The organism is Kitasatospora sp. NPDC058184 (assembly GCF_042883725.1).
In the GTDB taxonomy this organism is placed as follows: domain Bacteria; phylum Actinomycetota; class Actinomycetes; order Streptomycetales; family Streptomycetaceae; genus Kitasatospora.
Map to the genome: position 1 here is coordinate 1 of NZ_JBHVVE010000003.1, position 54973 is coordinate 54973.

56 protein-coding genes (1 of these 56 cut by a window edge) are annotated in these 54973 nt (G+C 75.0%); 33 read left to right on the forward strand and 23 right to left on the reverse strand.

All coding sequences use genetic code 11. The features are described 5' to 3' along the window. Nucleotides 1–13 precede the first annotated feature (13 nt). The 3 genes from ACFVXH_RS06160 to ACFVXH_RS06170 all read right to left on the reverse strand — a co-directional run bounded on the left by ACFVXH_RS06160 (nt 14) and on the right by ACFVXH_RS06170 (nt 6243). Nucleotides 14–1489 (reverse strand): FAD-binding protein, encoded by a 1476-nt coding sequence (locus tag ACFVXH_RS06160; protein ID WP_117485437.1) that lies wholly within the window; start codon nt 1487–1489, stop codon nt 14–16. Between the two features lie 1866 nt (nt 1490–3355). Next, complete coding sequence (locus ACFVXH_RS06165) at nt 3356–5305, reverse strand: flavin-containing monooxygenase (protein WP_387820622.1); 1950 nt, start codon at nt 5303–5305, stop codon at nt 3356–3358. A 44-nt stretch (nt 5306–5349) separates the two neighbouring features. Continuing rightward, nucleotides 5350–6243 carry a class I SAM-dependent methyltransferase gene (locus ACFVXH_RS06170; RefSeq protein ID WP_074006253.1) on the reverse strand — a complete coding sequence of 298 codons (894 nt, stop codon included), beginning with the start codon at nt 6241–6243 and terminating at the stop codon, nt 5350–5352. 1253 nt (nt 6244–7496) lie between these two features. Here ACFVXH_RS06170 and ACFVXH_RS06175 point away from each other — a divergent pair. The 3 genes from ACFVXH_RS06175 to ACFVXH_RS06185 are packed head-to-tail and all read left to right on the forward strand — an operon-like array spanning nt 7497 to nt 9537. Then, nucleotides 7497–7757 (forward strand): hypothetical protein, encoded by a 261-nt coding sequence (locus tag ACFVXH_RS06175; protein ID WP_049656300.1) that lies wholly within the window; start codon nt 7497–7499, stop codon nt 7755–7757. Between the two features lie 41 nt (nt 7758–7798). Then, nucleotides 7799–8785 (forward strand): 3-oxoacyl-ACP synthase III family protein, encoded by a 987-nt coding sequence (locus ACFVXH_RS06180; RefSeq protein ID WP_049656304.1) that lies wholly within the window; start codon nt 7799–7801, stop codon nt 8783–8785. Then, on the forward strand, nt 8782–9537 hold the full coding sequence (locus tag ACFVXH_RS06185) for an SDR family NAD(P)-dependent oxidoreductase (RefSeq protein WP_049656301.1): 756 nt from the start codon (nt 8782–8784) through the stop codon (nt 9535–9537). Before ACFVXH_RS06180 ends, ACFVXH_RS06185 begins: the two co-directional genes overlap by 4 nt. Before the next feature lie 390 nt (nt 9538–9927). On the opposite strand, the gene ACFVXH_RS06190 is transcribed toward ACFVXH_RS06185, so the two are convergent. Next, nucleotides 9928–10329 (reverse strand): Imm7 family immunity protein, encoded by a 402-nt coding sequence (locus tag ACFVXH_RS06190; protein ID WP_387820629.1) that lies wholly within the window; start codon nt 10327–10329, stop codon nt 9928–9930. Nucleotides 10330–10538: 209 nt separating this feature from the next. On the opposite strand from ACFVXH_RS06190, the gene ACFVXH_RS06195 reads away from it, so the two are divergent. The 3 genes from ACFVXH_RS06195 (at nt 10539) to ACFVXH_RS06205 (ending at nt 13768) form a co-directional block, all read left to right on the forward strand. After that, nucleotides 10539–12221 (forward strand): alpha/beta fold hydrolase, encoded by a 1683-nt coding sequence (locus tag ACFVXH_RS06195; protein WP_387820631.1) that lies wholly within the window; start codon nt 10539–10541, stop codon nt 12219–12221. Nucleotides 12222–12468: 247 nt separating this feature from the next. Next, entirely contained in the window at nt 12469–12906 is a 438-nt protein-coding gene (locus ACFVXH_RS06200; RefSeq protein ID WP_387820634.1) for a VOC family protein, read from the forward strand. 316 nt (nt 12907–13222) lie between these two features. Next, a complete protein-coding gene (locus ACFVXH_RS06205; RefSeq protein WP_380779802.1) occupies nt 13223–13768 on the forward strand; it encodes an SMI1/KNR4 family protein in 546 nt (181 codons plus the stop codon). Between the two features lie 644 nt (nt 13769–14412). On the opposite strand, the gene ACFVXH_RS06210 is transcribed toward ACFVXH_RS06205, so the two are convergent. Beyond that, nucleotides 14413–15069 (reverse strand): TetR/AcrR family transcriptional regulator, encoded by a 657-nt coding sequence (locus tag ACFVXH_RS06210; protein WP_387820638.1) that lies wholly within the window; start codon nt 15067–15069, stop codon nt 14413–14415. Between the two features lie 122 nt (nt 15070–15191). Between ACFVXH_RS06210 and ACFVXH_RS06215 the strand changes: the two genes are divergently transcribed. Further along, nucleotides 15192–16244 (forward strand): alpha/beta hydrolase, encoded by a 1053-nt coding sequence (locus ACFVXH_RS06215; RefSeq protein ID WP_387820642.1) that lies wholly within the window; start codon nt 15192–15194, stop codon nt 16242–16244. 210 nt (nt 16245–16454) lie between these two features. Here the strand turns inward: ACFVXH_RS06215 and tpx are convergent, their stop codons facing one another. Beyond that, entirely contained in the window at nt 16455–16955 is a 501-nt protein-coding gene (gene tpx / locus ACFVXH_RS06220) for a thiol peroxidase (protein WP_049659074.1), read from the reverse strand. Between the two features lie 545 nt (nt 16956–17500). After that, nucleotides 17501–18484: an oxidoreductase gene (locus ACFVXH_RS06225; RefSeq protein WP_387820646.1), complete on the reverse strand. Its 984-nt coding sequence runs from the start codon at nt 18482–18484 to the stop codon at nt 17501–17503. 82 nt (nt 18485–18566) lie between these two features. Here ACFVXH_RS06225 and ACFVXH_RS06230 point away from each other — a divergent pair, with 82 nt between their 5' ends. After that, on the forward strand, nt 18567–19247 hold the full coding sequence (locus tag ACFVXH_RS06230) for a TetR family transcriptional regulator (protein ID WP_387820649.1): 681 nt from the start codon (nt 18567–18569) through the stop codon (nt 19245–19247). 200 nt (nt 19248–19447) lie between these two features. On the opposite strand, the gene ACFVXH_RS06235 is transcribed toward ACFVXH_RS06230, so the two are convergent. Further along, nucleotides 19448–19810 (reverse strand): hypothetical protein, encoded by a 363-nt coding sequence (locus ACFVXH_RS06235; protein WP_049661667.1) that lies wholly within the window; start codon nt 19808–19810, stop codon nt 19448–19450. A 428-nt stretch (nt 19811–20238) separates the two neighbouring features. Between ACFVXH_RS06235 and ACFVXH_RS06240 the strand changes: the two genes are divergently transcribed. From ACFVXH_RS06240 to ACFVXH_RS06255, 4 genes are all read left to right on the forward strand, one after another. Beyond that, nucleotides 20239–20625, forward strand: a complete 387-nt coding sequence (locus tag ACFVXH_RS06240; RefSeq protein WP_049660971.1) for a VOC family protein — start codon at nt 20239–20241, stop codon at nt 20623–20625. Between the two features lie 108 nt (nt 20626–20733). After that, nucleotides 20734–21051, forward strand: a complete 318-nt coding sequence (locus ACFVXH_RS06245; protein WP_198959518.1) for a helix-turn-helix transcriptional regulator — start codon at nt 20734–20736, stop codon at nt 21049–21051. 100 nt (nt 21052–21151) lie between these two features. After that, nucleotides 21152–22405: an MFS transporter gene (locus ACFVXH_RS06250; protein WP_387820655.1), complete on the forward strand. Its 1254-nt coding sequence runs from the start codon at nt 21152–21154 to the stop codon at nt 22403–22405. A gap of 102 nt (nt 22406–22507) precedes the next feature. After that, on the forward strand, nt 22508–22699 hold the full coding sequence (locus tag ACFVXH_RS06255; protein ID WP_387820658.1) for a hypothetical protein: 192 nt from the start codon (nt 22508–22510) through the stop codon (nt 22697–22699). Between the two features lie 96 nt (nt 22700–22795). Here ACFVXH_RS06255 and ACFVXH_RS06260 read toward each other — a convergent pair whose 3' ends face one another. Next, nucleotides 22796–23764, reverse strand: coding sequence for a phosphotransferase family protein (locus tag ACFVXH_RS06260; RefSeq protein ID WP_387820661.1), 969 nt, complete (start codon nt 23762–23764; stop codon nt 22796–22798). Between the two features lie 183 nt (nt 23765–23947). On the opposite strand from ACFVXH_RS06260, the gene ACFVXH_RS06265 reads away from it, so the two are divergent. After that, nucleotides 23948–24943, forward strand: a complete 996-nt coding sequence (locus tag ACFVXH_RS06265) for a zinc-dependent alcohol dehydrogenase family protein (protein ID WP_387820664.1) — start codon at nt 23948–23950, stop codon at nt 24941–24943. 43 nt (nt 24944–24986) lie between these two features. Here the strand turns inward: ACFVXH_RS06265 and ACFVXH_RS06270 are convergent, their stop codons facing one another. Then, entirely contained in the window at nt 24987–25286 is a 300-nt protein-coding gene (locus tag ACFVXH_RS06270; protein WP_375874208.1) for an ArsR/SmtB family transcription factor, read from the reverse strand. Nucleotides 25287–26089: 803 nt separating this feature from the next. Further along, nucleotides 26090–26962, reverse strand: a complete 873-nt coding sequence (locus tag ACFVXH_RS06275) for a BTAD domain-containing putative transcriptional regulator (RefSeq protein WP_380740881.1) — start codon at nt 26960–26962, stop codon at nt 26090–26092. Nucleotides 26963–27446: 484 nt separating this feature from the next. Here ACFVXH_RS06275 and ACFVXH_RS06280 point away from each other — a divergent pair, with 484 nt between their 5' ends. The 14 genes from ACFVXH_RS06280 (at nt 27447) to ACFVXH_RS06345 (ending at nt 40671) form a co-directional block, all read left to right on the forward strand. Next, nucleotides 27447–28658 (forward strand): aminotransferase class I/II-fold pyridoxal phosphate-dependent enzyme, encoded by a 1212-nt coding sequence (locus ACFVXH_RS06280; RefSeq protein ID WP_049659474.1) that lies wholly within the window; start codon nt 27447–27449, stop codon nt 28656–28658. A 185-nt stretch (nt 28659–28843) separates the two neighbouring features. After that, nucleotides 28844–30079 carry a beta-ketoacyl-[acyl-carrier-protein] synthase family protein gene (locus ACFVXH_RS06285; RefSeq protein WP_375874209.1) on the forward strand — a complete coding sequence of 412 codons (1236 nt, stop codon included), beginning with the start codon at nt 28844–28846 and terminating at the stop codon, nt 30077–30079. Further along, on the forward strand, nt 30076–31041 hold the full coding sequence (locus ACFVXH_RS06290) for a MaoC family dehydratase (RefSeq protein WP_387820669.1): 966 nt from the start codon (nt 30076–30078) through the stop codon (nt 31039–31041). Before ACFVXH_RS06285 ends, ACFVXH_RS06290 begins: the two co-directional genes overlap by 4 nt. Nucleotides 31042–31046: 5 nt before the next feature. Beyond that, nucleotides 31047–32567, forward strand: coding sequence for an AMP-binding protein (locus ACFVXH_RS06295; RefSeq protein WP_082346031.1), 1521 nt, complete (start codon nt 31047–31049; stop codon nt 32565–32567). A gap of 69 nt (nt 32568–32636) precedes the next feature. Further along, complete coding sequence (locus tag ACFVXH_RS06300) at nt 32637–32918, forward strand: acyl carrier protein (RefSeq protein WP_049656700.1); 282 nt, start codon at nt 32637–32639, stop codon at nt 32916–32918. Nucleotides 32919–32923: 5 nt separating this feature from the next. Then, nucleotides 32924–33952: a hypothetical protein gene (locus ACFVXH_RS06305; RefSeq protein WP_049656702.1), complete on the forward strand. Its 1029-nt coding sequence runs from the start codon at nt 32924–32926 to the stop codon at nt 33950–33952. Continuing rightward, nucleotides 33945–34874, forward strand: coding sequence for a tryptophan synthase subunit alpha (trpA, locus tag ACFVXH_RS06310; RefSeq protein ID WP_387820674.1), 930 nt, complete (start codon nt 33945–33947; stop codon nt 34872–34874). The genes ACFVXH_RS06305 and trpA overlap by 8 nt, the downstream gene beginning before the upstream one ends. Next, complete coding sequence (locus ACFVXH_RS06315) at nt 34868–35242, forward strand: ectoine synthase (protein WP_049656703.1); 375 nt, start codon at nt 34868–34870, stop codon at nt 35240–35242. Before trpA ends, ACFVXH_RS06315 begins: the two co-directional genes overlap by 7 nt. 169 nt (nt 35243–35411) lie before the next feature. Then, complete coding sequence (locus ACFVXH_RS06320; protein ID WP_049656704.1) at nt 35412–36557, forward strand: acyl-CoA dehydrogenase family protein; 1146 nt, start codon at nt 35412–35414, stop codon at nt 36555–36557. Further along, nucleotides 36554–37270: an N-(5'-phosphoribosyl)anthranilate isomerase gene (locus ACFVXH_RS06325; RefSeq protein WP_387820678.1), complete on the forward strand. Its 717-nt coding sequence runs from the start codon at nt 36554–36556 to the stop codon at nt 37268–37270. The genes ACFVXH_RS06320 and ACFVXH_RS06325 overlap by 4 nt, the downstream gene beginning before the upstream one ends. Further along, a complete protein-coding gene (locus ACFVXH_RS06330) occupies nt 37267–37968 on the forward strand; it encodes an indole-3-glycerol-phosphate synthase (protein ID WP_387820681.1) in 702 nt (233 codons plus the stop codon). Before ACFVXH_RS06325 ends, ACFVXH_RS06330 begins: the two co-directional genes overlap by 4 nt. Beyond that, nucleotides 37965–38885: an alpha/beta hydrolase gene (locus ACFVXH_RS06335; protein ID WP_387820684.1), complete on the forward strand. Its 921-nt coding sequence runs from the start codon at nt 37965–37967 to the stop codon at nt 38883–38885. Before ACFVXH_RS06330 ends, ACFVXH_RS06335 begins: the two co-directional genes overlap by 4 nt. A gap of 217 nt (nt 38886–39102) precedes the next feature. Next, the gene (locus ACFVXH_RS06340) at nt 39103–39897 is read left to right on the forward strand and encodes an MBL fold metallo-hydrolase (protein ID WP_387820687.1); all 795 of its coding nucleotides are present in this window, start codon (nt 39103–39105) and stop codon (nt 39895–39897) included. Between the two features lie 96 nt (nt 39898–39993). Continuing rightward, entirely contained in the window at nt 39994–40671 is a 678-nt protein-coding gene (locus ACFVXH_RS06345; protein WP_387820690.1) for an NAD(P)H-binding protein, read from the forward strand. A 246-nt stretch (nt 40672–40917) separates the two neighbouring features. On the opposite strand, the gene ACFVXH_RS06350 is transcribed toward ACFVXH_RS06345, so the two are convergent. The 3 genes from ACFVXH_RS06350 to ACFVXH_RS06360 form a co-directional block, all read right to left on the reverse strand. Then, the gene (locus tag ACFVXH_RS06350) at nt 40918–42207 is read right to left on the reverse strand and encodes an MFS transporter (protein WP_387820693.1); all 1290 of its coding nucleotides are present in this window, start codon (nt 42205–42207) and stop codon (nt 40918–40920) included. A gap of 67 nt (nt 42208–42274) precedes the next feature. Beyond that, nucleotides 42275–43225 carry a LysR family transcriptional regulator gene (locus ACFVXH_RS06355; RefSeq protein WP_387820696.1) on the reverse strand — a complete coding sequence of 317 codons (951 nt, stop codon included), beginning with the start codon at nt 43223–43225 and terminating at the stop codon, nt 42275–42277. A 133-nt stretch (nt 43226–43358) separates the two neighbouring features. Further along, complete coding sequence (locus ACFVXH_RS06360; protein ID WP_387820699.1) at nt 43359–44561, reverse strand: serine hydrolase domain-containing protein; 1203 nt, start codon at nt 44559–44561, stop codon at nt 43359–43361. A 253-nt stretch (nt 44562–44814) separates the two neighbouring features. On the opposite strand from ACFVXH_RS06360, the gene ACFVXH_RS06365 reads away from it, so the two are divergent. Continuing rightward, a complete protein-coding gene (locus ACFVXH_RS06365) occupies nt 44815–45561 on the forward strand; it encodes a MarR family transcriptional regulator (RefSeq protein ID WP_387820702.1) in 747 nt (248 codons plus the stop codon). A 40-nt stretch (nt 45562–45601) separates the two neighbouring features. On the opposite strand, the gene ACFVXH_RS06370 is transcribed toward ACFVXH_RS06365, so the two are convergent. The 6 genes from ACFVXH_RS06370 to ACFVXH_RS06395 all read right to left on the reverse strand — a co-directional run bounded on the left by ACFVXH_RS06370 (nt 45602) and on the right by ACFVXH_RS06395 (nt 49809). Next, on the reverse strand, nt 45602–46441 hold the full coding sequence (locus ACFVXH_RS06370; protein WP_387820705.1) for an alpha/beta fold hydrolase: 840 nt from the start codon (nt 46439–46441) through the stop codon (nt 45602–45604). Nucleotides 46442–46548: 107 nt separating this feature from the next. Beyond that, the gene (locus ACFVXH_RS06375; protein WP_387820708.1) at nt 46549–47505 is read right to left on the reverse strand and encodes a helix-turn-helix transcriptional regulator; all 957 of its coding nucleotides are present in this window, start codon (nt 47503–47505) and stop codon (nt 46549–46551) included. A gap of 119 nt (nt 47506–47624) precedes the next feature. Next, nucleotides 47625–48158: a pyridoxamine 5'-phosphate oxidase family protein gene (locus ACFVXH_RS06380; protein WP_387820711.1), complete on the reverse strand. Its 534-nt coding sequence runs from the start codon at nt 48156–48158 to the stop codon at nt 47625–47627. 224 nt (nt 48159–48382) lie between these two features. Next, a complete protein-coding gene (locus tag ACFVXH_RS06385; protein WP_387820714.1) occupies nt 48383–48742 on the reverse strand; it encodes a hypothetical protein in 360 nt (119 codons plus the stop codon). A 167-nt stretch (nt 48743–48909) separates the two neighbouring features. After that, nucleotides 48910–49236, reverse strand: a complete 327-nt coding sequence (locus tag ACFVXH_RS06390; RefSeq protein WP_117485396.1) for a hypothetical protein — start codon at nt 49234–49236, stop codon at nt 48910–48912. Nucleotides 49237–49311: 75 nt separating this feature from the next. Further along, nucleotides 49312–49809, reverse strand: a complete 498-nt coding sequence (locus ACFVXH_RS06395; protein ID WP_387820717.1) for a hypothetical protein — start codon at nt 49807–49809, stop codon at nt 49312–49314. A 303-nt stretch (nt 49810–50112) separates the two neighbouring features. Between ACFVXH_RS06395 and ACFVXH_RS06400 the strand changes: the two genes are divergently transcribed. The 5 genes from ACFVXH_RS06400 to ACFVXH_RS06420 all read left to right on the forward strand — a co-directional run bounded on the left by ACFVXH_RS06400 (nt 50113) and on the right by ACFVXH_RS06420 (nt 53332). After that, nucleotides 50113–50595 (forward strand): MarR family winged helix-turn-helix transcriptional regulator, encoded by a 483-nt coding sequence (locus ACFVXH_RS06400; protein WP_049656635.1) that lies wholly within the window; start codon nt 50113–50115, stop codon nt 50593–50595. After that, a complete protein-coding gene (locus ACFVXH_RS06405) occupies nt 50592–51479 on the forward strand; it encodes an ABC transporter ATP-binding protein (protein ID WP_387820722.1) in 888 nt (295 codons plus the stop codon). Before ACFVXH_RS06400 ends, ACFVXH_RS06405 begins: the two co-directional genes overlap by 4 nt. After that, nucleotides 51439–52314, forward strand: coding sequence for an ABC transporter permease (locus ACFVXH_RS06410; protein WP_074006284.1), 876 nt, complete (start codon nt 51439–51441; stop codon nt 52312–52314). The genes ACFVXH_RS06405 and ACFVXH_RS06410 overlap by 41 nt, the downstream gene beginning before the upstream one ends. A 113-nt stretch (nt 52315–52427) precedes the next feature. After that, nucleotides 52428–52739: a hypothetical protein gene (locus ACFVXH_RS06415; RefSeq protein WP_387820725.1), complete on the forward strand. Its 312-nt coding sequence runs from the start codon at nt 52428–52430 to the stop codon at nt 52737–52739. A gap of 23 nt (nt 52740–52762) precedes the next feature. Beyond that, nucleotides 52763–53332 carry a GNAT family N-acetyltransferase gene (locus ACFVXH_RS06420; RefSeq protein WP_074006286.1) on the forward strand — a complete coding sequence of 190 codons (570 nt, stop codon included), beginning with the start codon at nt 52763–52765 and terminating at the stop codon, nt 53330–53332. 27 nt (nt 53333–53359) lie between these two features. Here ACFVXH_RS06420 and ACFVXH_RS06425 read toward each other — a convergent pair whose 3' ends face one another. The 3 genes from ACFVXH_RS06425 to ACFVXH_RS06435 form a co-directional block, all read right to left on the reverse strand. Further along, nucleotides 53360–54304 (reverse strand): hypothetical protein, encoded by a 945-nt coding sequence (locus ACFVXH_RS06425; RefSeq protein ID WP_387820728.1) that lies wholly within the window; start codon nt 54302–54304, stop codon nt 53360–53362. Nucleotides 54305–54380: 76 nt separating this feature from the next. Continuing rightward, nucleotides 54381–54638 carry a DUF6221 family protein gene (locus tag ACFVXH_RS06430; protein WP_049656647.1) on the reverse strand — a complete coding sequence of 86 codons (258 nt, stop codon included), beginning with the start codon at nt 54636–54638 and terminating at the stop codon, nt 54381–54383. A gap of 117 nt (nt 54639–54755) precedes the next feature. After that, a protein-coding gene (locus ACFVXH_RS06435; RefSeq protein WP_387820731.1) for a DUF6875 domain-containing protein crosses the window boundary here: on the reverse strand, nt 54756–54973 show its 3' portion. The gene runs 472 nt beyond the window's last position; the window shows 218 of its 690 coding nt (coding positions 473–690); its start codon lies beyond the right edge, outside the window; it ends in the stop codon at nt 54756–54758.

A 54973-nucleotide genomic window follows, 5' to 3' on the forward strand; every position in this document is an offset into this window, starting at 1 on the left:
TGTTTTTTGTGTGTTAGGGGAAGATGTTTTGGCCGGGGGTGAGGGTGTGGGTGGGGTCGTAGGTGTTTTTGGCGTTGGTGAGGGTGGTCCAGTGGGGGCCGTAGTGGTTTTGCCAGTCGGTTTGGGTCATGTTGGGGATGGCGCCGACGAGGTAGCGTTTGGCGCCGAGTTGGGTGGCGGTGTTGTAGAGGGTGCGGTTGCGGGTGAGGGCGGGTTGGGGGTTGGTGTTGGGGTGGGGGAAGGCGAGGAAGTCGAAGAGGTAGGTGGTGGGTTCGTTGGGGGTGATGGCGAGGGGGTGGGTGAGTTTGTTGGTGTGGAAGGGGTAGCAGAGGAGGAGGCCGGCGCCGATGTCGTCGGGGGTGATGTGGGGGAGGGCTTGGTTGAGGAAGGTGGGGGTGGTGGTGGCGGGGAGGAAGAGGGAGAGCCAGGGTTTGGGGGCGTTCCAGTAGCCGAGGTTTTTGATGGTGTCGGCGAAGGTGTCGGCGCGGTAGGTGTAGTCGCGGTAGGTGGTGTCGTTGGTTTCGGTGGTGGTGGGGTTGAGTCCGGTGAGGAGGGTTTGGGGGTTGGGGGGTGTGGTGTTGTAGTGGGCGACGGCTTCGATTTTGTAGCGGGGGGGTTGTCCGTTGGGTTGGATGAGGATTTCGCCGACTTGGGAGGGGAAGCGGCCGTCGTTGAGGATGGTTTGTTGGTCGGTGAGGAAGGTGTGTTGGTCGTTGTAGGTGAGGGTGAGGACGAGGGCGCGTGTGGGGGCGGGGATGAGTTTGACGGTGGCGCGGGTGATGATGCCGACTTGGCCGGCGCCGGCGAGGGCGGTGTGGAAGAGGTCGGGGTTGCGGGTGGGGGTGGCGGTGAGGATGCGGCCGGTGCCGGTGACGATTTCGATGGATTCGACGGTGTCGGCTTGGAGGCCGTGTTTGTGGACGGTGGAGCCGATGCCGCCGATGCTGATGGTGCCGCCGATGGAGAGGTGGAGGTAGTCGGTGAGGCAGGGGGGTGTGAGGTTTTGGGCGAGGGCGGCGTCGGTGAGTTGGGCCCAGGTGACGCCGGCGTCGACGGTGGCGTTGGTGGGGGTGATGGTGTGGATGCGGTTGAGGGCGCGGGCGTTGATGCTGATGCCGCCGGCGGCGCCGGCTTGGCCGTAGTTGGAGTGTGATTCGAGGTCGTTGCCGGTGCCGCTTTGGCCGTTCATGGCAACTTTGAGGCCGTTGTGGCGGGCGTAGTTGATGATGTTGGCGATGTCGTGGGGGCCGGCGGGGTTGAGGACGGCGTAGGGGGTGGTGGTGGTGAGGCGGCCGAAGTCGTGGGCGTGGGCGGTGGTGGTGGTGGGGTTGGTGGTGAGGGTGCCTTGGAGGGGGGGTAGGGGGGCGATGTGTCCGGGGGGTGTGGGGGTGTTGGTGGTGGCCCAGGTGCGGGTGGTGGTGTTGAAGCCGATGATGGTGGCGGCTGCTGCGGTGAGGAGGGTGCGTCGGGTGAGGTCGGGGTGGGTCATGCGGGGTGGTCTCCTTGGTGGTGTGGGTGGTTGGTGGTGGGGGGTGGTGGGCGGGCCTGGTTGGTGCGGTGGTGTCGGGGCCGGTGCCCTGGGGCGGGTGTTTCGTTAAGTCCCGTTGGTTCCGGGGTGGTTCGTGGTGCTGTCCGAGCTGGTGGTGGTGCCGTCCTGGGCGGGCGGCGGTGCCCGGTGGTGCGGGTGGTTGTCGGGGTCCTGGCCGTGGCCGGTCTGGTTGCCGGTCTTCGGTTCGCGGCTGGTTCCGGGTGGCTGCTGTCCGGTGGTGCTGTCCGGTGGTGCGGGGCTTCGGGGGCGGCGTCCCGGGGCGGGTGTTCCCTGAAGTCCCGTTCGTGGCGGGCTGGTTGTGGCTGTCCGGAGTGGTGCCCGGGGTGGTTCTGTCGGCGGCCTGGTGGTGTCCGGGTGTGCGGGGGTCTCGGGTGGGCGGGTCGCGGGGTCCTGGTTGGTCCGGGGTGGTGCGGGAGAGGTGTGACCGACCGGGCCATCGGGCCGGTCGGCGAAGTGAAGTCCCGTTCGCTTCGGGCTTGTTGACGGTGCTGCGGGGACTTGCCTTCCCTGCCTGCCTGCCGGTCCTGTCTGCCCCCGTGTCGGTTTCTCTGGTGTTGCTGTATTGCGACGGTGTCCGTCCGTACTGGTTTCTGCTGGGGCTACCGGCCTTGCTGGCTCCGCCGTTTCGCTCTTTCTGTCCTGCTTCAGCCGGTCGTACTGGCCGCTTCTGCCGGTCTCACCGCGGTGGTTGTACCGGTTGCTCCTGCCGACTGCTTTTACCGGTCCCGTCGTTGCCAGTGCACGGCTTCATCGGTTCCGGTTGTGCTGGTCTTTTCGGTTCTGCCGGCCGGTTCCCTGTTGATCTGATGGCCCTGGCCTTACGAGCTGTTCCTGCTGTCGGGTACTGGTCCTGGTGCCCCGGTCTTGCGGGTGTCGCCGGTTGTTCCTGCCGGTCCCGTCGTTCAGGTGGACCGGCCCTTCTCGGTCTTGCCGTGCTGCGAGTGCGTCCGTCCGTACTGGTTCCTGCTGGGGCTACCGGCCCTGCTGGCCCCGCCGTTCCGCTCTTGCCGGCCGCCTCGTCGGCCCTGCTGGCCCGGTCCTGCCGGTCCTACCTGCTTGCCGGTCCTGCTGGTTGAGGGGTGCGGGGCTGGTTCTCTTGCTGTTCTGCTCCAGCTGGTCGCGCCGGCCGGTCTTGTTGGTCCGGCCGTAGTGGTTGTACCGGCTCTCCTGCTGGCCCGTGCCGACCGCTTCCAGTGCTCTGGGCTTTGCCGGCTGTTCCTGTTGTCGGTGCTGGTCCTGGTGTCCTGGTCTTGTGGGTGTCGGCGGTGGTTCCTGCCGGTCCCGTCGTTCCGAGCGCATCGGCCTTCTCGGTCTTGCCGTGCCGGCGGTGTTGGGTGTTCCTGCCGGTCTTCGGGTCTCACCGCGTTGGCTTCGTCGGTCCTGGCCGGGCTGGCTTCTGCTGGTGCCTGGTGCCTGGTGCCTGGTGCCTGGTGCCTGGTGCCTGGTGCCCGGTGCCCGGTGCCCGGTGCCCGCGCCGTGGGCTGTGTGTTGTTGCTGTGGGGTGGGTGGCCGGTCCGTGGTGTGGGCCGGCCTGTCCGTTGTCCCCTTGTCCCCTTGCTCGTTGTCCCTTGCCCGTTGTTCTTGTTCCCGGTGCCGGTTGTCCCTGTCCGCGTGTCCTTGCCCCGTGGTCCGTTGGCCTTGTCCGTGTCCTGGTGCCTGTTGGCCTTGTTGGTGTGTCCTCGTTCTTGTTCGGGCGGGCTGTGGCCGTGGCCGTGGGCGCGTGTGGGCGTCGGCGTGTGGGTGCGGGCCGTGGGCGCGGGTGTGGCCGTGGCGGCGGTGGGTGCCGTGCGGGCGCGCGTGGGTGGGTTAGGGGTTGGGGGTGTGGTTGGTGTGGGTGGTGGTTTGGTAGTTGGTGAGGTCGAAGGTGCGGGTTTGGTGGTGGAAGCGCCAGGTGTAGGTGGGCCAGATGGAGGGGTTGTTGCCTTTGGTGTCGGTGTACCAGCTGGTGCAGCCGCCGGTGTTCCAGACGGTGTTTTTGAGGCGGTTTTGGAGGGTGTTGTTGTAGGTGGTCTGGGCGTGGGGGTGGACGTCGAGGGTGGTGAGGTGGTGGGTGTGGAGGGTTTTGAGGGCGGCGAGGATGTAGGTGATCTGGGCTTCGATCATGACGGTTTGGGAGGAGTGGCCGAGGGTGGTGTTGGGGCCGAGGAGCATGAAGAGGTTGGGGAAGCCGTGGATGGTGGTGCCGCGGTGGGCGGTCATGCCGTCGCGGTTCCAGGTGTCGGCGAGGGTGTGGCCGTTTCGGCCGTGGATGAGGTGGGCGACGGGGCGGTCGGTGGCGGTGAAGCCGGTGGCGAGGATGATGGTGTCGATGTGGCGGGTGGTGCCGTCGGTGGTGGTGATGTGGGTGGGGCCGATGCGGGTGATGGTGTCGGAGACGATGTCGACGTTGGGTTGCTGGATGGCGGGGTACCAGGTGTTGGAGAAGAGGAGGCGTTTGCAGCCGACGGTGTAGTCGGGGGTGAGGCGTGCGCGCAGGGCGGGGTCGGTGACGGATTTCTTGAGGTGGCCGGCGGCCATGTTCTTCATGCCGGTGGTGCGGGAGGGGCGGGACATGAAGAACGCGACGATTTCGCGGCCGTGTTTGTTGAAGGTGCGGCGGAAGCGCTGGTAGCCGGGGAGGTGGCGGAGCATCCAGGTGTGGCGGGGGGTGTTGGGCTTGTCGGGTTTGGCGGCGACCCAGGGGGGTGTGCGCTGGTAGAGGTCGAGGCGGTTGACGTCGGGTTGGATGGCGGGGACGAACTGGATGGCGGAGGCGCCGGTGCCGATGACGGCGACGTCGCGGCCGGTGAGGTCGTGGTCGTGGTTCCAGCGTGAGGAGTGGAAGACGGTTCCGGTGAAGGTGTCGAGGCCGGGGATGTTCGGGATGGCGGGGTCGGAGAGGTAGCCGGTGCCGGTGACGAGGGCCTGGGCGGTGTAGCGGCCGTGTTTGGTGCGGATGTCCCAGTGGTGGTGGGTGTCGTTCCAGGTGGCGTCGAGGAGTTCGTGGTCGTAGCGCAGGTGGGGCTCGACGCCGTGGCGCTTCGCGCAGTCCTTGAGGTAGGCGTGGACTTCGGCCTGGGTGGCGAAGGTGGACTTCCAGTCGGGGTTGCGGGCGAAGGAGTAGGAGTAGAGGTGGGCCTGGACGTCGCAGGCGCAGCCGGGGTAGGTGTTGTCGCGCCAGGTGCCGCCGAGGTCGGTGGCGCGTTCGAAGACGAGGAAGTCGTCGATGCCGGCTTTGAGGAGGCCGATGGCGGTGCCGAGGCCGGAGATGCCGGCGCCGATGACGGCGACTTTGAGGTGGCGGACGGCGAGGTCGCCGGTGGGGTGGGGGGCGGTGGCGTGCTCGGTGCCGGCGGTGGTGCCGGCGGCGGCGGTGATGGCCGCGGCGGTGGCCGTACGGGTGCCGGTGCCGGTGGTGCGGGGCGGGGTGCGGGGGGCGGTCGTGGTGGCGCCCGTGCCGGAGGCGGACGTGCCGCCGGTCGTGCCCGTGCTGGTTCCCGTGTCGGTGGCCGTGCCGCTGCCGGTGGCCGTACCGGTGGCCGTGCTGCTGCCGCTTCCGGTGGCCGTGCCCGTACCGGTGCCGGCGGTGCCCGTGTTGGTGGCCGTGCCGGTGCCGGTGTCGGTGCCGGTGCTGGCGGTGTTGGTGCCCGTGTTGTTGGTGGTGGGGGTGGGGGCCACCCCCGCCGCCGGGGCTGTGCCGGTGCTGGCGTCGGTGGGTGTGCCGGTGCCGGTGGTGGTGGTGTTGGTGGTGCGGTTGGGGGCGGGGGTGGTGGTCATGGCGTCGGTGTCCTTGTCTCGGGTGTCCTGGGTGGGCCCGGGGGTCAGGCGCGGCGGGTGAGGGTGACGCGGAAGTTGTTGAAGATGTGGTCTTCGAGGGTGTAGGCGAAGATGTCGAGGTAGCGCTCGAAGCGGGCGACGGTGGTCTCGTCGGTCATGGTGACGGCTTCGTCGCGGCGGGCGGCGAGGAGTTGGAGCCAGGCGCGGCAGGCGCGGGCGAAGGACTCGGGTTCGTTGCGGATCTCGGTGACCTCGAAGAGGCCGTCGAGGCCGGCGGCGAGTTCGGGCAGGCGGGGGATGTGGCAGCCTTCGAACTCCTCGCGCTGGAGGAATTTGAGGTCGTCGAGGAGCTGGCGGCGCAGTGGGGGGTTCTCGACGGTCATGGTGTGCAGGACGAAGCGGGCGCCGGGCTTGAGGAGGGAGTGGACCTGCTTGAAGAAGACGCGGTAGCGCTGGGTGCGCTCTTTGGGGGTGAGGGAGGACAGGACGAAGTGTTCGAGGGCGTTGATGCAGAACGCGGCGTCGTAGGGGGCCTGGCCGTCGGCGAGGCGGTGGTCTTCCCAGCTTTCGACGCGGGCTTCGATGGCGGGGTTGTTCAGGGCGTCGACGAAGTCGGCCTGGGTGCGGGAGAGGGTGACGCCGACGGCCTTCTTGACGCCGTGGACGGTGGTGAGGCGGTTGAGCATGGTGCCCCAGCCGCAGCCGATGTCCAGGACGGTGTCGGTGTGGGCGGCGCGGGCGAGGTCGGTGAAGGCGTCGAGTTTGCGTTCCTGGGCCTCGTCGAGGACGGCGACGAGGTCCTCGCCGTCCTCCCAGTAGCCGCCGGAGTACATCATGGTGGGGCCGAGGATGAGCCGGTAGAGCTCGTTGGGGACCTCGTAGTGGTGGCGGATGGCCTCGACGTCGGGGTTGATGGTGCGGGCTTCGACGGTGGTCATGGGATGGGGCCCCTCGGTTGACGGTTGTGGGTGTGTGGGGTTGTCGGACGGCGGTGGGTCGGCCGGGGTGGGGTGGGCGGGTGGTCGGCCCGGTCGGGCCGCTTCCGCGGTGGCCGGCCCGGTGCGGGCCGGGGTGACAGGTCCGGCCGCTGTCCTGGTGCCGGCGGTGGGCGGCTGGGTGCCGTCCGGTGTCCGGCGGTGGTCTTGCTGAACTCGGCCGCTGTCCCGGGTGGTTGGTGCCGTCCGGGGCGGGCGGTGCGGCCGTTCGCGGTTCTTCGGTGTCTGCCGTGCCGGGCGGCTGGGTGGCGCCCGGTATGCGGCGGTGGTTCTGGCTGAACTCGGCCGTGTCCCCGGGGGGTTGGTGGCCTCCGGGGTGGCGGGTGCGGTGTCCGGCCGGGTGGTCGGTGGCGCCTGGTGCGGTGCCGGGCCGGTGGTGCGCGGTGGTCGCCGTGCGGGCCGGTACGGCGGGGTGGTGTGCGTGCGGGTGCGGTGTGTTGTGGGTCAGGTAAGCGTGTGTCTCGCAAGCGGTGCGCAAGGGGGCGGGGGTGGGTGGGTTGCGGGCCGGTTGCGTGGGGGCGGGTTTCATGCGGTTTCGGCAAGACACGCGGCCCCCACGGCCTGTCGCGGGGGGTGCTTCGGTTCCCGGGTGGTGTCGACCGCTGTTCCCGGGGGTCGTGCCGTGTTGTTCCGGAGGGTTCTCCCGCCGGCTGTCCCACCCGTCCCGCTCGTCGTTCCGCCTGCTTGTTGTCCGTCCGTCCGTCCGTTCGTCGTGGCCGTGTGTCCGCTCGTTCGTCCGTCCCCTCGGTGCCGTGTGTGGTGTGTTTCCGGGGGCGGGGTGCGGGGGCGCGTGTCAGGGGGCCGGCCGGGGGCGGGGGCGGGTGGTGGTGCGGTGGTGCGGGTGGCCGGGAGGGTTTTCCGGAGCGGTGCGGTGCGGGTCCGCGGGTGCGGGTTCGCCCGGGCTCTGTACGGGTTCGCCCGAGCCCTGTGCGGGTTCGCCCGGGCCCTGTACGGGTTCGCCCGGGCCCTGTGCGGGGTGTCGCCGAGGCGCCCGGTTCCGTCTGCCCGTCTGCCGGCCCGCTCGTGTCCGTTCGTCCGCCAGTCCGCCCGCCCGTCCGCATCGTCGGCCGGCCGGTGGGCGGGGTGGTCGGGGTGCGGGGCGGGGTGGCGGCGGTTGTTCCTGGCATGTTCATTCGACGCGTTGACGTGCCCATCACCCGGGAAACGGGGGTGGGCGAGGAGAGGAACGATCACTGATGTCTCAGATTCCCACGATCGAGGACCTGGCCCAGCAGCTCCAGGCGGTCTCCGGTGCGCAGGAGATCGACGCGGACGCCGCGCTGCAGCACATCGCGGACGTCGACTCGCTGGACCTGATGGAGTGGCTGTACGGCTTCCAGAACCAGTACCCGCACATCCCGGCGGACGAGTCGCTGTTCGCGGACATCGACGACACGACGACGCTGCGGGTGGTCCACGAGCGGATCCTGGCGCTCGTGCCGGCCGAGGCCAACTGAGAACCCGGCGCGGGCGGGCGGACGAGGAGAGGGGTCGGGTGGTGAGCGGTTTCGACGTCACCGGCTGGGGCATGTCGGTGCCCGAACGGGTGGTGACCAGTGCCGAGCTCGCGGAGCGTTTCGGCGTGGACGAGCACTGGATCGTCTCGCGGTGCGGGATCCGTGAGCGCAGGGCGGTGGGCCCGGGGCAGACCACGGCGTCGATGGCCGTGGAGGCCGGGCGCCGGGCCCTGGAACGCGCGGGCCTGACGGGCGCGGACATCGCGCACCTGATCGTGGCGACGGCGACCCCGGAGCAGCCCTCGCCGGCGACGTCGGCGTTCGTCCACGACGAGCTGGGCATCGCGGGCAGCGCCCACGACGTGAACTCCGAGTGCGCCGGCTTCGTGTACGGGCTGGTGACCGCGGCGGGCCTGCTGCGCATGGACCCGCGCCCGATCCTGCTGATCGGCTCGGACACCCACACGCTGACCGCGAACCCGCGGGACCGGGACCTGTCGATCCTGGTCGGCGACGGCGCGGGAGCGGTGGTCCTGCGGCCGGGCGCGGTGGACCGCATCCGGGCGTGGAACCTGGGCGCGGACGGCTCGTGCAAGAACAGCCTGAAGGTCCTCGCCGGGGGCTCGCGGATGCCCACCACCGAGCGGACCGTCGCCGAGGGCCTGCACTACGCGCAGATCAACGGCAACGAGATCTACCTGAACGCCGTGCGCTACACGGTGCGCACGATCCGCGAGACGCTGGAGCAGGCGAAGATCACACCGCAGGACGTCGACCACGTCATCCCGCACCAGGCGAACATCCGGATCATCAACTCGGTGCTCTCCCACACGGGGATCCCCGCGGACCGGCTGGTGACGAACCTGGAGCGCTACGGGAACACCGCGTCGGCGTCGATCCCGATCGCGCTGGCGGAGGCCCTGGACTCGGGTCGGGTCAAGGACGGCGACACGGTGCTTTTGGCCGGGTTCGGCGCGGGCATGACGTGGGGTTCGGTCCTGCTGACGTGGGGAGGGGTGGCGCGGTGAGCGGCAAGGACGCCTTCGGCGCCAGGCCCGACTCCCCGGTGGCGCTGGTCACCGGCGCCTCCGGGGGGCTGGGCAGCGAGCTGGCGCTGGCGCTGGACGCGGCGGGCTGCCGGGTCGCGGTGCACTACAACAGCTCCCGGGCCGGGGCGGAGAAGGTCGCCGCCCAGCTGGTCAACGACCACGTGCTGGTGAGCGGCTCGGTCGCCGACTGGGACGCGGTCACCGCGATGTACGAGCAGGTCAAGGCCGCGCTGGGGCCGGTGGACGTGCTCGTCAACAACGGGGCGGTCCGCAAGGACGCGCTGATGGCGATGCAGAACCCCGCCGAGTGGCGGCAGGTGATCGACACGAACCTCGTCGGCTCCTTCCACACCGCCAGGGCGTGCGTGCCGGCGATGCTGCGCGCCCGCTGGGGGCGGGTGGTGAACATCGTCTCCCCGTCGGCGCTGATCGCCACCGCCGGGCAGACCGCCTACTCGGCGTCCAAGGCCGGCCTGATCGGGCTGACCCGCACGCTCGCGGCGGAGTGCGGCCGCCGGGGGGTGACCGTCAACGCCCTGTCACCCGGCTTCATGATCACCGGCATGACGGACACCCTGCCCGAGCACGTGGTGGCGGGCATGCGGGAGAAGGTCCCGGTGCCCCGGTTCGTCACCCCGCGCGAGGTCGCCCGCTCGATCACGCTGTTCCTCGACCAGGACTGCATGACCGGCCAGGTCATCAGCATCGACTCGGGGGCCTCCATCACCTGACCCGGCGCCCCGGGCACCCGGCCGCCCCGGGTGCGTCCGCCCGGGGCCGGGCCGCCGGACCCGTCCGTCCGGGTACCCGGGTCCGTCCGCCCGGGTCCGCTCCGGGCCGGTGGCCGGTGGCCGGTGGCCGGTTCCCGGTCCGCGGGTCGCCTCGTGCCGCGCCCCCTCGGCCTCCTGTCCGGCCCCGTGCCGGACAGGAGGCCGAGGGGGCGCACCCGCGTTCCCGCTCGGGGGTGTCGCGGCAGGCCCCGGCCGGGCACGCGGCAGCGGCAGCCCCGCCCCGCCCGCTACCGCCCGCCGGCCGCTCCGGAAGCCGCCCGCCCGCCTGGCCGGCCTGTGGCCGGCCGGCGGCGTCGTTTCCCTCGCGGCGGGTCCGGCCGGCCACGCGTCCTACCCCTGGAACGGGTCCTCCAGGACGGGGACGCAGGGTGACAGCAGCGGATCCGTGTGCTCGCTCACCCGTCCGCGGGCCATCCTGTGGACGAGGACCTCGTTCTCACGGCCGGGGTCCTCGTCGTCGCGTACGTGCAGCAGGCCGTAGGAGCCCGGCGCCCGTTCACCGACCTCGCGGAAGAACGCCGGGATCCGCGCGTCACGGTGGTTCGAGAAGCCGCCGAAGTGGACGAACACCTCCCCGTTCATCCACCGCAGATCGAGCAGGTACGGGCTGCCGATCTCCCGGATGCGCTCCTCGATACCCCCGACGATCAGGTGGAGACGGTCGTCGTCGTACTCCTCGTCGTCGGCGCCGGCGCTCTCCAGGACCTTGATCCAGCCGTGGTACTCGAACATGGGCCGCAGCCTACCGAGCGGCCGACCGGCGCCCCACCCGGTTCCCGTCCACCCGGGGGCAGCCCGTAGCCCGCTGTCGGCTGTCGGTGGTGCCGGTGGTGACGGTGGTGTGTCGGTGGCGGGACAGCGTCCTGCCGGTGTGCCGACAGCGGTCGACGCAAGACTCGGTGACGCCCGATCAGGAACACACGACGACGAGGGAGCCGCCCGTGCCCCGACCCCGGCCCGCCACCGCCTTCCGCACCGCCTTCCGTACCGCTTCGCGTACCGCGTTCCGTGCCGCCACGGCCGTGCTCGTGCTGGCGGCCCTGGCCCCGGCCCACACCGCGACCGCCGACACCGCCGCGACCGCCGACAACCCCGCCGCGTCCGCCGTGCCCGTGCCGCGCCTGCACTGGGACGGGCCCTGCGCCCAGGGCTTCGAGTGCGCCACCGCCGCCGTGCCGACGGACTACCGCGACCCGCGGGGAACACCCCTGGACCTGGCCCTGATCCGCCACCGCGCCACCGACCCGGCCCACCGCATCGGCTCGCTGTTCTTCAACCCCGGCGGCCCGGGCATCCCCGGCACCGCGGCCCTGCCCGCCGTCTACGGCCTCTTCCCCGAACAGGTCCGCCGGCGCTTCGACATCGTCAGCTTCGACCCGCGCGGCACCGGCGCCTCCACCACCCTCCACTGCTTCCCCGACCCCGCCGCCGAACAGGCCCTCCTCGACGGCCTGCCCGCCGGCTTCCCGACCGCCGCCGACCAGCAGAGCGCCTGGACCCGCGCCTACACCGGCCTCGCCCGCCACTGCGCCGACAACGACACCACCGGCCTGCTCGCCCACCTGTCCACCGCCGACACCGCCCGCGACCTCGACGTGCTGCGCCAGGCCGTCGGCGACCGGCGCCTCACCTACTGGGGCACCTCGTACGGGACCCTGCTCGGCGCCGTCTACGCCAACCTCTTCCCCGACCGGGTACGCGCGATGGTCCTGGACAGCGCCCTGGACCCGCGCGCCTGGTCCACCGGCCGCACCCCCCAGCAGCGCGCCCTGCCCCCGTTCCTGCGCACCGGCAGCGACCTCGCCTCCGCCCGCACCCTGGACGCCTTCCTCGAACGCTGCGCCGCCGCCGGCCCCGCGGCGTGCGCGTTCGCGGCGGGCGACGCGGACGCGACCCGCGCCAGGTTCGCCGCCCTCCTGGAGCGGCTGCGCCGCGGGCCGCTCGCGCCCGGCACGCCGGCGCGGGAGGTGACCTACGCCTCCGCGGTGTCCACCGTCGCGTCGATGCTGTACACGGCCGCGCCGCTGCCGGGCGTCCCCGACAGCGGCTGGGCGGCCCTGGGCGCGTGGCTGCAGCAGCTGTGGACCGCCCCCGACGCACCGCCCGCCCCCGCCCCCGCCCCCACCCCCGCCCCGGCACCGGCGCCGGCGCCGGCGCCGGCCGGAGCGGCGCCGGGCGCGCTGTCGGGGCAGGCGCAGACCCTGGGCACCCTGTGCGCGGACACCGCCAACCCGCCCGCCGGCGCCGACTACCCGGCCCTGGCCGCCCTCGCCGAGACGCGCTCCGGCGCCGTCGGCCCGTACTGGGTGTGGCAGACCCAGCGCTGCGCGTCCTGGCCCTCCCAGGCCGCCCGGGACCGCTACGACGGTCCCTGGGACCGCCGCACCGCCGCGCCCGTGCTGGTCGTCGCGAACACCGGTGACCCGGCCTGGCCCTACGAGGGCTCGCGCGCGATGGCCGACACCCTCGCCGGGGCCCGGCTGCTGACCGTCGACGGCTACGGGCACACCGTCCTGGGCAACCCGAGCGCCTGCGCGGCCGGGGCGCAGGAGCGCTACCTGGTGGAGGGCCGGCTGCCGGCGCCCGGGACGGTCTGCGCGCCGGACCGCCAGCCGTTCGCGTAGCGCTCCGGGGACGGCGGCGGTGGCGGCGGCCCGTGCAGCCGCCACCGTCGCCGTCGCGGTCGGGGCGGTGCCCGTTCCCCTCCTTTGCGCGGCGCGGGCCCGCCCCCTGCCGAGGGCGGGTCGGTTCCGGGGCCCGGGCGGGTCGTTGCGGGTCGCGGCCCGTGTCGTGCGGGGCGCCCGCCGGCGGTGGTGGCCGTGGTGTCGGCGGTGGGCGGTACGGTCGCGGCATCCGAGCGAGGAGGGCCGCATGGCGACCGGGTGGAGCCTGACGATCGACTGCGCGCACCCGGCGAGGCTGGCCGGGTTCTGGGCGCTGGCGCTGGGCTACGTGCACAGGCCCGCGCCGGCGGGGTTCGGGAGCTGGGAGGAGTGGCTCTCCTATCACGGGGTCCCGCGGGAGGAGTGGGACGACGGCGCGTACCTCTGCGATCCCGAGGGGACGGGTCCCGCCCTGTCCTTCCTGAAGGTGCCGGAGCCGAAGGCGGTGAAGAACCGGGTGCACGTGGACGTGCAGGCCGGCGGCGGCCGTGGGACGCCGTGGGAGGTGCGGTGGCCGCGCGTGGTCGAGGCGGTGGAGCGGCTGACCGCCGCGGGGGCGACGGTGGTCCGCGAGGAGGAGCTGCGGGGCAGGCCCGACCACGTGGTGATGGCCGATCCGGAGGGCAACGAGTTCTGCGTGGTCTGACAACGGACATTCCCCTCCCGGCGGCCGCGGTCCCCGGAAGCCGGGATCCCGGGTGCCGTCCCGGCCGATCCGGTCCACCCGGCCGGCGCCGTCGGTCCCGTGTCGTTCGAGGGCGGCCGTCAGGTCTTCGCGGTTCACGACGCGCGGTATGGCGCGCTCTGCGGGTGCCCGGAAGTCCGCCGGTCCGCTGCCCTGGGCGGTCGGGGCCCGGCGGGACGGGCGCTGGTCCGACAGCCCGCTCGACCTTCACCGGGCGGGACGCCGGGCAGTACGGTGACCGACCGGAACCCGCCACCCACGAAAAGGGGACACCGCCATGGTCCACCCGGCCGTCACCCGCCTCTCGGCCCTGATCGGGGAGCCGGGAACCCCGGGCGACAGCGTCGACTGGGACGAACTGGCCCGCACCACGGGCCTGCGCCTGCCCGCCGACTACCGCGACTTCGTCGCGCTCTACGGCGGCGGCGAGCTGGACGAGTACCTCGGCGTCAGCACGCCGCCGGTGGACGGCTCCCCGTACGGCGACCTCCTCGACGCACTGGACTTCGACCCCCGGCAGGAGCCGGCCGCCCCCACCGGCACCGCCCCGGAGGACCTGGAGCAGGGCAGGCTCCTGCCCTTCGCGGGCAGCGCCAATGGCGACGTGGTCTTCTGGCTCTGCGACACCCGTGACCCGGACGGCTGGGACGTCGTCGTCTTCAGGCGCCAGCACCGTTACGGGGAAGCGGCCTGGGTCCGCTTCGCGGCGGGCTTCGGCGACTTCCTGGCCGGAACCCTCGACGGCACGCTGCCGAACCCCTTCGGCGACAGCGGCTTCACCAGGACCCCGCACACCTACCGCCACTGGCGCCGGCCGCTGTGACCCGCACGGCGTCCGCACGCGGCCACCGGTGCCGGTGGCCTGAGCGGGGCTGCCGGTGGTCAACGGCCCTCTCGCCCGGCCCCGTTGGCTTTCCCGGGTCCGCTCGGCGGCGGGCGGCCACGATCGGGGCCGCCCGCCGCATCCCGCTCACCGCGCCCGCCGCCTCCCGGCGTCCGGTCCCACCCCGGCGACGGTCGCCTCCGGTGCCGACGGGAACGGCAACTCCCTGAACAGGGAGCGTGGTTGCGTCGCGGCCGCCGGCTGCTGGCCGCCCGGAACCCGCTACGGGCCCGGTGGGAACACATGACCCGTTGCGTACCGTCACCGGTCGCAGAGCGTGGGCCAGGGCCTTGTTCCGGGGCCGCTCGTCCGGTTCCGGGGGAGTGGTCGTACGGCCCGGCGTGCGCGGGCATGCCGTCGGGCTGACGGCGCCCCCTTCGCCGGGGCCGGGGCCGGGGCCGGGGGAGGGGCGGGCGGGGGCGGGCGGCGGTGCGGGTGGCATCGCGTCGGCCCGTCGGCCCGGTGGTGTTCGGGCGCGGCCCGGCCGTCGTGGCCGGCCGGGCCGGGGCCGTGCCGGTTTGACCGGCCGTCTGGTCGTGGCGGGTGCGGGGCCCGTCGCCCGGCTGCGCGCGGGGCGGCCGGTGTCAGGGGCGGTGCCGGGGGGCGGTGGCCCGGTTCCCGCCCGTCAGGCCGTCGAGGACCAGGTCCGTCAGGCGTTCGGGCAGGTCCGGTTCGTCGGGGCGGTGGCCGAGCAGGCAGCGGGTCTGGAGGGGGGCGCAGAGCAGTTCCAGTGCCAGGGCGGTGTCGGTGTCCGGGGGGAGTTCCCCGCGGTCCACGGCCCGGGCGATGATGGCGCCGGCCTGGTCGAGGCGGGAGTGCCAGAAGGTCTGCCAGGCCTCGGCGAGGTCGGGGTCGTCGGCGCTGAGGGCGGCGGCCCGGGCGACGGAGCGGCCGGTGGGGGTGGCGAGGTAGCGGGCCAGGGCGCGGGCGAAGGCGGCCAGGTCGGTGCGGACGGCCCCGGTGTCGGGGACGGGGACGCCCTCGTTGCTGCCGGTGAGCATGGCGTCCAGGACGAGTTTCTCCCGGGTGCCCCAACGCCGGTACACGGTGGTCTCGTTGACGCCGGCGCGGGCCGCGACCCCGGCGACGGTGAGCCGGTCGACGCCCTCCTCGGCCAGTACCTGCGCGGCGGCGTCCAGGACGGCCTGGCGCACGCGCGCGGCGCGCCCGCCCGGGCGGCGGCGCACCGGCTGCGGCTCCGACTCCGGCCGCGGCTGCGGGTGCGGCTCGTGTTCGGTCATGTCGATCACCTCGGCCACCACACTAACGCAGGGCCGCTTGCGTTAGGTGCCGGTGCGGGCGCATAGTCGTTAACGCAAGTGTTCCGGCTTTAAGAAGCTTGAGTGCGACAGGAGGCACCACCATGTCCTTCACCTGGCCCCTGGACCCGCGGGACCTGTTCGTCGAGCGCTACCCGCAGATGACCCTCGGCCTGCCCGCCGGCGAGGTGGACGCGGTCCGCGCCGCCGTCACCGTGATGTGGCCCGACCGGCCCGGCGGCTGGGTGCACGAGTGGTCCGCCCTCGCCGCCCGCCACGCCGCCGCCGGGCGCCACCGCGAGGCCGCGCAGGCGTACGGCTGGGCCAAGTTCCCCTCCCTCGCCGACGGGCCCAAGCGCACCGCGCTCGCCCGCCAGGTCGAGCAGTACGTCCTCGCCGCCCCCGGCTTCCCGGTGGAGTTCGAGCGCCGCGTCCTCACCGTCCCCCACCGCGGCGGCGAGGCCGCCGTGCCGGTCCACCTGATGGCCGCCCCCGGCCTGCCCGCCGACGCGCCCCTCGTCCTGGCCAGCGGCGGCGTGGACTCCTGGAAGACCGACCTGCACGGCATGTGGGAGCAGCTCGCGTTCGCCCTGCCGGCGCGGCTGCTGCTGTTCGACCTCCCCGGCACCGGCGAGAGCGCCCACCTGCCGATGACCCCGCACGGCGGGGACGAGGTGGTCGCCGCACTGGTCGCCTTCGCCCGCGCGGCTGGCAACGGGAAGGTCGGCCACTTCGGCATCTCGATGGGCGGCTACTACTCCGCCCGCACCGGACTGACCGGGGCGGTGGACGCCTCCGTGGTGCTCGGCGGCCCGGTCGAGCGCGCCTTCGCCCCCGGCCGCGGCTTCGCCTTCGGCATGGACGGCATCGTCGGCAACGCCCTGGGCTTCGACACCGCGCCCACCAGGGCCGAACTCGACGCGGCCTTCGCCGGATTCGACCTGCGCCCGCTGCTGGACCGGGACGCCAACGGGCCGATGCTGGTCGTCAACGGCACCGAGGACGTCCACGTCCCCCAGGCCGACACCCTGGTGTTCGAGGGCCGCCGCGACACCCGCGTCGAACTGATCCCGGACACCGGCCACTGCGCCGTCTCCCGCTTCGGCGAGGCGATGGCCCTGATCGCCCCCTGGCTGAAGGACACCCTGGCCGCCTGAACCGGCTGCCCCGGCGCCCCGCCACGGGACGCCCGCCGCGGGACGCCCGCCACGGCGGTCGTCCTCCGCCCGGCGCGTCCGGGACGGGCAAGAGCGACGGCGGCCCGCCCCCCGTCCTGCCCGTCCCGCCGGAGCGGGGACGGGCAGGGCACGGGGGGCGGGCCGCCGCACCACACAAGGGGTCGGCACCGCGGGCGCGGTGCCGGCCGGTCAGACGAGGGCGGCGAGCGCGGCCTCGTAGTTCGGCTCGTCGGCGATCTCCGCGACCAGCTCGGTGTGCAGGACGGTGTCGTTCTCGTCCAGGACGACGACCGCGCGCGCCGTCAGCCCGGCCAGCGGACCGTCGGCGATCGCCACACCGTAGACGTCGTGGAAGTCCCGCCCGCGCAGGGTGGACAGCGTCTTGACGTTCTCCAGGCCCTCCGCGCCGCAGAACCGGGCCTGCGCGAACGGCAGGTCCGCCGACACGCACAGCACCACGGTGTTCTCCAGCGAACCCGCCTTGGCGTTGAACGTGCGCACCGAGGTCGCGCAGGTCGGGGTGTCGATGCTGGGGAAGATGTTCAGGACCTTGCGCCGACCCGCGAAGTCCTTCAGCGACACGTCCGCGAGCCCCTCGCCGACCAGCGTGAACGACGGCGCCTGGCTGCCGGCGGCCGGCAGCGCGCCACCGACCTGCACCGGGTTCCCCTTCAGCGTGACCTGAGCCATGAAAAGCCTCCTACCAGCAGTGTGTACGGGATGCAACGCCGCCGATCCTACTGCCCGCCCCCACCCCCGCCCGGGGCGACCGCCAATACCGGACACCCCGACCGGCCGGAACAGGAAACGGCAGCGGGAAGCGGGATCAGGGACCCGGACAGGGAAGCGGTGAACCGGACCGCACGGGGCCCACCCCGCGGGCCCCGCCGCACGGACCGTCAACCCGCCCACCACACGCCCCCGCCCGCCGTACGGCCGCGCCCGTCCCCGCCCGCCGTACGGCCGCGCTCTGTGCCGGTGGTGTCCGGCCGCCCCCTGGCCGGGACCGGTCCGGCGTTCCCGGTGGACGGGGGCGGGGTGCCGGGCGGGCCGGGACCTGCCGTCCGGTCACGGGGGAGGCGGCACCCGCGGGCGCGCCTGCCGCCGCGGCCCCGGCCGCCGCCGCCGTCGGGCCGTGTCCGCTGCCGTAGCGCGGTCCCCCGTGCCCCGCTGCGCCCCACCGCCCACCGCGCCGCGCCGGTCGTGACCTCCCCTCACCCCCTCCCGCCCCGGGGTCAGGCGCCGTCCGCCGCGGGCACGGTGAACCGCAGCCCGGTCAGTTCCTGCGACACCTCCCACAGCCGCCGCCCCGCCCGCGGGTCCTGGGCGCGAGGGGCGGGCGAGGTCAGCGCCGGGGCCCCGCGCAGTTCGCCCGGCCCGCCCGGCCCGTACAGCTCCCCGCCGCGCACCCCGGGGGCGGTCGCCGCGTGCAGCTGCGCCAGCGCCCCGCGGGCGGGCGACTGCGCGAGCGGGCGCAGCAGGTGCCCGAACAGCAGCCGCACCGGTGCGACGGCGCCGGCGCGGGGCAGGGCGGTGGCGGCGTAGCCGGGGTGGGCGAGCACGCTGCGCACGGGGCTGCGGGCGGCGCTCAGGCGGCGGTGGAGTTCGAGGGCGAAGAGGGCGCCCGCGAGTTTGGACTGGTTGTAGTGGCCCATGGGGGAGTAGGCGCGCTCGCCGGTGAGGTCGTCGAAGTCGATGCGGGCGCGGCGGTGGTTGGCGGAGGTGACGGTGACCACGCGCGGGTCGCGGCCCTGGGCGAGCAGGTCGATCAGGTGGGCGGTGAGGGCGAAGTGGCCGAGGTGGTTGACGGCGAACTGGAGCTCGTGGCCGTGCGGGGTGAGGGTGCGCGGGGGTGCCATGACGCCGGCGTTGTTGACCAGGACGTCGGGGTGGACGCCGTCGGCGCGCAGGCGGGTCGCGAAGGCGTGCACGGAGCGGGGGTCGCCGAGGTCCAGGCGGCGCACCTCCAGGCGGGCGGCGGGGTGGGCGGCGCTCACGCGGGCCGCGGCGCGCCGGCCCTTGTCCTCGTCGCGTACGGCGAGTACGACGCGGGCGCCGCGGCGGGCGAGGGCGTCGGTGGTGGCCAGGCCCAGGCCGCTCGTGGCGCCGGTGACGACGAACACCCGCCCGTCCAGGTCCGGTTGCGGCTCCGGGCCGGGGCCCGGCGCGGGGGCGGGGCTGTGGTCGGGGGTGTGGTTGCTTCGGGGCGTACGACTCATACGGCTCAAGGTGCCCTTCCTGTCACCAAGTGTCAAGGTGGGCATTGGGCGTCGTGTGTGGCGTGGGGGCTAGGATGGGGCGGTGACCTCCCGACCCGCCGCCACCCTGGCCCAGCGCAAACGCCAGCTCGTGGCCGACGAGCTGACGCGGGCGGCGCTGGAGCTGCTGGCGGGCGGCGGGTTCGACGCCGTCACGGTGGACGAGATCGCCACCGCCGCGGGGGTGTCCAAGCGGACGTTCTTCCGCTACTTCGCGTCCAAGGAGGACGTGGTCGTCCGGTTCCTGGGCGCGCTCGGCGCGGCGATGCGCGAGGAGCTGGCCCGCCGCCCGGCGGGGGAGGCGCCCTCGGTGGCGCTGCGGCACGCGGTGTGGCGCAGTGTCGAGGACTGCGCCGGCCACGAGGAGCGCGCCCGCCAGGTGGTGCGGCTGGTCCTGTCCACCCCCGCCCTGCTCGCGCGCTTCCTGGAGCGCCAGGCGCAGTGGCGCGACGACCTCGCCGAGGAGCTCACCGCCCGCCTCGGCCTGGACGCCGGGCGCGAGCTGTACCCGCGGCTGGCCGCGGACATGGCGCTGGCGGCCTTCCACACGGTGCTCCAGCGCTGGAGCGCCGACGACGACGCTGCCGGTGGCGCCTCCGGTGGCGGCGGCGGCGCGGCGGTGGACCCCGCCGCGCTGACCGGGAGCTGCTTCGCCGTCATCGCCCCGGCCCTGGACGCCGTCGTGCGCACCCCCGCCCCCGGCGGCGCCCCCGCCACGGCCTGACCCTGCGGCGCCGGGCGGCCCCCGGCCGCTCCGGCCCCGACGGGGGACTCGCGCGGCCGCCGTCCGCCCGGACGCTCCGGGGCACCCGGCAAGGCGCCCGCCCCGTGGTGCCCGCGGAGGGGTCCGCGGGTGCCACGGGGCGGGCGCCTGCCGGACGGGCCGTCACCGTACGGGTGCGGGCGCCGGTCCGGGCGGCCGGTTCAGTTGAAGACCACGACGTCGGTGCGCATCGGCAGCGGGCTGTTCCACCCGATGCTGATCTTGAAGGTCACCACGCCGTTGCCCGGGGCGATGCTCGAGACCTGGAAGGCCGCGGCGCCGACGAACCGGTTGCCGTTGGAGTCGATCTCGGAGGCCGTGATGACGACCGTCGAGTCGATCCCGATGACGTTCCAGGACAGCTGGAGGTTGAAGGTCCCGTTGCCCGGGCTCCACGTCCACCAGGCCCGGTTCACGGAGCCGACGTTGCCGCCGATGGCCGCGAGGCCCTCGTCCCGGCCGGCGGGCAGCGAGCTGTGCGTGATCTGCGGGACCTCGGAGGCGGAAGGTTCGACTGCGGCCATGGCGGCACTCCCTGCGCCGGGAGAGCCCCCCACGAGCCCTCCGGATACCCAGAGTGTCCGCCGTTGTGCGCAGCGTCACAATCACTCGTGCGAGTGAACCACCGGCGCGCCGCCGTGCCACCCGCGCCACCAATGGCCCCGGGCCGCGCGCCGCCCGGCGCGCACCGCCCGCCACCCGCCTGTCGCCCGGCGCGCACCGCCCGCCACCCGCCTGTCGCCCGGCGCGCACCGCCCGCCGGCTGCCGACCCGTCAGTCCGCGGCCCGTCCCACCCCGCCCCGCGCTCGCGCGCGGCTTGCCCGCGGCCGGGCGGTGGCCGACGGTGGAGTGCGAAACGCGCCGCGCGGCCCCACCCGCCCGCGCGCACCGCCGCCCACCCGCCCGCCCGGGCCCGAACCACCCGGGCCCGGACCACCCGAGGGAGCCCCCGTGAGGATCAACCTGGCCAGCGTCTTCGTCGACGACCAGGACAAGGCCCTGCGCTTCTACACCGACGTGCTGGGGTTCGTGAAGAAGGCCGACGTCCCGCTCGGCGACCACAGCTGGCTCACCGTCGTGTCGCCCGAACAGCCCGACGGCACCGAGCTGCTCCTGGAGCCCGACCGGCACCCCGCCGCCAGGGCCTACGTCGCGGCCCTGGCCGCCGACGGCATCCCCGCCACCTCCTTCGCCGTGGACGACGTGCACGCCGAGTACGAGCGCCTGCGCGCCCTGGGCGTGCGCTTCACCCAGGCGCCGCTGGCCATGGGGCCAGTGACCACCGCCGTCCTGGACGACACCTGCGGCAACCTCCTCCAGATCGCCCAGTACCACTGACCCCCGCCCCGGGCGGGCCCCCGAGGGCGCCCCGCCTTGACACCCCGGATCGTATCCAGAATATTAGATACGTCCCCGAGGGGCCGGACGGCGGAAGGAGCGTGTGCGGTGGACCTGGACCCGCTGGCCGTGCACAAGGCGCTCGCCAACCCGGCGCGCGCGGACTTCCTGCGCTGGCTCAAGACGCCCGAGCGCTACTTCGACGAGCCGTACTACCGCGAGCGCGGCGTCGGCTTCCACATCGGCGTGTGCGTCACCGACATCCAGGAGCGCTCGGGGCTGTCCCAGTCGGTGGTCTCCGGCTACCTCCAGATCCTGCGCGAGGCCGGGCTGCTGGTGTCCGAGCGCGTCGGCAAGTGGACGTTCTACCGGCGCGACGAGGAGACCATCGCCGCCTTCGCCGCGTACGTGCGCGACGAACTCTGACCCCACCCACCCCGCTTCGGGGGGCGCCCGCCCGGCGCCCCCTTTTCTTCGACCCAAACGCATCCAACTATCTAGATTTGTGTATCCAATGGAGGCTGTCGTGCCACGCACCGCTCCCGCCCGAAACGCCCTGGCCGTCCCGGTCCTGGCACTGGGCGTGTTCGGCATCATCACCACCGAGATGGGCGTCGTCGGCGTCCTGCCCTCCCTGGCCGAACGCCTGCACGTCACCCCCGCCGCCGCCGGATGGCTGGTCGGCGCCTTCGCCCTCACCGTCGCCGCCACCGGCCCCGTCGGCGTCCTGCTCGCCTCCCGGCTGCGCCGCAAGACCGTCCTGGCCGCGGCGCTCGCCCTCTTCGCCGTCTCCAACGCCGTCTACGCGCTCGGCCACTCCTTCCCGCTCGTCCTGGCGTTCCGGATCCTGCCCGCGCTGCTCCACCCCGTCTTCTTCGCCCTCGCCCTGACCGCCGCCACCCGCCTGGCCGCGCCCGGAAAGGCCGCCCGCGCCGCCACCACCGTCTTCGCCGGCGTCAGCGCCGGCTTCGCGTTCGGCGTGCCCGTCACCTCCTACCTCGCCGAGCACATCTCCCTGCCCGCCGCGTTCTGGGCCGCCGGCGCCGTCAACCTCCTCGCCTGCGCCGGCGTCCTCGCCTTCTTCCCCGACCTGCCCGACACCGCGCCGCCCACCTACGCCGGACAGCTGGGCATCCTGCGCCGGCCCCGGCTGTGGCTGGCCGTCGCGGCCGTCACCCTGGTGTTCGCCGCGATGTTCAGCGGCTACGGCTACATCGCCGAGTACCTGGGGAGCGTCACCGGCCTCGCCCCCTCCCTCACCGGCCCCGTCCTGATGGCCTTCGGCGTCGTCATGACCGCCGGCAACATCCTCTTCGGCCGCCTGCTGGAACGCGGCCTCGTACGCACCGTCACCGCCTACCCGCTCCTCTACCTCGCCCTCTACCTCCTGGTCGACGCCGCGGGCCCCCACCCCCTGCCCATGCTCGCCGCCGTCCTGGCCTGGGGCGCCGTCCACTCCGGCGGCCTCGCCGTCGCCCAGGCCTGGCTCGCCCGCGACGCCACCGACGCCCCCGAGTTCGGCAACAGCCTCTTCATCTCCTTCTCCAACCTCGGCATCACCCTGGGCACCACCCTCGGCGGAGCCGTCGTCACCACCGCCGGCCCCCGCCACCTGCCCCTGGCCGGCGCCGCCCTCGCCGCCGCCGCCCTGGCCGCCGTCCTCCTGCGCCGCCGCCTGGACCCGCCCCGGCAGCCCCGGCCCGACCAGCAGTCGCGGCACGACGAGCCGCGGCAGGACGAGCCGCGGCACGAGGAGCCCCGGCCCGCCCCGGCCCCCTGACCGGCCCCGCCGGCCCCGCTTCCCCCCGGCGAACCGGCGGACGAGGCCAGGGCCCGCGACCTGGCCCGCCACCGCGCCGTCCGGGGCGGCCCCCTCGGCGCGGTGGACGTCGTGCTCCGGGGGTTCGAGCTCGGCTGGCCGGCCTTCCCGGTCTTCGCCGACCCGGACCCGCTCGCGAACGTGGGCGCGGGCTGCCTGATCGTGGACCGCCGCAACGGCCTCGTCACGCAGATGCCCGCCCTGCCCGCCGACCGCGTCCCGGACCTGTACCGCGCGTGGTACCCGGCCCGTTGACGCGCCGGCGGCTCGTCCCGCCGCCCGCGTCGCGGCGGCGCCGCGGCACCCGCCCGGGCACCCCGCGCCCCGGACCCCCGGGGCGCGGGCGGGGGTTCAGGCGTAGCGGTCGAACAGGGCCTGCAGGTAGTCCTCCAGGCGTCCCGTCAGCACGGCGGGCGTCAGGTCGGCGCGTCCCAGCTCGCGCCAGGGCTCGGCGACCTTCCGGGCGTCCGGGGCGAAGGCGAGGGCGTCCAGCAGCCGCCAGTACAGGTGGTCGCGGCCGGCGGCGAGGGTGCGGCCGCCGGCGGCGGTGTAGCGGTCGGCGAAGGCCAGGCCCGCCTCGGGGCCGTGCAGCAGGGCCAGGGCGGTGGAGCAGTGGGCGACGTCCAGGTCGGCCGGCCCCCAGGACGTCTCCACCCAGTCGACGACCCCGCTGACGGCCAGGTCGGCGCCCGCGCCGGTGAACAGCACGTTGCCGGGGTGGAAGTCGCGGTGCAGGAAGCAGGAGCGGTGCGCGGGCACCGCGCCGCCGATCACCTCCACCGCCCGCCGCCACAGCCCGGCGCGGGCGGTGCCCCCGGGCACCTCCACGCGCTCGGGAGCCGTCCACGCCTGCCAGGCGCGCGGCCGGTCCTCCTCGGCGACGTCGAGGGCGTGCACGGCGGCCAGCTGCGCGGCCAGCAGGCCCGCGCGCCGCCCCGCCCCGCCGTCCTCGGCCACCCGCACGGTGCCGGGCAGGTGCGTCATCACCAGCGACGGGTGCTCGCACACCGCCCCCGACCCGTCCACCGCGCGCAGGCGCGCCGCCGGGACGCCGCCGCCCTCCAGCAGGCGCAGCACCGCCGCCTCGCGGGCCAGCAGCCCCGGGGCGTGGCGGCGGTAGAACGGCTTGACGAAGGAGCGCAGCACCAGCGCGTACGGGCCCGCGCCACCCGCCCGCTCCACGTCCACGCGGCGCATCCGCGAGGTCCACCCGCCCGTGAGCGCGCTCACCGCCGTGACGCGCTCACCGGGCGCGAGGAGCCCCTCCACCCACCGGCGCGTGCCGTCCCACCCCTGGCCCCAGTCCCCACCGTCGATCATGGACGGCAAGCCTACGCCCCGCCCCCGCCCGACCCGCCCAGGGCAGGCCTGACGAAGAGTCAACTCCCGTACAACCACGGACAGAAGACCTCTATTCCGACAGGTGTCGAAGTTTGACAGGCGGGGCGCGCCCGGGGTTGGCTGGACGCCGATCCGCACCACACCCAGGGGGAGGGGCCCGCCATGCCCAGGACCGTCGTCTTCGAGACCACCGGAGGACCGGAGGTACTGGCCGTACGCGAGCGCCCCCTGCCCGAACCCGGGCCCGGCGAACTGCGCCTGCGCGTGGCCGCGATCGGCCTCAACCGCGCCGAGGCCCTCTTCCGCGCCGGCACCTACCTGGAGCGGCCGCGCCTGCCCGCCACCCTCGGCTACGAGGCCAGCGGCACCGTGGAGGCCGTCGGCGAGGGCGTCACCGCCTTCACGCCCGGCGACCGCGTCGACACCGTGCCCGCGTTCTCCCAGAACGACTACGGCGTCTACGGCACCCACGTCCTGGTCCCCGCCCGCGCCGCCGTCCCCCACCCCGCCGGCCTCACCCCCGCCCAGGGCGCCGCCGTGTGGATGCCCTACCTCACCGCCTACGGCGCCCTCGCCGAGGACGGCCACCTGCGCCCCGGCGACCACGTGCTGATCACCGCCGCCGCCTCCGGCGTGGGCCTGGCCGCCATCCGCACCGCCCGCCGCCTGGGCGCCCACCCGATCGCCACCACCCGCACCCGCGCCAAGGCCCGGCACCTGCTGGACGCCGGCGCCGCCGAGGTCGTCGTCACCGGCGAGGACGACCTCCTCGCCCGCGTCGACGCGGCCACCGGCGGATCCGGCGTGCGCACCGTCCTCGACCCCGTCGCCGGACCCGGCGTCCTGACCCTCGCCCGCACCCTGGCCCCCGGCGGACGCCTGACCGTCTACGGCCGCCTCGACCCCCGCGACACCCCGATGCCCGGCCAGGACACCTTCGCCCCCGTCACCAGCCGCTTCTTCTCCATGCACGAGGTCACCCGGGACGACGAACGCCTGCGCCGCGCCCACGCGTTCGTCACCGCCGGCCTGGCCGACGGCTCCTTCACCCCCGCCGTCGACCGCGTCTTCGAAGGCCTCGACACCGTCGCCGAGGCCCACCGCTACCTGGAGGCCGGCACCCAGATCGGCAAGATCGTCCTGACCGTCGGCGACTGAACCACCACCGGAGGCCAGCCCCCCGCCGGGGGCCGGCGGGCCCTCAGGCCCCCGGGGCCCGGCGGGCCTCCGCGTCGGCGGCGGCCACCACCGCCGCCAGCAGCCCCGGGAACCGCCGCTCCAACTCCTCGCTGCGCAGCGCGTTCATCTTGGTGGTGCCCACGTAGTACTGGCGCAGCAGCCCCGCCTCGCGCAGCACGCTGAAGTGGTGGCTGGAGGTCGAACGCCCCACCGGCAGGTCGAAGGAACCGCAGCTGAGATCGGCTCCCGAGTGCGCGAGCGTGCGCACCACCGTCCTGCGGGCCGGATCAGCGAGCGCCTCCAGCACCTGCTGGACGCTCACGTCCTCCACACCAGGGTGCACGATCACCCGCGCCGCCACGCGTGCCCGCCCCACACCCACCACCCCTTCCCAACACTCGACCCCCGTCTGTCCGACAGTCAAAAACCGCGCCGTGTGCGCGACTTCACGAGCACGACGCTACCAGGGACGATCGCCCGGCCCCCGGCCTCCGCCCCCGGGAGGCGCGCCGGACCCCCGGACCGCCTCCGCGCCCCACCCGCCGCCCACACCCACCGCAACACCCGCGCAACACGCCCCGCCGCCCGGCACGGGGGCCGGCCGCGGACCGCGCGGGAGCGCCGGGCACGACGGCGCGCGGCCGAGGACGGCCGGAAAAGAGGGGATGCGCGGCGCGGTGGGCGGCACGGGGGAGGGGCCTCGCAAAAGGGCCGCCGAGGACGACCGGGGACCGCCGAAGGTCGCCGGGGACGACGGCGCGCGGCCGAGGACGGCCGGAAAAGAGGGGATGCGCGGCGCGGCACGGCAGGGGAGGGACGCGGCGCCGGGGAGGGTCCCGTGACGGACCGCCGAGGACCGCCGGGCGCGGCGGCGCGCGGCCGAGGGCGGCCGGAAAAGAGGAGGCGCGTCGTGGCGGGCGGCACGGGGGAGAGGCCCCGCAAAGGGCCGCCGAGGACGACCGGGGACCGCCGAGGACCGCCGGGCACGGCGGCGCGCGGCCGAGGGCGGCGGCCGGAAGGAGAGGGCCCGCGGAGACAGTCGGCGCGCCCCGCCGGACCGGGGACCGGCGGGGCACGCCGCAGCGGGACAACGGCGGGCGCGGGCGCAGGCGCGGGGCCCCGGGCTCAGGCCGCGCGCACCGGCGCCGGCGCCGCCCGGGCCAGGCGGGTCAGCGCCAGCGGCTCGAAGATCCCCATCAGCACCGGGTCCACCGCCCGCACCGCCGCCGGCGCCGGCGCCGCCGGCACGGGGGAGCGCAGCATCGCCAGGTAGAGCTCCTGGGTCTCGGCGGCCGGGTCGATGCCCAGCTCCTCGGCCAGCACCTGGCGCAGCTGCTGGTAGCAGCGCAGCGCCTCCGCCCGGTTGCCGGAGGCGGCCAGCGCCTCCATCCGGCAGCGGTAGGCGCTCTCCCGGAACGGCGCCCGGCGCACCGCCTCGTCCGCCCAGCGCAGCGCGTGGTGCTCCTCGCCCAGCGCCGACGCCGCCAGGCTCGCGGTCTCCAACGCGCTGATGCGCAGCTCCTCCACGTGCTCGCGCACCCCCTGCGCCCACTCGCCCTCGTGGTCGGGCAGGAACGCCCCGCGCAGGTTCGCCAGCGCCCCCGCGGCCAGCTGCTGCGCCACCGCGTGGCCGCCCGAAGCCAGCGCCTCGCCGGCCTCGCCGACCGCCGAGGCCGCCGCCTCCAGGTCCACCGCCGCGTCCGCGGGCAGCCGCAGCACGTACCGCCCGCCCTGGGAGATCAGCGGGGTCGCACCGGGCCCCTGCCCCGGGTCGGTGACGAACGCCCGCACCCGGCTCACCACGCTGCGCAGCGCGGAGGCCCAGGTGTCGGGCAGGCCGTCGGGCCAGATGGTGTCGGCCAGCTGGTCGCGGCTGGTGCCGCTGGAGCGCTCCAGCACCAGGCGGGCGAACGCCACCTGGGCCTGGGCGCTGGACAGGTGCTGCGGGGCGCCGTCCTCGTGCTCGACGGCCACCAGACCGGTCAGGCGGATCAGCATGCGCGGGCCCCCGATCTACCGGACGGACCGTCTTCCCTGAAGCCTTTCAACACGAGCTCCAACCCCCTCGAGCCAAAGCGGAAGTGACGGCCCGTTCCGGCCGTCGGCGTGGGAAATTGCGGATCGGAACAATAAACCGCCGACCAGCCGTTCGGTTTCGGCGGATTTCGACCATACATTCGCCGCATCGCGCGGTGTCAACACCGGTTGCGGAAACATACCCACCGGCCGGTCAATGCGTCGTGGACGCAAGGTTTCCGCACGTCAGAGCGTTCCCGCAGGCCAGGAAAGCGCCTATTGCGGACGCCTTGCGCATCCTGCCGTAGAAATGTAGCCATCCTTGAGCACCCCGCGTGAAGGCTTCGAGAAACACCCCGAGCCGCGAAAAGCCGCGCACAACCGCACGCAACCGCGAACAACCGCGAAACAGCCGCGAACAACCGCGAAAAGCCGTGAACACCGTGACGCCGTGAAGGAGAAACCCGTGAACGCCACCGGAGCATGGGACCGCCTGGAGCCGAAGCTCGCCGCAACGAACGCCCGCGTGGCCGCACTGGAGTCCGACCCCTCCCGGCGCAACAGCTTCGTCGCCTACACCATGGAACGCGACAGCGCCTACTGCGACCTCGACGGCGAGCGCCTGCTCATGATGTCCGGCTACAGCTACCTGGGCCTGGCCGGCGACGAACGCGTCGTGGCCGCCGCCAAGGCCGCCGTCGACGTCTACGGCACCGGCAACCACGGCGTGCGCGCCCTGGCCGGCACCATCCCCCTGCACGAGGAACTCGAAGCCGAGGTCGCCCGCTTCGCCGGCCGCGAACGCGCCCTGGTCTTCGGCTCCGGCTACGCCGCCAACGTCGGCACCGTCGGCGCCCTCGTCGGCCAGGGCGACACCGTCCTGATCGACAAGTACGACCACGCCTCCATCGTCGACGGCTGCCGCCTGTCCGGCGCCACCGTCACCCGCTTCCGCCACAACGACGTCGACCACCTCGAGCGCCGCCTCAAGGCCGCCGCCCCCACCGGCGTGCGCCTGGTCATCGTCGACAGCGTCTACTCCATGGACGGCGACATCGCCCCGCTGCCCGAACTGCGCGAGGTCTGCGACCGCTACGACGCCCTCCTCATGGTCGACGAGGCCCACGCCCTGGGCGTCATCGGCAAGACCGGCGGCGGCATCGAGGAGCACTTCGACCACAAGGTCCGCGTCGACGTCAAACTCGGCACCCTCTCCAAGGCCATCCCCTCCATGGGCGGCTGGATCGCCGGCAGCCACGACCTCATCGGCCACCTGCGCTACGCCGCCCGCCCGTTCCTGTTCTCCGCCGCCCTCGGCCCCGCCCAGACCGGCGCCGCCCTGGAGTCCCTGCGCATCCTGCGCCGCGAACCCGAGCGCGTCACCCACACCCAGACCCAGGCCCAGCGCCTGCGCACCCGCCTCAACGACGCCGGCATCTCCACCATGGACTCCACCACCGCCGTCCTGCCCGTCATCGCCGGCAGCGACGACGCCGCCTACGACTACGCCACCGCCTGCCGCAAGGCCGGCGTCATCGGCCTGCCCGTCGTCACCCCCGCCGTGCCCAACGACCTCGCCCGGCTGCGCATCGCCGTCACCGCCCGCCACACCGCCGCCGACATCGACTTCGCCGCCGAGGCGTTCCTGACCGCCGCCGCCCAGACCGGCCTGATCTGACCCGCCCGGCCCGACCGATCCGGCCCGCCCCGCCCGCCTGAGAGGCCCGGCCCGCCCGATCAGGCCCGACCGCCCGGCCTGAGAGGCCCGGCCCGCCTGATCCGGCCGGCCGGCCCGGACCAGCCCGCCCCGCCCCCGCCGCCACCGCCGGGCCGCCCGCGCGACCGCGCTAAGGAGACGAAGCCATGGCCCCCCACCACCGGCCGCCGATCGCCGTCACCGGCCTCGGCGTGGTCAGCCCCGCCGGCCACACCGTCGAGGACCTCTGGCGCACCGTCGCCTCCGGGCGCTCCACCGCCACCGCCCTCACCGACCCCGCCCTGGCCCGCCACCGGGTGCGCCTGGGCTGCAAGGTCACCGACCTGCCCGACAACGACCTCGTCCCCGCCAAGGACGCCCGCCGCCTGGACCCGTTCGCCCACTACGGCACCCTCGCCGCGCTCGCCGCCCACGCCGACGCCGGACGCCCCGAACCCGAACCCGGGCGCAGCGCCATCGTGGTGGGCACCGCCGTGGGCGGACGCACCACCAGCGACCGCGAGTCCGCGCTGTACACCGAGCACGGGCCGCTGCGGGTCTCCCCGCTGATGCCGCTGGTCACCATGCCCAACGCGGCCGCCGCCCAGATCGCGATGCGCCTGCACTGGAACGGGCCGGCCCTGACCATCGCCACCACCTGCGCCTCCGGCGCGGACGCGATCGGCCACGGCGCCCTGCTGCTGGAGACCGGGCGCGCCGACGTGGTGATCGCCGGCGGCTGCGAGGCCACCCTCACCCCCGTCACCCTGGCCGCGTTCGGCAACCTCGGCGCGCACTCCCTGCGCAACGACGAACCCGGGCGCGCCTCACGGCCCTTCGACACCGACCGCGACGGCTTCGTGATGGGCGAGGGCGCCGGCTTCCTCGTCCTGGAACGCCTGGACGACGCCCGGGCCCGCGGCCGCACCCCGTACGCGCTGCTCGCCGGGTACGGCGCGAGCGCGGACGCCTACCACCTGTCCAACCCGCGCCCCGACGGCGCCGGCGCGGTGGCCGCGATGCGCGCCGCCCTCGCCGACGCGGCCCTCGCGCCCGGCGACATCGCCCACGTCAACGCCCACGGCACCTCCACCGTGCACAACGACCGGGCCGAGGCCGCCGCCCTGCGCGCCGTGTTCGGCCCCCACGGCGTGCCGGTCACCTCCACCAAGGGCGCCATCGGCCACCTGATCGGCGCCGCCGGCGCCGTCGAGCTGATCGCCGCCATCGAGGCCATGAACGCCCGCACCGTCCCTCCCACCGCCAACCACGAGAAGACCGAAGAGGGCCTGGACCTCGACGTCGTGCACACCGCGCCGCGCCCGGTGCGCGCCGGCGCGGCCCTGTCCAACTCGTTCGGCTTCGGCGGCCACAACACGACCCTGGTGGTGACCCCGCTATGACCGCACCCACGACCACACCCGCCGCACCCGCCGCACAAGCCGCCCCCGCCGGACAGGCCGCACCCGCCACACCCGCCGCACCCGCCGCACAAGCCGCCCCCGCCGGACAGGCCGCACCCGCTGCTCCCGCCGTGACCGCGCCCGCCGGGCCGGTGTCGCGCACCCGCCTGCACGTCACCGACCGGGACCTGGCCGCCTACCGGGCCGCGGCCCGCGCCCGCCTGGGCGCCCCCGCCCGCGCCGGGGCCGGCCCCGCGCACCCCTTCGTCGCCGCCCACGCCCTCGCCCAGCACACCGTCAGCGCGCTGACCGCCGGCGACCACGGGTTCACCGGCGTGGTCCACCTCGCCCAGGAGATCCGCACCCACGCCCCGCTCACGGCGGGGGACGTCGACGTCGCCGTCGAGGTCGCCGCCGTGCGCCGCGAGGCCCGCGGCACCCGCCTGGCCCTGACCACCCGCCTCACCGACGCGGCCACCGGCGCCCCGCTCGCCGACCTCGCCACCGCCGCGCTCCTGCTGGGCGCCACCGGCACCGAGCCGTACGGCGCCCTGCCGCCGGCCGCCCACCCCGGCTCCGTGCCCGACGGCCCGCCCCTGGTCCTCACCCACGTGCTGGACGCCGGCGACACCCGCGCCTACGCCCACGCCTCCGGCGACCTCAACCCCATCCACCTCGACGACGACGCCGCCCGCGCGGCCGGCTTCCCCGGCGTCATCGCCCACGGCATGCACCTCGTCGCCCTGGCCGCCGAGGAGATCACCGACCGCCACGCCGGCGGCGACCCCGCCCGCGTCACCGCGCTCGGCGCCCGCTTCGCCGCCCCCACCCGCCCCGGCACCGAACTGCGCCTGACCCTCCAGCCCCACGACCGGGGCACCGTGGTGCGCTTCACCATCGCCACCGAGGCCGGCACCGCCGTCAAGGCCGGCTGGGCGCGCATCGCACCGGCGGGGGAGTGAACGCCATGACCACCACCCCCAGCAGCGCCCCGTTCGGCCGCCCCGTCCAGGACACCGCGCTGCCGCCGCTCGCCCTGCCCGACGCGTTCACCGCCCATGCCCGCACCCGCCCCGACGCCCCCGCCCTGCTCTGGCACGACCAGAGCGTCAGCTACCGGGAGCTCGCCGAGGCCGCCGACGCCGAACGCGCCCGCCTGAACGCCCTCGACCTGGCACCGGGCGAACCGGTGGGCCTGTACGCCGTCAAGTCACCCGCCGCGGTCGCCCTGGTGCTGGCCTGCCTGATGGAGCGCCGCCCCTTCCTGCTGCCCTCCCCGCAGCTCGCCCCCGCCCTGCTGGCCGCGCTCTTCGCCCAGGCCGGCGCGCGGCGCCTGCTCGCCCCCCTGGGCCAGGACGCCCCCCGGCTGCCCGCCCTGCCCCACCCCGCCCCGGTGCCCACCCTCGCGGCCGGCACCTCCTTCATGCTCACCACCTCCGGCTCCACCGACCTGCCCAAGATCGTCCCCCTCGCGCAGGGCGCCGTCGACCGCTTCACCGCCTGGGCCCACGACACCTTCGACCTCGGCCCCGGCCGCACCGTCGCCAACTACGCGCCCCTCAACTTCGACCTCGCCCTGCTCGACGTGTGGGCCACCCTCGCCGCCGGCGGCACCTGCCTGCTCATCGACCCCGCCCACGCCCTCAACGCCCGCCACCTGCTCGCCCAGCTCATCCGCCACCGCCCCCACGTCCTGCAGGCCGTCCCCCTCGCCTACGCCCTGCTCGTCCAGGCCGCCGCCGGCGCCCACGTCCTGGACAGCGTCGAGCACGCCGCGTTCACCGGCGACGCCATCGACGCCCGCACCCTCGCCGCCCTGCCCGCCCTGCTGCCCGGCGCCGAGCTGTACAACATCTACGGCTGCACCGAGACCAACGACAGCTTCCTGCACCGCCTGGACCGCCTGGACGCCGCCGCCGCCCTGCCCGTGCCCATCGGCACCCCGCTGCCCGGCGTGCGCACCCTGGTCGCCACCGCCGACGGCACCCCCCTGGACGGCCCCGGCAGCGGCGAACTCTACGTCTCCACCCCCTTCCAGGCCGCCGGCTACCTCGACCGCTCCCGCGACACCGGACGCTTCACCACCCAGCCCGAAGGCGCCGGCGAAGGCCGCCGCTGGTTCCGCACCGGCGACCTCGTCACCCGCGACGAGGCCGGACGCGTCCACCTCACCGGCCGCGCCGACTTCCAGGTCAAGGTCCGCGGCGTCGCCGTCAACACCGCCGAGATCGAACGCGTCCTGCTCGCCCACCCCGACGTGCGCGAAGCCGCCGTCGCCGCCGCCAGCGACCCGCTCACCGGCAAACGCCTGCACGCCGCCGTCCAGCGCACCCCCGGCTCCACCCTCAACAGCCTCGTCCTGCGCGAGCACCTGGCCCGCAACCTGCCACGCGCCGCCGTCCCCGAGAAGCTCGCCATCCACGACGCCCCCCTGCCCAAGACCGCCACCGGCAAGGTCGACCGCAAGGCCGTCCTGCCCGCCCCGTAACACCCCGCACCACCCGACCAGCCATCCAATCAGCGGCCACCAGGCCACCGACGCAAGGGAGTTGCCGACATGAGCAACATCGCCCAGATCAAGCGGTTCCTCATCGACGAGTTCCTGCCCGACATCACCCCCGACCAGCTCGCCGACGACCACGACCTGCTCTCCGACGGCGTCATCGACAGCCTCGGCGTCCTCAAACTCATCGCCTGGGTCGAGGACCACTTCACCCTCCCCGTCGACGACACCGACCTCGACCCCAACAACTTCCGCTCCGTCGCCGCCATCGACGCCTTCATCACCGAACGCCGCACCACCGCCGCCACCGCCGCCGGCGTCACCGTGGGCGGCTGACAGCCATGCACCAGGCCCTCACCGCGCTCCTCGCCGCCCGCCCCGTCGACCTGGCGGCCTGGCGCTCGTGGTGGGACCAGCTCGAACACCGCACCCTGGGCCCGGCCGACAGCGACCGGGCCCAGGCAGCGGCCCTGCTGGCCGCCCTCACCACCCGCCTGCCCGACCCCGACACCCTCACCGCCCTGCACACCTCGCTCACCGAACGCACCCCCGACCCCGGCCCCGCCCACCCCGGCAGCGTCAACATCGTCGGCACCGGCGGCGGACCCGCCACCTTCAACCTCTCCACCGCCGCCGCCCTCACCGCCGCCGCCATCGGCATCCCCGTCGTCAAGACCGGCTCCCGCGCCTACACCAGCGCCGCCGGCTCCGTCGACCTCCTCGAACGCCTCGGCATCACCCTCACCTCCAGCCACACCGCCACCGCCGACCACCTCGCCCGCCACAACATCGCCTTCGCCGGCCCCCACGTCTACCCGCCCGCCCTCACCCGCCTCGCCCGCACCCTCTACCCGCTCACCCTCAAACCCTTCGGCGCGTTCCTCAACACCCTCGGCCCCCTGCTCGCCACCGTCCCCGTCACCGCCCAGCTCACCGGCACCGCCACCCCCACCGCCCTCGCCGCCCTGCGCCCCCTGGCCGCCAACACCACCACCCGCACCGTGTGGCTCGCCCACAACAGCGCCGGAGCCGACGAACTCCTGCCCTTCGCCGACAACACCCTCCACACCCCCGACGGCGACATCCACCTGCCCGCCGGCGCCGTCGCCCCCGCCGAAGGCACCCTCGCCGACCTCGCCCCCCACCCCCACGACCTCACCGGCCACTTCCTACGCGCCCTCGCCGGCCGCGCCGGAACCACCGCCACCCACACCATCGCCCTCAACGCCGCCGCCCTCGCCCTCGCCTCCGGCCGCCACACCCGCTGGCACACCGCCTACACCACCGCCCTGGACGCCCTCGCCGACGGCGCCCCCCACGCCCTGGCCACGCGCCTGGCCACCCGCCCCAGGGAGACCGCCGGTGTCTGAACCCCTCTTCCCCCGCGACGACCTGGGCCTGGCGCTCTTCCTCAACGCCGGCGACCCCGCCGGCCACCTCACCGACCTCGCGCTCATGCTCGACGACCAGCGCGTCGACGTCCTCGAACTCGCCGTCCCCTTCCCCGACTCACCCACCGACGGCCCCGTCATCCGCCGCTCCGCCACCCGAGCCCTCCAGGCCGGCACCACCCTGGACACCGTCCTCGCCGAACTCGCCGACCTCACCCCCCGCCTGACCCACCTCAAGGTCGCCCTGCTCGCCGACTGGAGCCACAGCCTGCGCCACCGCGACCCCACCGCCACCGCCACCGCCATCCGCGACGCCGGAGCCCGCGCCCTGCTCGTCCACGCCCTGCCCCCGCGCCTGCGCCCCGCCTGGCAACACGCCCTGCACCACACCGGCCTGCCCCAGGTCACCACCTGCTACCCCGCCTCCACCCCCGAGGTCCTCACCGCCGCCGCCCACGGCGCCACCGACGCCTACGTCTACCTCGTCGCCCACTACGGCCGCTCCGGCACCACCCCCGCACACGGCCACCGCGCCCTCACCGACACCGTCACCGCGCTGCGCACCGCCGCCCCCGCGACCCCCGTCGCCGTCGGCTTCGGCGTCAAGGCCGCCGCCGACCTGGCCGCCGTCGCCGCCGCCGGAGCCGACGCCGCGATCATCGGCTCCGCCGCCGTCGCCCGCGTCGAACACGCGCTGACCGAACGCCTCGACCCCGTGACGGAGCTGCGCGCCTACCTCACCGACCTCCGCCCCCGCCCCGCCCTCCCGGAGCGGCCCGGCGGACCCCGCACCACCCCCGGCACCACCACACGCACCACCACGCGCACCACCCCCGGCACCACCGGCACCCGCACCACCTCCGCCGGCACCACGACCCGAGAGGAACAACCCGCATGCTGATCCGCGACCTGGCCGACGTGAAGACCGTCGAGTGGGGCAACGGCCTGTCCCGCCGCTTCCTGGTGGAGAGCGACGGCCTCGGCTACAGCCTCACCGACACCGTCGTCAACGCCGGCACCAAGTCCCGCCTGGAGTACCGCAACCACCTCGAGGCCTGCTACTGCATCGCCGGCTCCGGCGAGGTCATCGACATGGACGGCACCTCCCACCCCATCACCCCCGGACGCCTCTACGCCCTCGACGAGCACGACGCCCACTACCTCGTCGCGAGCCCCGAGGAGGACCTGCGCCTGGTCTGCGTCTTCTCCCCGGCCCTGCGCGGCGACGAGGTCCACCAGCTCGACGCCCACTCCTCCTCCGCCTACTAGAGGTACCAGAGGCACCCCGCGCCCCCACCGGGGCCCGCCGCCCCCGCACCCCCGGGGGGCCCGGGCCCCCGGGACGGGCCCCAGGAACCGACGTGAGCCGGCGCCACCGGGCGCCGGCCTGCCACCCCGCGCCCCGCACCGGCGGCCCGGGAGGAAGGCGGCACATCCCATGATCCGCTGGAACGCCGACCAGACGGCCCTGCGCGAGGGCCTGGCCCGCTTCGGCGACGACCTCAGCGCCGGCCACATCGAAGGCGACGAACAGGCCGCCTTCTCCCACGACAAGTGGCGCATGATCCAGAAGACCGGCATCCTCTCCCTGCCCTTCGAGGAACGCTACGGCGGCCTGGGCCAGTCCCTGCTCACCACCATGTACGTCCTCGAAGGCCTCGGCCACACCTGCCGCGACGGCGGCCTCAACTTCTCCGTCACCACCTCCATGGCCTCCACCGGCGTCCCCCTGCAGGCCTTCGGCTCACCCGCCCTCAAAGACGCCTACCTGCCCCGCATCGCCTCCGGCGAGGCCATCGGCGCCCACGCCATCACCGAGTCCGAGTCCGGCTCCGACGCCATGCAGATGCGCACCCGCGCCGTGCGCGACGGCGACCACTTCGTCCTCAACGGCGCCAAGACCTTCGTCTCCAACGGCCCCGTCGCCGACGTCGTCGTCGTCTACGCCCGCACCCACCCCCAGGGCGGCGCCCTCGGCGTCACCGCCTTCCTCGTCGACGCCGACACCCCCGGCCTGACCACCGGCAACCCCATCAAGAAGATGGGCCTGCGCACTTCCCCGCTCTCCGAGCTCTACTTCGACGACGTCCGCGTCCCCGCCGACCGCGTCCTGGGCCGCGTCGGCGGCGGCTTCCTCGTCCTCGACCACGTCATGAAACGCGAGATCCTCTACACCTTCATCGTCAACACCGGCGAGATGCAGCACCGCCTCACCCGCTGCCTGGACTACGCCAAGACCCGCATGTCCTTCGGCAAGCCCATCGGCTCCTACCAGTCGGTCGCCAACAAGATCGTCGACACCAAGATCCGCCTCGAAACCGCCCGCAAGTGGCTGTACGACACCGCCCAGCGCCTGGAGGCCGGCGACAACGTCACCGTCGACATGGCCATCGCCAAACTCCTCACCAGCGAATCCAACCTCGCCACCTCGCTGGCCGCCGTCCAGGTCTTCGGCGGCAACGGCTACATGTCCGAGTACGGACTGGAGAAGGACGTGCGCAACGCCGTCGCCGGCACCATCTACTCCGGCAGCAACGAGATCCAGTACAACCGCATCGCCGCCATGCTCGGACTGGGCAAATGACCGCCCCCGCCCTCCTGGCCCCCCGCAGCGCCGGCCACCTCAAGGTCTGCGGCGCCCGCACCCGCGCCGACCTCGCCCTCCTCGCCGACACCGGCCCCACCCTGGTGGGCCTGTGGCACGGCGTACCCGGCGGCCCCGCCGACCTCGAAGCCGACCGCCTCGCCGACCTCGCCGCCACCGCCATCCGCCTGGGCCTGGAACCCGTCCTCGTCACCTTCCTCGACGACGCCCGAAAGATCGCCGCCCTCGCCCGCGCCACCGGCATCCGCTGGATCCAGCTCCACGCCTACCAGAGCCCCGCCCTCGTCGCCGACCTGCGCGAACAGCTCCCGTACGCCGTCCTCGTCAAAGTCCTCCACCTCTCCCGCGGCCGCTGCCTGGAACGCGCCTTCACCGGCGCCTTCGAACGCGCCGGCTGCGACCTGTTCCTCCTGGACACCGTCACCGACGACGGCCGCGTCGGCTCCACCGGCCAGGCACTGGACCCCGCCCACGTCCACGCCCTGCTGCCCCGCCTCACCATCCCCTTCCTCCTCGCCGGCGGCCTCAACACCACCAACCGCGACACCTACCGCACCGTCACCGACCACCCCCTGTACGCCGGCGCCGACATCGACACCGCCGCCCGCGACCGCGCCGGCCGCTTCACCCACGAAGCCGTCACCGCCCTCACCCGCGCCTGGCACCCGCGCCTCCAGGAGACCCCCGCATGAGCCCGAGCTTCATCGACGCCCTGCTCACCGCCCCCCGCCCCCTGGTCATGGAGGTCAAACTCCGCGACCCCCACGGCGCCGACCTCCTGGGCCCCCGCACCGTCACCGACCTCGTCACCCGCTACGAACAGGCCGGCGCCCCCTGCCTGTCCGTCGTCACCGGCCGCTGGTTCGGCGGCACCCCCCGCCTGCTGCGCGACGTCACCGCCGCCACCGAACTCCCCGTCCTCCAGAAGGACTTCCTCACCCGCCCCGCCCAACTCGAAGCCGCCCGCGCCCTCGGCGCCTCCGCCGTCCTGCTCACCGCCGCCCTGCTGCCCGCCACCTCCCTCACCCGCCTCGTCACCAGCGCCCTCGACCTCGGCCTGACCCCCTTCGTCGAGATCACCGAGGAACGCGAACTCGACACCCTGCCCCGCATCGCCGAATGCGTCGTCGCCGTCAACAACAAGGACATCCGCACCCGCGAACGCGACCGCGGCGACCTCGGCCGCAGCCTGCGCCTGCTGCCCGCCCTGCGCGCCGCCGGCTGCCGCGCCCCCGTCTCCGCCTCCGCCATCACCGACCCCCACGACGCCGCCCGCCTCCTCGACGCCGGCTACGCCGCCCTGCTCATCGGCACCTCCCTGATGCGCACCGGCGACCTCACCGGCTGGCTCGCCGACCTCGACGCCGCCAGAGCGGGGGTCGCCGCGTGAAGAACGACCTGCGCACCCGCTCCCTGGTCCTGGACGCCGCCGGCATCCCCCTCTCCGCCCTGGTCGCCGAACCCGAACACCAGGCCCCCAAGGCCGTCGTCCTCGCCATCCACGGCCGCGGCATGCGCGCCGCCTACTTCGCCGGCCCCGCCCACCCCGACACCAGCCTGCTCACCCTCGCCGCCGACCTCGGCTACACCGTCCTGGCCGTCGACCGCCCCGGCCACGGCGCCTCCGCCCACCGCCTGCCCCACGGCCAGCTCATCGCCGACCAGGCCGCCACCCTCCACGCCGCCCTCACCGACTACGCCCGCGCCCACCCCACCGGCGCCGGCGTCCAACTCCTCGCCCACTCCTTCGGCGGCAAGATCGCCCTCCAACTCGCCGCCCACTGGCCCGACGACCCCCGCCTGCCCCTGCTCGGCTGCGACATCTCCGGCCTCGCCCAGCACTACGCCCCCGGCGCCTGGGACCGCCCCGACGACCTCGCCGGCGGCGGCCGCCTCAACTGGGGCCCCCTCCACCTCTACCCGCCCGGCACCTTCCACGCCGCCCGCACCCTGCTCACCCCCGTCCCCGCCCTCGAATCCCGCGAACTGGCCACCTGGCCCGCCCGCTACAGCGCCCTCGCCGCCCGCGTACGCGTCCCCGTACGCCTCACCCTCGCCGACCACGAGCACTGGTGGCGCCTGGAAGCGGCCCACCGCGCCGCCCTGACCGCCGCCTTCCCCGACGGCCTCGCCCACCTGGCCACCGCCCGCCGCGCCGGCCACAACCTCTCCCTGGGCCACGCCGCCCGCCCCTACCACCTGCGCGCCCTCGCCTTCACCGACGACTGCCTCACCCGCCCCGCCCCCGCCCCCGGCGCGGCCGCACCCGCCGCCGCGGCCCCCGGGCCCCTCCTCGCGGCCGTCTGACGGCCCCACAGACCATCTGGCGCGGGTGGAAGGGCCCCGCCGCCCCCTCGGGCAAGGGGCGGCGGGGCCCGGCCCCCACCGCGCTCCCCACCGGCGGCGAACCGCGACGGCCCCCGGCGGGAATCCCCGGCCCCCCGGCACGGTTGCCACCGATGGCCCACGAACGGACCCCCGTTCCACCCGGGCCCACGACGCACCGTCACGAGAGGGGCAGCACATGAGGATCGGCGACATCGAGGTCCTGGCGGTCATGGACGGAGAAGGCACCGAGACCGCCGCCGAGATCCTCACCCGCCCCGGCACCGACGACCCCTGGGCCTGCCACCAGCACCACCGCGACCCCGACGGCACCCTCCACCTGCCCCTCGGCGGCTTCCTGGTCCGCAGCGGCGCACGCACCGTCCTCGTCGACGCCGGAGTCGGCCCCCACGACCACGGCCGCTACCACGGCGGCGCCCTGCTCGACTCCCTCGCCGCCCACGGCGTCACCCCCGCCGACGTCACCGACGTGCTCTTCACCCACCTGCACTTCGACCACGTCGGCTGGGCCGCCGTCCAGGACCGCCCCGTCTTCCCGAACGCCGTCTACCGCGCCCACCGCGCCGACTGGCAGCACTTCGTCACCGGACCGGACGCCAGCCCCGAAGCCGTCGCCAAACTCACCCCCGTCGAAGACCGACTCGAACTCTTCGACACCGACTTCACCATCGCCCCCGGCATCGACGCCCTCCACCTGCCCGGCCACACCCCCGGCACCACCGCCTACGTCCTGTCCTCCGGCGCACGCCGCGCACTGCTGCTCGGCGACATCGCCCACTCCGTCGTCCAGTTCAGCGAACGCGACTGGCAGGTGATCTGGGACCTCGACCCCGCCGCCGCCTCCGCCGTCCGCAACCGCATCGCCGACGAAGCCGCCGACACCGACGACCTCCTCGTCGCCGCCCACTTCCCCGGCATGCGCTTCGGCCGCATCCTCACCGCCGACGGCCACCGCCGCTTCGTCGCCGTCTGACACACCACCCGCCCCGCCCCGCCGCGCCCCGCCCGCCCCGCACCGAGACGCGCGCCGGTCGCGGCCGGGCGGGCACCGGCCCCGTAAGGTGCCCGCATGTCGGTAGTGATCGCAGGCGGCCACGGCAGGGTCGCACTCCTGACGACCCGCCTCCTCACCACCCGGGGCCTACCCGTCACCGGGATCATCCGCCGCCCCCAACAGGCCGCCACCGTACGGGCCGCCGGCGCCCTGCCCGCCGTCGCCGACCTGGCCCGCGCCACCCCCGACCACCTCGCCCACCTGCTCACCGGCGCCCAGGCCGTGCTCTTCGCCGCCGGCGCCGGCCGCGGCGACGCCCCCGGACAGGCCGACCCCGTCGACCACGACGCCGCCCTCACCCTCGCCGACGCCGCCCACCTCGCCGGAGTACGACGCTTCGTCATGCTCTCCGCCATGGGCGCCGACCCGGCCATGCACTACCCGCCCGACCCCCTCGTCGAGACCTTCCTCCAGGCCAAGGGCAGAGCCGACCGGGACCTGCTCTCCCGCCCCGCCCTCGACTGCACCGTGCTGCGCCCCGCCTGGTTCCGCGACGGGCCCGGCACCGGCCTGGTCCACCTCGCCGGACACACCGGCCCCGGCGAGATCGACCGGGCGGACGTCGCGGCCGTCCTCGCGGACCTGCTCACCACACCCGCCACGGCCCCACGCGTCCTGGAACTCGTCTCCGGCACCGTCCCCGTCCACGAGGCCGTCGCACGCACCGCCCTGCGCCTCGTCGCCGACCGCTGAACCCCCCCGGCCGCCGAGCCCGTCGGCCACCGAGCCACCCGGCCCGCTATCGACAGCGCCGGTGCCGGGCACACGCGGCGGCGTGACGCGACCGGCCGGGCCCACCAGTCGCATCACACCCCGGGGCCGGGGCCGGTCCGCCCGCCGGCCCGGGCGCTACCCGCGCCGGCCGCTGCGCCGCGCCGTGCTGGCCGGTACCGCCACCGCCGGGCTGCGGACGGCCCGGTCCGCCCGCCGGCCCGGGCGCTACCCGCGCCGGCCGCTGCGCTGCGCCGCCCAGGCCAGCGCCAGCCCCACCGCGCCGAGCGCGGCGGCGATCCCCAGCGGCGCGGTGTACCCGGCCCCGGCGGACAGGGCCGCGCCCGCCAGCAGGGGGCCGCCCGCGTTGCCGATGTTGAAGGCGGAGATGTTCGCGGCCGAGGCGAGGTTGTCCGCGCCGCTCGCCCGGGCCAGCACCCGGGCCTGCAGCGGCGGGATGACCGCCCCGCCGGCCAGGCCGAACAGCAGGAAGACGGCGGCCACGGCGGCCCGGCTGTGCACGGCGGCGAGCAGCAGCAGCGGAACGGCCGTCACCCCGGCCAGCGCCGCGTACAGCGCGGCCGCCGGTGCCCGGTCCGCCAGCCGGCCCGCCAGCGGGGTGCCGACCACCATGCCCACGCCGACCAGCATCAGCACCACCGGCACCGCGCCGGACCCGAAGCCCGTGACCTCGGTCAGCAGCGGCGAGACGTAGGTGAGGACGGTCAGGAAGGGCGCCCAGCCGAAGGCCGTCGCGGCCAGGGCGAGCCACACCCCCGCACGCCGGAACACCCGCAGCTCGGCCCGCAGTCCGGCCCGCGGGGCCGCCGGCCCGTGCGGCAGCAGGACGGCCAGCGCGACCAGCAGCACGACGCCCAGCGCGGTCACCGCCCAGAACGTGGCCCGCCAGCCCAGCGCCTGCCCGAGCGCGGTACCGCCGGGCACCCCGAGCACGTTGGCGAGGCCGAGCCCCGTGAACACGGCGGCGATCGCGCCGGCCCTGCGCCGCGCGGGCACCAGCGAGGTCGCCACCGCGGAGGCGATCCCCACGTACGCCCCGCCGGCCAGCGCGGACAGCACCCGCCCCGCCAGCAGCGCGCCGAAGCCCGGCGCGAGCGCGGTGACCAGGCCGGCCGCGATGAACAGGCCGACCAGGTACAGCAGCATCCGCCGGCGGGCGACGCGGACCCCGAGCGCGGTCAGCAGGGGAGCCCCCACGACCATGCCCACCGCGTACCCGGACACCAGCACCCCCGCCGTCGGCAGGGACACCCCCGTGTCCTCGGCGATCCGCGGCAGCAGCCCGGCGACCACCACCTCGGCGGAGCCCACCGCGAACGCGCCGAGGGCGAGTGCGAACAGGGCGGCACCGGCCGGGCGGACGGATTCGGACGGAAGCCCGGTCCCGGACGGAGGTCCAGGCGCGGACGGAAGCCCGGTCCCGGGCGGCAGGCCGCTCGCGCGGGCAGGGGCGGACGCGGGGGAGGGGGCGCGGCGCGCCGAGAGATCGCTGGTCATGGCACCAGCCTGGCCGCCGCCGCCCCGCGGATCAGCCCCCGAACGCGCAACGACCGGTAAGCCCGGCTTACCGGTCCCGGCCCGCCGCCCCCACCGCCGCCGCCGGGGGTTCCGCCCACTGCCGGCTCCACCCGCGGGCCCGCTCCACCGCGACCGCCGTGAACGCCCGCACCCGCGCACTGTCCCCGCCCGCCCGCCACACCAGCCCGTACTCGAGCGGTTCGGCGTCCACGAACGGCACGAACACCACCCCCGGCGGCGCCGAGTGCACCGCCACGTCCGCCCCCACCGGCGAGATGCCCTGTCCCGCCCCGACCATCGCCAGGGTCTCCGCCAGCGTCGCCGCCGACCGCCCGCGCTCCACCACCCGCCCCCCGGGCGTCACGGACGGCGCCAGCCGCTCCTGCCAATACCCGGGGACGTGCCCCGTACAGGCGAACACCCGGTCCCGCGCCAGGTCCTCCACCCCGACCGAATCCCGCCTGGCCAGCACGTGGTTGGCCGGCACCGCCAGCATCCGCGGCACCCGCAGCACCACCGGGCCCCGCACGAGGTCCTCCTCCTCCACCGGGAACTGGGTGACCAGCACCTGCGCCCCGCCGCCGCGCAGCGGCTCGAACATGGACGCCACCTGCGTCTCGTGGATGCGCACGTCGATGCCCGGGTGCCGGCGGGCGAAGGCGCCGATCACCTCCATCACGAACTCCCCGGCCGCCCCGCCGAGGTAGCCGACCGTGAGCACCCCCTCGACGCCCCGGGCCGCGGCCCGCGCCCGCTCCAGCCCGTCCCCGATGCACCGGTACGCCGGCCCGACGTCCTCCAGCAGCCGCCGCCCCAGCTCCGTCAGCCGCACCCGCCGACTGGTCCGCTCGAACAGCGGCGCGCCCACCCGCCGCTCCAGCCGCTGGATCGTCTGGCTCACCCGCGCCCTGGAGACCCCCAGCCGCTCGGCCGTCCGCCCGAAGTGCAACTCCTCGGCCAGGACCACGAAACCCTCGATCTCCAGTCGCTCCCACACCCGCCCGATGCTACGCCCGCCCCCGGGCCGTACCGGCCGGGACGTGCACCGACGACCCGTCCCCGGCGGCCCGTCCGCGGGGTTGTCCCGTCCGGCCCTCCCCGGCGCCGCGGCGGCCGGGGCCCGGGCCGGGTCAGGGCTGGGGCCGGGGGCAGAACTCGGCCTCCAGTGCGGAGGTGAACACCGCGATCGGCCAACTGCCGTTGGTCCAGTCGCCGTTGATGTTGGCGGTGAGCAGGTGGCCGCCGTCGCGGGTGCCGAAGGTGTAGGTCCAGGAGCCGTTGATGGCGCCGCCCATGCCCCACAGGGTCGGTCCGCAGTCCAGGGTGACGGAGCCGACGCCGAGGCCGTACGCGGCGTTCGGGATCCACTTGTCGGGCGGCGTGGGGACCATCGTGAACAGCTCCCGCTGCTGGGCGGGCGGCAGCAGCCGTCCGCCCAGCAGCGCGGCGAAGAAGGTGTCGAGGTCGCGGGCGGTGGAGACCATGTCGCCGGCGGCGTAGCCCCAGGAGGGGCTGAGCTCGGTCACGTCGTGGACGGGGGCGGTGGGGGAGGGGTCGCCCAGGCGGGAGTAGGCGCGTGCGTGCGGGCCGCGCAGGGCGGTGTCGTCGGGCCCGGGGGTGTAGGTGCCGCTCAGGCCCAGCGGGGTGACGACGCGCCGCTCGACCTGCTCGGCCAGGCTGGTCCCGGTGACCCGTTCGACGATCAGCCCGGCGAGGACGTAGCCGGTGTCGGAGTACGTCCAGCCGGCGCCGGGGGCGAAGTCCGGGCGGTTGGCGGTGCCGACGCGGACGAGCTGCTCGGGCGTGTAGTCGTCGAAGCGGTGCCGCAGGAAGCCGGTGCCCTCGTTCTCGGCGCGGACCTTCGCGTCCATCGCGTAGTTGTAGACCCCGCTCGTCATGCCGAGCAGCTGCCTCACGGTGATCCGCTCCGGCTCGTAGCCGGGCCCGTCGACGAGGCCGGGCAGCCACCGCTCCACGCTGTCGTCCAGGTCCAGCCGGCCCTCGGCGGCGAGCTGGAGGACGACGGTGGCGACGAAGGTCTTGGTGGTGCTGCCGATGCGGAAGCGGTCCTGGGCGCGGCGGGGGCGCCCGGTGGTCAGGTCGGCGACGCCCGCGGTGCCGAACCAGGTGCGGTGCCCGTCGCGGACCTCGGCGACGATGCCGGGTACGCCGCCCTCGGTCACGGCGCGCTCCAGGACCCGCTGGACGCCGGGGTGCGCGTTGCGGGCGTCCGGGGTCGCGGGCGCCGGTGCGGCGGTGGCGGTGCCGCCCGCGATCAGGGCGGCGGTCAGGGCGGTGGCGGTCAGCGCGGTGGCGCGCCTGGTGATTCCCATGCTGGTGTTCCCCCTCGGCGTGGTGTTCGTGGCCTGGGAAGAAACTAGGAGCTGCTTCACGGTCGGGTCAACGTCAACTCCATTGCCACGGACGGTCCGTGCAGGTGGGGGCGGGGACATCCTTGCAATGGTCGTGCCGACGAATGCAACAGTCGTCCGCGTTCCATTGCAACAGCCGCCGGGGTCGGCCGATACTGGGCCGACCGAGTCCGACCGAGTCCGAACGAGTCCGACCGAGGAGGGGCGGGGACGGATGCCCGGAGCCAGACTGACCCAGCAGGAGCGCCACCGGATCGCCACCGGGCTGGCCGAGGGGTGGGGGTACGGCGAGATCGCCCGGCAGCTCGGGCGGCCGACCTCGACCGTCACCCGGGAGATCGCCCGCAACGGCGGCCCGTCCGGCTACCGCGCCGACCGGGCGCAGCGGGCCACCGTCCAGCGTTCCCGGCGCGGGCGGGCGGCGGCCGGCCGGGAGGCGGTGCCGGAGCCGGCGGTGCCCGGGCGCGACCCGGAGGAGGTCCGCCGGTTCGGCGACCGGCTGGCCGAGTTCCTGGCGCTCGGCGGCATGCCCCGGATGACGGCGCGGGTGCTGGTCTGCCTCCAGCTCACCGAGGACGGCGCGCTGACGGCGGGTGAGCTGGTGCGGCGTCTGCGGGTCAGTCCGGCGTCCGTCTCGAAGGCGGTCGGCTACCTGGAGGTCCAGGCGCTGGTCCGCCGGGAGCGCGACGGGCGCAACCGCCGCGAGCGGTACGTCATCGACGACGACGTCTGGCACCGCGCGCTGCTGGCCAGTGCCGAGCGCAACGCGGTGCTCGCCGGGATCGCCCGCCACGGCGCCGAACTGCTCGGCCCGGCCACCGCGGCCGGGGCCCGGATGGACGGCGCGGCCGCGTTGCTGGACCGGATCGGCCAGGACATCGTCCGCGGCATCCGGCAGTGGCACGAGGAGAGCCGGCGCGGCCGGGAGGACGCCGGGGCGGGCGCGGCCTCCCCCGGGTGAGCGGCCTCCCGGCCCCGGCCGGGGCGCCGGGTGGTCCGGCTCACCCGGGCGTCGGCGCGGGGCCCGCGGGGTGGGTGCGGTCGAGGAAGGCGCGGACCTGGCGGGCGAAGGCGTCGGGGGCGTCCGTGGGGAGCCAGTGCCCGCTGTCCGGGATCTCCACCAGGCGGGTGTCCGGGCGTTCGCGGGCCATCCGGCGGGCGGTGGCGGGGGTGAGGAGGAAGCTGCCGGCGGCCCGCAGGAGCAGGGCGGGCTGGCGGGAGGCGTTCCAGACGGCCGTGAAGTCGCCGGTGAGGGCGGCCTGGGAGGCCGTCATGTCGGCGGTGTCGAAGAGGAATCCCCAGCCGTCGGGGAACTCGGCGGCGCTGTCCATGAAGTAGCCGGACGGGACGCCGCGTTCCTCCAGTGCCCGGGCCAGGGCGCGACGGGTCGGGGCCCGGCGGGGCCAGCCGGACACGTCCAGGACGGGGCGGGTCTCGGGCTCCCGGTTGAGCGTCGTCATGTCGGCGACCACGAGCGCCGTCACGAGGTCGGGGCGCCGGTGGGCGAGGTGGAAGGCGACCGCGCCGCCCATCGAGTGCCCCAGCACGGCGGCCGGTGCCAGGTCGAGGGTTTCCAGGAACGCCGCCGCGTCGGCCGTGTAGGCGTCCGGGGTGAACGCGCCCCCGTGGTCGGACAGTCCGTGCCCGCGCTGGTCGAGGGCGAGGACCCGGTAGCGGCCGGCGAGCGCGGCGGCCAGCGGCGCGAAGATCCGGCCCCGCCCGAAGTGCCCGTGCAGGGCGAGCACGACCGGCCCGGGGCCGCCGAAGTCCAGGTAGGCGAACCGGCGCCCGCCGAGCCGGACGAACGACTCGGCGGGCCGGTCCGCGGGTTCGTCCGTCATCCCGTACGCCCCTCTCTCGAAGTGCCGTGTGCGGCAGGGGGAAACCTATCCCGGGCGGCGCGGGCGGCGGCGGGCCCGCTGCGGGGGCCGCCCCGGGGGCGGGGCGGTCAGGTGTAGAGGGCGGCGGCGCGGCGGGTCGCCTCGGCCAGGCGGGAGCGCAGTTCGGGCGGGTGGAGGACCTCGGCCTCCGGGCCCAGGCGCAGCAGTTCGAGGTAGCCGATGTCCCAGGTCTCGACCGGCAGGGTCGCGGTGACCCAGCCGTCGGCGTCCGGTGGGCCCGCGGTGGCCAGCGCGTCGGCTGCGGCGGTCGGCTCCAGCAGGGCGGCGAGGTTCTCGACGGCGAACGGGCTCAGCCGCACCACCGCCCGCTCGCGCAGCATGGCGCGGGTGAACTCCCGCGCCGCCGCGGCCCAGTAGCCGGAGAGGTCGAACTCCGGGTCGCGCTCGAACCGTTCGTCGCCGGCCTCGGCGGTCTCGAAGCGGTCGACGCGGTACGAGCCGACCCGGCCGGAGGGGCCGCGCGCCGCGAGGTACCACTGCCCGGCCTTCAGGACCAGGCCGTACGGCTCCAGCCGCCGCTCGCGGGTGCCGGAGCGCGCCGCGTAGCGGGCGTGCAGGACGCGGTCCTCCCACACGGCGCGCGACACCTCGGCGAGCAGCGCGGGGGTCGGGGCGTCGCGGAACCAGGCCGGCGCGTCGAGGTGGAAGCGCCGGGCGGCGGCCGCGGGGGCGTCGCCCAGGGCGGCGGCGACCTTCAGCCGGGCGGCGAGGGCCTGCCCGGCCAGGCCCATGTCGCGCAGCGGACCCGGCAGCCCGGCCAGGTGCAGGACCTCGGCCTCGGCGCGTTCGAGGCCGGTGAGGCGGGTGCGGTAGCCGTCGACGAGCCGGTAGCCGCCGCCGCGGCCGCGCTCCGCGTACACCGGCACCCCGGCCTCCACCAGCGCGGCGACGTCGCGCTGCACGGTGCGCTCGGAGACCTCCAGCTCGGCCGAGAGGTCCGCGGCGGTCATCGTCCGCCGGCTCTGCAGGAGCAGCAGCAGCGCGATGGCCCGGCTCGCCCGCACGTCGCCCCTTCCGTCGCCTGCCTGGTGTCGCCCGGTGGGCCCCGCCCGTGTGCGCGGTGGCCCGGTTCCATTGTCTCCGGGTGCGTGGCCGGGTGCGGGCGGGCCCGGTGCGGGCGGGGTCAGGCCTCGTCGGCGGCTGCGTCGAGCTTGGCGGGGTCGGGGGCGAACGCGGTCATCCACTGCGGGTGCAGCCGGTAGTAGACGACGTCGTTGTCCCAGTCGAAGGCGTCGTGGCCGTAGAAGTCCCGGAAGTAGGCGAGCAGTTCCGGCCAGTCGGCGGCCGGCTCGCCGCCGTGCGGGTTGAGGACCTCCGCGGTGCCGTGGGTGAACACGCCCAGGTCCTCCCCGCGCAGGTGCGCGGCGCTGACGGCGGGCCGGGCGGCGAGGTGCCGGGCCTTGGCGGCGCCGCGCGCGGTGCCGAAGTGCCACCTGCCGTGCAGGAAGTGCCCGTCCACGCCGCTGATCCGCGGCTCGCCCTTCGCCGTCACCGTGGACAGCGCGAGCGTGCACATACCGGTGAGCACACCGGTGAGCTGGTCGGCGGTGAGCGAGCGCTCGCTGTTGATGATCGACCGCAGGTGCGCGGTGGAGCGGGCGAGCGAGGCGTCGAGGAGGGCCTGGAGCCGGTGGAGCTCGTCGGGTGTTTCGCGCATGGGGGGTCCTTGTCCGTCCGTTCGTCTCGGCCCGTGCCACCACGGCACCGACCGGCGCCCCCTACTGTCCCCGCGAAACCCGACACCTTCTGTCGTGATTTCCCGCGGTGTCCTGCGGTTTCCACGCGCCCGGCCGACGGTGGGGGAGCGGGAAGTCGGCGGGGCCGACGTCCCACTCCCCGGGGCTCCGCGGTGACAGCCGTCGGCTGTCCGCCGTGCGGCGGTCAGGGCCAGAGGCACTGCGACTGCGGGTCGAAGCAGGTGAGGCCCATCGCGGACGCCACCTTCGCGATGTGGACGCTGGCCTCCTCCACCATGCTCCAGCGGATCGGGAAGTAGATCAGCGGGCCGCTCGCCTCCCCGATCAGCGGGCCGGTCGACCACGGCGAGGTGTCGTCCTCGTCCTCGGCGAGGTCGGGCCACCGCTCCAGCAGCGCGGCCACGAAGGCCGCGATCCGCTCGGTCGGCGGAAGGTTCTCCTCGTCCGTGCCGAGGTACCGCTCGTACAGGTCGTCGAAGCACCGGCCCGCCGCGGCGTCGTCCGCGGGGCGCTCGCCCTCCCAGACCGCAAGGTCGTAACTCATGGGCGCAGCCTGCCACCCGGCACCGACAACCGCCCCGAAGCCCGTACGCGCAGGCCCGGCCTGCCGGGGGCCGCCGCGACCGCCGTGGGGGAGTGGGAAGTCGGCGGGGCCGACTTTCCACTCCCGGCGGCTCCCCGGTTCCCCGGGGCGGCTGCTCCGCGTGGCCGTCAGCCGGCCGGCTGCGCCCGCTCCAGGGCTTCCCGCAGCCGCCTGACCTCGTCGACCAGTCGTGGCACGTCCTGGCGGGCGGCGGCGATGAAGTCGAGGTCCGCGTCCGTCGCGGGGTCCGGTCCCGTCCGGGTGCGGCCGTCGGTGGTCCGGGTCAGGTGGAACTCGTCGTCCCGCGGCGCGTCGGGGCGCAGTTGGACGAAGCTCGCGCCGCCGATCCCCTGGCGGGTCTCCAGCCGGGCGACCCACGGCCCCGGTGTCGCGGCGCCGGCGCGCAGCTCGATCGCGGACAGTTCTTCCTCGGACAACGGCTCGTCGGACGGCATGCCCGGATCCTGCCCCGGTCCTCCGCACCTGTCCAGGGCCACCCGGGCTGCCTTGAGCGGGGTGGCCCCGTCTGTTCAGGCCCGCCGGTTCGCCGGCCGGGCCTCGACCCACTGCGGTACCCGCGCCGGTGCCAGGAACTTCTCGTTGAGCACCAGCATCCACGCCAGCGCGATCATGCAGACGATCGGGATCGCGAGCAGCAGCACGATGAAGACGATCGGGTGCGCATGGCTGAAAGCGTCGGCGTTGATCCCGAAGAGCGTCACGGGACCGGCGATGACGAGGGGCGCCACCAGCCAGCAGAACAGGTAGGTGCGGATCACCTCGCTCATGCGCAGTTCGGCCCGGCCCAGGAACACGTACTGCGTGGTGCTCGTCGAGGAGCCGTGCCGCCCGGAGACGTCGACCGTCTCGCCCTCCTTGACGTAGTAGCGTCCCAGCGGCCGGATCGGCAGCATCAGCATGGTGAACCAGTGGGTGGCGAAGCAGGCCCCCTGGGCGTCCGGGCGCGTCTTGCCCAGCATCGTCCGCCCGAACCCGTTGACCGTGCCCAAGCGCGGTGCCGTGCGCATCGGCATGACCCTGTCCGACATCTGCCCCCATCCCGGCGACAACCGTTGTGATCCGATCAGCATGCCAGCGCCGTACGACACCCTCCCGGCGGGGTCGCAACACCTCCATCGGATCTCCCCGGTGACGGACGATCACCTCCCGCCGGCCGGTGGAGCGGGAAGTCGGCGGGGCCGACTTCCCGCGCGCGGGCGGCCCGCCGAAAGGGGCGGGCCAGGGGGCGCGCAGCCAGCGGAGGGGGCGTGCGGGCGGAGGGGGCTCCGCGCTCTCGACGGATAGCTCTTACTGAGAGCTAAAATGAGGGTATGACCGCGACAGGGCCCGAAACGCTCGACGTCGCGCTGGCGGACGAGTTCTCCACCCTCCTCGTCGGCATCCAGCGCCTGGTCCGCCGCCGCCTGCGGCAGGCGACGGACGAACCCCGCCTGCGCGGCGCCCAGGTCGAACTGCTGCGCCTGGTGATGGACAGCCCCGGACTGCGCGTCTCCGAGGCCGCCGAGGAGCTGTGCCTGGCCGGCAACTCCGTGTCCACCCTCGTCAACCAGCTCGTCGCCCGGAACCTGCTGCGCCGCGAGAGCGACCCCGCCGACCGGCGCGCCGCCCTCCTGCACGCCACCCCGGAGGCCGTCGAACGCATCGAGGCCTGGCGCCGGCGCCGCCGCGCGCTGATGGGCGACATCGTCGCCGGCCTGCCGCCGCGCGAGCGCGAGGCCCTGGCCGCCGCCCTGCCCGCCCTGCGGCAGGTCGCCGAGGGCCTGCGTACCCCGCCGGGGGAGGAGGAACGATGACCACCGAGGACACCCGGGGCACCGGGAACGCCGAGGACTCCAGGGAAGCCGCGGACGCGGTGGCCTGCCGGGGCCTGGAGTACACCTTCCGACACGGCCGCGGGAAGGCCACCCGGGCCGTCGACCGGATCGACCTCACCGTCCGCACCGGCGAGGTGTTCGGCCTGCTCGGCCCCAACGGCGCCGGCAAGACCACCACCATCCGCGCGATCACCACCCTGCTGCCCGTCGGCGCCGGCATGGTCCGCGTCTTCGGCCACGACGCCACCCGCCACCCCATGCAGGTGCGCCGCCTGCTCGGCTACGTCCCCCAGCAGCTGTCCGCCGACGCCGGGCTGACCGGACGCGAGAACGTCGCCCTGTTCGCCCGCGTCTTCGACGTCCCGCGCCGCGAACGCGCCGCCCGCGTCGACCAGGCGCTGGCCGCCGTCGACCTCACCGAGGCCGCCGAACGCATGGCCGCCACCTACTCCGGCGGCATGGTGCGCCGCCTCGAACTCGCCCAGGCCCTGGTCAGCGCCCCGCGCCTGCTCGTCCTGGACGAACCCACCATCGGCCTGGACCCGATCGCCCGCACCGGTGTGTGGGAACGCGTCGACGCCGTACGCGCCGCCACCGGCATGACCGTCCTGGTCACCACCCACTACATGGACGAGGCCGACCGCCACTGCGACCGCATCGCCCTCATGGACCGCGGCCGCGTCCGCGCGCTCGGCACACCCGCCGAACTCAAGGACCGGGTACGGCGCACCGACCCGGCCCAGGCCGCGCCCAGCCTCGACGACGTCTTCCGCCACTTCGCCGGCCGGCAGCTGGCCGACGCCACCGAAGGAGACTTCAGCGATGTCCGCCGTACCCGCCGCACCGCAGGCCGCGTCGGCTGAACCCCCCGCCCACCGCCCCGCGGGCGGCCCCGACCTCTCCCTGCTGCTGGTGCCCCCGCGCGCCCGCACCGGCTGGCGCCTGGTGCCCGCCCGCATCGGCGCGATGTGCGCCGTCGAACTGCAGAAGCTGCGCCACGACCGCACCGAGCTCTACACCCGGGCCGTCCAGCCCGCCCTGTGGCTGCTGATCTTCGGCGAGACCTTCACCCGCCTCAAGGCCATCCCCACCGGCGGCATCCCGTACCTGGACTACCTCGCGCCCGGCATCATCGCCCAGTCAGCGATGTTCATCGCGATCTTCTACGGCATCATGATCATCTGGGAGCGGGACTCCGGCGTCCTCACCAAACTGCTCGTCACCCCCACCCCGCGCGCCGCCCTCGTCACCGGCAAGGCCTTCGCCGCCGGGGTGAAGGCACTCCTGCAAGCCGTCGTGGTCGTACTGATCGCCGCCGCCCTCGGCGTCGCCATGACCTGGAACCCGCTGCGACTGCTCGGCGTCGTGGCCGTCGTCCTGCTCGGCTCGGCGTTCTTCTCCTGCCTGTCGATGGCCATCGCCGGCATCGTCCTCACCCGCGACCGCCTGATGGGCATCGGCCAGGCCATCACCATGCCGCTGTTCTTCGGCTCCAACGCCCTCTACCCCGTCGACCTGATGCCCGGCTGGCTCCAGGCCGTCAGCAAGGCCAACCCGCTCAGCTACCAGGTCGACGCCCTGCGCGGCCTGCTCATCGGCACCCCCTCCCACCTGCCCCTGGACTTCGCCGTCCTCGCCCTCGCCACCGTGGCCGGCATCGCCGCCGCCTCCGCCCTGCTCAGGCGCCTGGCGCGCTAGCCGACGCCGTCACCACCCTGCGGAAAAACGCGGTGACAGGCGGGGCGCCGCCCCGGGAGACTGCCCCAGACGCACGGGCATACGGACACCCGGACGACCGGAAGGCGGCACCAGTGGCACTGGCGAGGAAGGGCGCGCGGCGCATCGTCGTCGACGGCGAGGAGTACCGCTGGCGCGTGACCCGCCAACACTGGTGCTGCGACTACGAGGGCACCACCCTCGGCTACGCCGCCGAGCACGCCGCGCACCCCGGAACGACGCTCGTCGTGGACACCGGCCGCCCCACCCTCCGCGCCCCCGGGGCGGTGGCGACGGACCTCGTCCTGCCACGCGAAGTCGCCGCGGGCATCCGCGCCGCCCGGGCGCACGGCTGGACACCCGCCACCTCCGGCCCGCCCCTCACCCTGCGCCTGTCCGCCGCCTGACCGGGAAGGAACGAGACGACCCCATGACCCACGCCTTCCCCCAGACGGTGCTGCACACCCCGCGCCTGACCCTGCGCCCCTTCACCGCCGACGACACCGACGACACCCGCGCCGCCTGCGCCGACGACCTCACCCAGCACTGGCTGCCGCTGCCCCGCCCCTACACCCGCGAGGACGCCCACACCTGGTGCACCCGCACCGCCCACGACCTGCGCACCACCGGCGACGGCATCCACTTCGCCGTCACCGAGCGTACGAACGGGCGCCTGGCCGCCACCGTCGGCCTGAAGAAGACCGACTGGCGCTCCCGCAGCTCCGAAGCCGGCTACTGGGTGGCACCCTGGGCGCGCGGCCGGGGCATCGCCGCCGAAGCCACCCGCGCCCTGGCGCACTGGCTGCTCACCGCGCAGGCCTTCGAACGCCTGGAGCTCAAGGCCGCCACCGCCAACACCGCCTCCCGCCGCACCGCCCTGAACGCCGGCCTGCGCGAGGAGGGCGTGCTGCGCAACGCCGGCTTCACCCACCACGGCCGCACCGACCTCGTCCTGTACTCCCTCGTCCCCGCCGACCTGGGGTCGTCGCCGACGGCCTGACCGGGCCGGCGGCCCCGGGTCGGGGCGTCAGGAGGCGGTGCGGCGCACCGGGTGGCCGCCGGGGCCGGTGGTGAGCCAGGAGCCGTCGCCGAGCGGCCGCAGGTCGTACGGGTCCGCCGCGTGGGCGTCGAACTCGCCGTGGACGCGGCCGGTGCGGGCGTCGACGCGGTAGTGGCGGAACCAGTCCTCCTCGTCCTCGGTCTCGCCGACGAGGGTGGCCAGGAGGGTGTCCGGGGTGAGGTGGCCGCCGCTCCACTCCAGGAAGACCGAGTCCGGGTCGTGGCCGAAGTCGTCGACGGTGAGGGTGAACACCGTCTCGCCGCCGGGGAAGGCGTGGACGGCGAGGTCCCTCTGGGCGTGGTCGACGGTCAGGAAGCGGTGCCCGTCGGGGGACAGGTCGATGAGGCAGCGGTCGTCCCACGGGTAGCGGAGGAGTTCCAGCCGGCCGCCGGCCAGCGACGCGCGGTAGACGGCGGTGCCGTCCTGCCCCTCGCCCACGTTGAGGAGCATCCCGCCGCTCGCCGGGTGGGCCAGCTGCACGCCGCCGTGCCCGACCGTCTCCAGGTCGGCCCGGGCGAGGACCGCCCCGCTCGCGGCGTCCACGGCGACCCACTGGTCCGGCCGGTCGCGGCCCGCCATGGCGTCGGGCCGGTAGACCCACAACACCCGTCCGTCCGGGGACAGTTCGCAGTCGGGCAGGTGGCCGTGGGCGTTGTCCGCCGCCGGTTCGAAGGGCGTGCGCCAGACCTCCGCGCCGTCGGCCGTCACGCAGACGGCCGCGTGGAGCGTCGTGTAGTAGGCGTGCCGCAGGTCGGTGGCGACGGCGTGGGCGACCACCCCGTCCCCGGGAACCGGCCGGCAGGCCACCGCGGGCGACAGCACGCCCACGGCGCCGGCGGCCGGGGCGTAGGCGCAGACGAGTCTGTCGACGAGTCGGGTGGTGAGCCGGACGGGGTGCGGGGAGGCGGCCATCCCCGGAGGCTACCGAACCCGGGCGGGCGGCCGCCGTCGGCCCCGCCTCCGGCCGCTCCCGGCTGTCCCCGGCCGGTCAGGGGCGCCACTGCTCCCGGTAGCCGGGGTGGTCGTGGTAGGACTGCGCGAGGACGCGCAGCGCGTACGCGAGGCCGGCGGCGCGGGGGTCCGAAGGGTTCATCGCGATGCCCTCCTGGGCCAGCTGGTCGACCAGGTCGAGCATGGGCAGGTGGCTGTCGAGGAGGGCCTCGGGGCCGAAGACGTGCGCCACGTAGGCGTAGGCGTGGTTGTCTTCCTCGTTGCGTGCGCGCAGGAAGCGCAGGAGGTCGTCCATGGGCCCATCCTGGTGCGCCGCCCCGGCGGGCCGGGAGCCGGGGACGTTGCTTCCTCCCGTGGGGGCGCGCGCGGAGCCGGGCGCCGGCCGGGCTCCGCGCGCGCAGGGGGGAGGGGGTCAGGCGGCGGTGCCCTGCCGGCGGGCGCGGACGCTGGTGACCAGCTGGGCGCGGATGCGGGCGGGGACCTCGGGGGCGAAGCGGGCCAGGTAGTGGTTCAGGTGGGTCTCGTCGCCGGTGAGGAACGGCAGGTCGAAGACCAGCAGTTTGCGCACCGCGAGCAGCGGGACGGGGGCGCGCAGCGGCCGGAAGGAGTGGTTCCACAGGCCGGGTTCCT

Bases quoted from the DNA above. Each gene is read 5' to 3' on its own strand.
- ACFVXH_RS06385 (WP_387820714.1), bottom strand. From the start codon at position 48,742: ATGAGTTACGACCTTGCGGTCTGGGAGGGCGAGCGCCCCGCGGACGAC.
- ACFVXH_RS06315 (WP_049656703.1), top strand. From the start codon at position 34,868: ATGCTGATCCGCGACCTGGCCGACGTGAAGACCGTCGAGTGGGGCAAC.
- ACFVXH_RS06430 (WP_049656647.1), bottom strand. From the start codon at position 54,638: ATGGACGACCTCCTGCGCTTCCTGCGCGCACGCAACGAGGAAGACAAC.
- ACFVXH_RS06425 (WP_387820728.1), bottom strand. From the start codon at position 54,304: ATGGCCGCCTCCCCGCACCCCGTCCGGCTCACCACCCGACTCGTCGAC.
- ACFVXH_RS06365 (WP_387820702.1), top strand. From the start codon at position 44,815: ATGCCCGGAGCCAGACTGACCCAGCAGGAGCGCCACCGGATCGCCACC.
- ACFVXH_RS06295 (WP_082346031.1), top strand. From the start codon at position 31,047: ATGACCACCACCCCCAGCAGCGCCCCGTTCGGCCGCCCCGTCCAGGAC.
- ACFVXH_RS06340 (WP_387820687.1), top strand. From the start codon at position 39,103: ATGAGGATCGGCGACATCGAGGTCCTGGCGGTCATGGACGGAGAAGGC.
- ACFVXH_RS06235 (WP_049661667.1), bottom strand. From the start codon at position 19,810: ATGGCCGCAGTCGAACCTTCCGCCTCCGAGGTCCCGCAGATCACGCAC.
- ACFVXH_RS06395 (WP_387820717.1), bottom strand. From the start codon at position 49,809: ATGCGCACGGCACCGCGCTTGGGCACGGTCAACGGGTTCGGGCGGACG.
- ACFVXH_RS06285 (WP_375874209.1), top strand. From the start codon at position 28,844: ATGGCCCCCCACCACCGGCCGCCGATCGCCGTCACCGGCCTCGGCGTG.
- ACFVXH_RS06405 (WP_387820722.1), top strand. From the start codon at position 50,592: ATGACCACCGAGGACACCCGGGGCACCGGGAACGCCGAGGACTCCAGG.
- ACFVXH_RS06370 (WP_387820705.1), bottom strand. From the start codon at position 46,441: ATGACGGACGAACCCGCGGACCGGCCCGCCGAGTCGTTCGTCCGGCTC.
- ACFVXH_RS06260 (WP_387820661.1), bottom strand. From the start codon at position 23,764: ATGATCGACGGTGGGGACTGGGGCCAGGGGTGGGACGGCACGCGCCGG.
- ACFVXH_RS06215 (WP_387820642.1), top strand. From the start codon at position 15,192: ATGTCCTTCACCTGGCCCCTGGACCCGCGGGACCTGTTCGTCGAGCGC.
- ACFVXH_RS06265 (WP_387820664.1), top strand. From the start codon at position 23,948: ATGCCCAGGACCGTCGTCTTCGAGACCACCGGAGGACCGGAGGTACTG.
- ACFVXH_RS06205 (WP_380779802.1), top strand. From the start codon at position 13,223: ATGGTCCACCCGGCCGTCACCCGCCTCTCGGCCCTGATCGGGGAGCCG.
- tpx (WP_049659074.1), bottom strand. From the start codon at position 16,955: ATGGCTCAGGTCACGCTGAAGGGGAACCCGGTGCAGGTCGGTGGCGCG.
- ACFVXH_RS06400 (WP_049656635.1), top strand. From the start codon at position 50,113: ATGACCGCGACAGGGCCCGAAACGCTCGACGTCGCGCTGGCGGACGAG.
- ACFVXH_RS06190 (WP_387820629.1), bottom strand. From the start codon at position 10,329: ATGTTCGAGTACCACGGCTGGATCAAGGTCCTGGAGAGCGCCGGCGCC.
- ACFVXH_RS06330 (WP_387820681.1), top strand. From the start codon at position 37,267: ATGAGCCCGAGCTTCATCGACGCCCTGCTCACCGCCCCCCGCCCCCTG.
- ACFVXH_RS06200 (WP_387820634.1), top strand. From the start codon at position 12,469: ATGGCGACCGGGTGGAGCCTGACGATCGACTGCGCGCACCCGGCGAGG.
- ACFVXH_RS06305 (WP_049656702.1), top strand. From the start codon at position 32,924: ATGCACCAGGCCCTCACCGCGCTCCTCGCCGCCCGCCCCGTCGACCTG.
- ACFVXH_RS06390 (WP_117485396.1), bottom strand. From the start codon at position 49,236: ATGCCGTCCGACGAGCCGTTGTCCGAGGAAGAACTGTCCGCGATCGAG.
- ACFVXH_RS06165 (WP_387820622.1), bottom strand. From the start codon at position 5,305: ATGACCACCACCCCCGCCCCCAACCGCACCACCAACACCACCACCACC.
- ACFVXH_RS06325 (WP_387820678.1), top strand. From the start codon at position 36,554: ATGACCGCCCCCGCCCTCCTGGCCCCCCGCAGCGCCGGCCACCTCAAG.
- ACFVXH_RS06420 (WP_074006286.1), top strand. From the start codon at position 52,763: ATGACCCACGCCTTCCCCCAGACGGTGCTGCACACCCCGCGCCTGACC.
- ACFVXH_RS06345 (WP_387820690.1), top strand. From the start codon at position 39,994: ATGTCGGTAGTGATCGCAGGCGGCCACGGCAGGGTCGCACTCCTGACG.
- ACFVXH_RS06210 (WP_387820638.1), bottom strand. From the start codon at position 15,069: ATGACCGAACACGAGCCGCACCCGCAGCCGCGGCCGGAGTCGGAGCCG.
- ACFVXH_RS06360 (WP_387820699.1), bottom strand. From the start codon at position 44,561: ATGGGAATCACCAGGCGCGCCACCGCGCTGACCGCCACCGCCCTGACC.
- ACFVXH_RS06170 (WP_074006253.1), bottom strand. From the start codon at position 6,243: ATGACCACCGTCGAAGCCCGCACCATCAACCCCGACGTCGAGGCCATC.
- ACFVXH_RS06160 (WP_117485437.1), bottom strand. From the start codon at position 1,489: ATGACCCACCCCGACCTCACCCGACGCACCCTCCTCACCGCAGCAGCC.
- ACFVXH_RS06175 (WP_049656300.1), top strand. From the start codon at position 7,497: ATGTCTCAGATTCCCACGATCGAGGACCTGGCCCAGCAGCTCCAGGCG.
- ACFVXH_RS06275 (WP_380740881.1), bottom strand. From the start codon at position 26,962: ATGCTGATCCGCCTGACCGGTCTGGTGGCCGTCGAGCACGAGGACGGC.
- ACFVXH_RS06290 (WP_387820669.1), top strand. From the start codon at position 30,076: ATGACCGCACCCACGACCACACCCGCCGCACCCGCCGCACAAGCCGCC.
- ACFVXH_RS06380 (WP_387820711.1), bottom strand. From the start codon at position 48,158: ATGCGCGAAACACCCGACGAGCTCCACCGGCTCCAGGCCCTCCTCGAC.
- ACFVXH_RS06350 (WP_387820693.1), bottom strand. From the start codon at position 42,207: ATGACCAGCGATCTCTCGGCGCGCCGCGCCCCCTCCCCCGCGTCCGCC.
- ACFVXH_RS06225 (WP_387820646.1), bottom strand. From the start codon at position 18,484: ATGAGTCGTACGCCCCGAAGCAACCACACCCCCGACCACAGCCCCGCC.
- ACFVXH_RS06320 (WP_049656704.1), top strand. From the start codon at position 35,412: ATGATCCGCTGGAACGCCGACCAGACGGCCCTGCGCGAGGGCCTGGCC.
- ACFVXH_RS06410 (WP_074006284.1), top strand. From the start codon at position 51,439: ATGTCCGCCGTACCCGCCGCACCGCAGGCCGCGTCGGCTGAACCCCCC.
- ACFVXH_RS06300 (WP_049656700.1), top strand. From the start codon at position 32,637: ATGAGCAACATCGCCCAGATCAAGCGGTTCCTCATCGACGAGTTCCTG.